This window comes from Petrimonas mucosa, from assembly GCF_900095795.1.
In the GTDB taxonomy this organism is placed as follows: Bacteria; Bacteroidota; Bacteroidia; order Bacteroidales; family Dysgonomonadaceae; genus Petrimonas; species Petrimonas mucosa.
In genome coordinates this window covers 1,828,427-1,886,097 of the sequence record NZ_LT608328.1, presented here as the reverse complement: position 1 = coordinate 1,886,097, position 57,671 = coordinate 1,828,427, and the positions used below count along the sequence as shown (strand labels likewise).

43 protein-coding genes, 1 tRNA gene, 3 pseudogenes and 1 riboswitch (1 of these 48 cut by a window edge) are annotated in these 57,671 nt (G+C 47.0%); of the genes and pseudogenes, 15 read left to right on the top strand and 32 right to left on the bottom strand.

What is annotated here, in order from left to right:
• Positions 1 to 184, top strand: partial view of an IS4 family transposase gene (locus ING2E5A_RS07545; protein WP_071136879.1) — the end only. The gene continues 1,031 nt to the left of window position 1, outside the view; the window shows 184 of its 1,215 coding nt (coding positions 1,032–1,215); the start codon falls outside the window, past its left edge; the stop codon is at positions 182 to 184.
• Between the two features lie 59 nt (positions 185 to 243).
• Here ING2E5A_RS07545 and ING2E5A_RS07540 read toward each other — a convergent pair whose 3' ends face one another.
• From ING2E5A_RS07540 to ING2E5A_RS07500, 9 genes and pseudogenes are all read right to left on the bottom strand, one after another.
• Positions 244 to 3,099 (bottom strand): SusC/RagA family TonB-linked outer membrane protein, encoded by a 2,856-nt coding sequence (locus ING2E5A_RS07540; RefSeq protein WP_231960357.1) that lies wholly within the window; start codon positions 3,097 to 3,099, stop codon positions 244 to 246.
• Positions 3,100 to 3,156: 57 nt separating this feature from the next.
• Positions 3,157 to 4,542 (bottom strand): annotated as a pseudogene (locus tag ING2E5A_RS07535) (IS5 family transposase); the annotation flags it as partial.
• Between the two features lie 407 nt (positions 4,543 to 4,949).
• On the bottom strand, positions 4,950 to 5,906 hold the full coding sequence (locus ING2E5A_RS07530) for a glycoside hydrolase family 43 protein (RefSeq protein ID WP_071138262.1): 957 nt from the start codon (positions 5,904 to 5,906) through the stop codon (positions 4,950 to 4,952).
• A 50-nt stretch (positions 5,907 to 5,956) separates the two neighbouring features.
• Positions 5,957 to 6,520: a RagB/SusD family nutrient uptake outer membrane protein gene (locus ING2E5A_RS07525; protein ID WP_231960356.1), complete on the bottom strand. Its 564-nt coding sequence runs from the start codon at positions 6,518 to 6,520 to the stop codon at positions 5,957 to 5,959.
• Entirely contained in the window at positions 6,510 to 7,442 is a 933-nt protein-coding gene (locus tag ING2E5A_RS07520; RefSeq protein ID WP_154670035.1) for an IS3 family transposase, read from the bottom strand. Before ING2E5A_RS07520 ends, ING2E5A_RS07525 begins: the two co-directional genes overlap by 11 nt.
• 63 nt (positions 7,443 to 7,505) lie before the next feature.
• The gene (locus ING2E5A_RS15905; protein ID WP_071136877.1) at positions 7,506 to 7,700 is read right to left on the bottom strand and encodes a transposase; all 195 of its coding nucleotides are present in this window, start codon (positions 7,698 to 7,700) and stop codon (positions 7,506 to 7,508) included.
• A 370-nt stretch (positions 7,701 to 8,070) separates the two neighbouring features.
• On the bottom strand, positions 8,071 to 9,177 hold the full coding sequence (ltrA, locus tag ING2E5A_RS07510) for a group II intron reverse transcriptase/maturase (RefSeq protein ID WP_071136876.1): 1,107 nt from the start codon (positions 9,175 to 9,177) through the stop codon (positions 8,071 to 8,073).
• Between the two features lie 528 nt (positions 9,178 to 9,705).
• A complete protein-coding gene (gene ltrA, locus ING2E5A_RS07505; protein ID WP_154669989.1) occupies positions 9,706 to 11,100 on the bottom strand; it encodes a group II intron reverse transcriptase/maturase in 1,395 nt (464 codons plus the stop codon).
• Positions 11,101 to 11,555: 455 nt separating this feature from the next.
• A complete protein-coding gene (locus ING2E5A_RS07500; RefSeq protein WP_394332599.1) occupies positions 11,556 to 13,352 on the bottom strand; it encodes a DUF349 domain-containing protein in 1,797 nt (598 codons plus the stop codon).
• A gap of 466 nt (positions 13,353 to 13,818) precedes the next feature.
• On the opposite strand from ING2E5A_RS07500, the gene ING2E5A_RS07495 reads away from it, so the two are divergent.
• Entirely contained in the window at positions 13,819 to 14,268 is a 450-nt protein-coding gene (locus ING2E5A_RS07495) for a hypothetical protein (RefSeq protein WP_071136875.1), read from the top strand.
• Positions 14,269 to 14,286: 18 nt separating this feature from the next.
• On the opposite strand, the gene der is transcribed toward ING2E5A_RS07495, so the two are convergent.
• The 6 genes from der to ING2E5A_RS07465 all read right to left on the bottom strand — a co-directional run bounded on the left by der (position 14,287) and on the right by ING2E5A_RS07465 (position 22,223).
• Positions 14,287 to 15,600 (bottom strand): ribosome biogenesis GTPase Der, encoded by a 1,314-nt coding sequence (der, locus tag ING2E5A_RS07490; RefSeq protein WP_071136874.1) that lies wholly within the window; start codon positions 15,598 to 15,600, stop codon positions 14,287 to 14,289.
• A 13-nt stretch (positions 15,601 to 15,613) separates the two neighbouring features.
• Positions 15,614 to 16,504 carry a GTPase Era gene (gene era / locus ING2E5A_RS07485; RefSeq protein ID WP_071136873.1) on the bottom strand — a complete coding sequence of 297 codons (891 nt, stop codon included), beginning with the start codon at positions 16,502 to 16,504 and terminating at the stop codon, positions 15,614 to 15,616.
• Between the two features lie 43 nt (positions 16,505 to 16,547).
• On the bottom strand, positions 16,548 to 19,397 hold the full coding sequence (gene gcvP / locus ING2E5A_RS07480) for an aminomethyl-transferring glycine dehydrogenase (protein ID WP_071136872.1): 2,850 nt from the start codon (positions 19,395 to 19,397) through the stop codon (positions 16,548 to 16,550).
• A gap of 58 nt (positions 19,398 to 19,455) precedes the next feature.
• Positions 19,456 to 20,118: an MBL fold metallo-hydrolase gene (locus ING2E5A_RS07475; protein WP_071138260.1), complete on the bottom strand. Its 663-nt coding sequence runs from the start codon at positions 20,116 to 20,118 to the stop codon at positions 19,456 to 19,458.
• Between the two features lie 155 nt (positions 20,119 to 20,273).
• A complete protein-coding gene (locus ING2E5A_RS07470) occupies positions 20,274 to 20,525 on the bottom strand; it encodes a hypothetical protein (RefSeq protein ID WP_071136871.1) in 252 nt (83 codons plus the stop codon).
• 45 nt (positions 20,526 to 20,570) lie between these two features.
• Positions 20,571 to 22,223 carry a hypothetical protein gene (locus tag ING2E5A_RS07465; RefSeq protein WP_154670057.1) on the bottom strand — a complete coding sequence of 551 codons (1,653 nt, stop codon included), beginning with the start codon at positions 22,221 to 22,223 and terminating at the stop codon, positions 20,571 to 20,573.
• A 141-nt stretch (positions 22,224 to 22,364) separates the two neighbouring features.
• On the opposite strand from ING2E5A_RS07465, the gene ING2E5A_RS07460 reads away from it, so the two are divergent.
• From ING2E5A_RS07460 to nrdG, 4 genes are all read left to right on the top strand, one after another.
• The gene (locus ING2E5A_RS07460) at positions 22,365 to 23,372 is read left to right on the top strand and encodes a glycoside hydrolase family 43 protein (RefSeq protein ID WP_083373245.1); all 1,008 of its coding nucleotides are present in this window, start codon (positions 22,365 to 22,367) and stop codon (positions 23,370 to 23,372) included.
• Between the two features lie 66 nt (positions 23,373 to 23,438).
• Positions 23,439 to 24,293 carry a glycerophosphodiester phosphodiesterase gene (locus tag ING2E5A_RS07455; RefSeq protein ID WP_231960355.1) on the top strand — a complete coding sequence of 285 codons (855 nt, stop codon included), beginning with the start codon at positions 23,439 to 23,441 and terminating at the stop codon, positions 24,291 to 24,293.
• 434 nt (positions 24,294 to 24,727) lie between these two features.
• Positions 24,728 to 24,940: riboswitch (cobalamin riboswitch) on the top strand.
• 226 nt (positions 24,941 to 25,166) lie between these two features.
• Positions 25,167 to 27,275 carry an anaerobic ribonucleoside-triphosphate reductase gene (gene nrdD / locus ING2E5A_RS07450; protein ID WP_071136869.1) on the top strand — a complete coding sequence of 703 codons (2,109 nt, stop codon included), beginning with the start codon at positions 25,167 to 25,169 and terminating at the stop codon, positions 27,273 to 27,275.
• Between the two features lie 23 nt (positions 27,276 to 27,298).
• Positions 27,299 to 27,760: an anaerobic ribonucleoside-triphosphate reductase activating protein gene (nrdG, locus tag ING2E5A_RS07445; protein WP_071136868.1), complete on the top strand. Its 462-nt coding sequence runs from the start codon at positions 27,299 to 27,301 to the stop codon at positions 27,758 to 27,760.
• A 631-nt stretch (positions 27,761 to 28,391) separates the two neighbouring features.
• On the opposite strand, the gene ING2E5A_RS07435 is transcribed toward nrdG, so the two are convergent.
• Positions 28,392 to 28,465, bottom strand: a tRNA-Ala gene (locus ING2E5A_RS07435).
• A gap of 85 nt (positions 28,466 to 28,550) precedes the next feature.
• Here ING2E5A_RS07435 and ING2E5A_RS07430 point away from each other — a divergent pair.
• The 3 genes from ING2E5A_RS07430 to ING2E5A_RS07420 all read left to right on the top strand — a co-directional run bounded on the left by ING2E5A_RS07430 (position 28,551) and on the right by ING2E5A_RS07420 (position 30,471).
• Positions 28,551 to 28,859: a DUF4286 family protein gene (locus tag ING2E5A_RS07430; protein WP_071136866.1), complete on the top strand. Its 309-nt coding sequence runs from the start codon at positions 28,551 to 28,553 to the stop codon at positions 28,857 to 28,859.
• Positions 28,856 to 29,434, top strand: coding sequence for a crossover junction endodeoxyribonuclease RuvC (gene ruvC, locus ING2E5A_RS07425; RefSeq protein WP_071136865.1), 579 nt, complete (start codon positions 28,856 to 28,858; stop codon positions 29,432 to 29,434). Before ING2E5A_RS07430 ends, ruvC begins: the two co-directional genes overlap by 4 nt.
• A 77-nt stretch (positions 29,435 to 29,511) precedes the next feature.
• Entirely contained in the window at positions 29,512 to 30,471 is a 960-nt protein-coding gene (locus ING2E5A_RS07420) for an HU domain-containing protein (protein ID WP_071136864.1), read from the top strand.
• 13 nt (positions 30,472 to 30,484) lie between these two features.
• On the opposite strand, the gene ING2E5A_RS07415 is transcribed toward ING2E5A_RS07420, so the two are convergent.
• From ING2E5A_RS07415 to ING2E5A_RS07400, 4 genes are all read right to left on the bottom strand, one after another.
• Entirely contained in the window at positions 30,485 to 31,984 is a 1,500-nt protein-coding gene (locus tag ING2E5A_RS07415; protein WP_071138257.1) for a M28 family metallopeptidase, read from the bottom strand.
• Positions 31,985 to 32,025: 41 nt separating this feature from the next.
• Positions 32,026 to 33,339 carry a hypothetical protein gene (locus tag ING2E5A_RS07410; protein ID WP_071136863.1) on the bottom strand — a complete coding sequence of 438 codons (1,314 nt, stop codon included), beginning with the start codon at positions 33,337 to 33,339 and terminating at the stop codon, positions 32,026 to 32,028.
• A 69-nt stretch (positions 33,340 to 33,408) separates the two neighbouring features.
• A complete protein-coding gene (locus ING2E5A_RS07405) occupies positions 33,409 to 34,320 on the bottom strand; it encodes an IS982 family transposase (RefSeq protein ID WP_005842164.1) in 912 nt (303 codons plus the stop codon).
• A 100-nt stretch (positions 34,321 to 34,420) separates the two neighbouring features.
• Entirely contained in the window at positions 34,421 to 34,771 is a 351-nt protein-coding gene (locus ING2E5A_RS07400) for a transposase (RefSeq protein ID WP_071136862.1), read from the bottom strand.
• 369 nt (positions 34,772 to 35,140) lie between these two features.
• Between ING2E5A_RS07400 and ING2E5A_RS15030 the strand changes: the two genes are divergently transcribed.
• Positions 35,141 to 35,611 (top strand): helix-turn-helix transcriptional regulator, encoded by a 471-nt coding sequence (locus ING2E5A_RS15030; RefSeq protein WP_161941965.1) that lies wholly within the window; start codon positions 35,141 to 35,143, stop codon positions 35,609 to 35,611.
• A 7-nt stretch (positions 35,612 to 35,618) separates the two neighbouring features.
• Here ING2E5A_RS15030 and ING2E5A_RS07390 read toward each other — a convergent pair whose 3' ends face one another.
• The 10 genes and pseudogenes from ING2E5A_RS07390 to ING2E5A_RS07345 all read right to left on the bottom strand — a co-directional run bounded on the left by ING2E5A_RS07390 (position 35,619) and on the right by ING2E5A_RS07345 (position 47,560).
• Entirely contained in the window at positions 35,619 to 36,338 is a 720-nt protein-coding gene (locus tag ING2E5A_RS07390; RefSeq protein ID WP_071136860.1) for a YebC/PmpR family DNA-binding transcriptional regulator, read from the bottom strand.
• Between the two features lie 75 nt (positions 36,339 to 36,413).
• Positions 36,414 to 38,875, bottom strand: a pseudogene (gene pheT, locus ING2E5A_RS07385) (phenylalanine--tRNA ligase subunit beta).
• A 435-nt stretch (positions 38,876 to 39,310) separates the two neighbouring features.
• Complete coding sequence (locus ING2E5A_RS07380; RefSeq protein ID WP_083373243.1) at positions 39,311 to 40,591, bottom strand: porin family protein; 1,281 nt, start codon at positions 40,589 to 40,591, stop codon at positions 39,311 to 39,313.
• Positions 40,592 to 40,656: 65 nt separating this feature from the next.
• Positions 40,657 to 41,247, bottom strand: coding sequence for a TetR/AcrR family transcriptional regulator (locus tag ING2E5A_RS07375; protein ID WP_071136859.1), 591 nt, complete (start codon positions 41,245 to 41,247; stop codon positions 40,657 to 40,659).
• Between the two features lie 61 nt (positions 41,248 to 41,308).
• Positions 41,309 to 41,698 carry a four helix bundle protein gene (locus ING2E5A_RS07370; protein WP_173652381.1) on the bottom strand — a complete coding sequence of 130 codons (390 nt, stop codon included), beginning with the start codon at positions 41,696 to 41,698 and terminating at the stop codon, positions 41,309 to 41,311.
• 39 nt (positions 41,699 to 41,737) lie between these two features.
• Positions 41,738 to 42,472: an outer membrane lipoprotein-sorting protein gene (locus ING2E5A_RS07365; RefSeq protein ID WP_071136857.1), complete on the bottom strand. Its 735-nt coding sequence runs from the start codon at positions 42,470 to 42,472 to the stop codon at positions 41,738 to 41,740.
• A 79-nt stretch (positions 42,473 to 42,551) separates the two neighbouring features.
• Positions 42,552 to 43,823: an ABC transporter permease gene (locus ING2E5A_RS07360; protein ID WP_071136856.1), complete on the bottom strand. Its 1,272-nt coding sequence runs from the start codon at positions 43,821 to 43,823 to the stop codon at positions 42,552 to 42,554.
• A gap of 129 nt (positions 43,824 to 43,952) precedes the next feature.
• Positions 43,953 to 45,125, bottom strand: coding sequence for an ABC transporter permease (locus tag ING2E5A_RS07355; RefSeq protein ID WP_071138255.1), 1,173 nt, complete (start codon positions 45,123 to 45,125; stop codon positions 43,953 to 43,955).
• 38 nt (positions 45,126 to 45,163) lie between these two features.
• The gene (locus ING2E5A_RS07350; RefSeq protein ID WP_071138254.1) at positions 45,164 to 45,886 is read right to left on the bottom strand and encodes an ABC transporter ATP-binding protein; all 723 of its coding nucleotides are present in this window, start codon (positions 45,884 to 45,886) and stop codon (positions 45,164 to 45,166) included.
• A 345-nt stretch (positions 45,887 to 46,231) separates the two neighbouring features.
• Complete coding sequence (locus tag ING2E5A_RS07345; protein ID WP_071136855.1) at positions 46,232 to 47,560, bottom strand: IS1380 family transposase; 1,329 nt, start codon at positions 47,558 to 47,560, stop codon at positions 46,232 to 46,234.
• 316 nt (positions 47,561 to 47,876) lie between these two features.
• Here ING2E5A_RS07345 and ING2E5A_RS07340 point away from each other — a divergent pair, with 316 nt between their 5' ends.
• The 3 genes from ING2E5A_RS07340 to ING2E5A_RS07330 all read left to right on the top strand — a co-directional run bounded on the left by ING2E5A_RS07340 (position 47,877) and on the right by ING2E5A_RS07330 (position 52,451).
• Positions 47,877 to 48,830: an IS1595 family transposase gene (locus ING2E5A_RS07340; protein ID WP_071136336.1), complete on the top strand. Its 954-nt coding sequence runs from the start codon at positions 47,877 to 47,879 to the stop codon at positions 48,828 to 48,830.
• Positions 48,831 to 48,896: 66 nt separating this feature from the next.
• Positions 48,897 to 51,335: a helix-turn-helix domain-containing protein gene (locus tag ING2E5A_RS15850; protein ID WP_071136854.1), complete on the top strand. Its 2,439-nt coding sequence runs from the start codon at positions 48,897 to 48,899 to the stop codon at positions 51,333 to 51,335.
• A gap of 36 nt (positions 51,336 to 51,371) precedes the next feature.
• Positions 51,372 to 52,451, top strand: a complete 1,080-nt coding sequence (locus ING2E5A_RS07330) for a hypothetical protein (protein WP_154670056.1) — start codon at positions 51,372 to 51,374, stop codon at positions 52,449 to 52,451.
• On the opposite strand, the gene ING2E5A_RS07325 is transcribed toward ING2E5A_RS07330, so the two are convergent.
• On the bottom strand, positions 52,444 to 53,658 hold the full coding sequence (locus tag ING2E5A_RS07325; protein ID WP_071135804.1) for an ISL3 family transposase: 1,215 nt from the start codon (positions 53,656 to 53,658) through the stop codon (positions 52,444 to 52,446). The genes ING2E5A_RS07330 and ING2E5A_RS07325 overlap by 8 nt on opposite strands.
• Positions 53,659 to 53,810: 152 nt before the next feature.
• On the opposite strand from ING2E5A_RS07325, the gene ING2E5A_RS15900 reads away from it, so the two are divergent.
• Entirely contained in the window at positions 53,811 to 55,334 is a 1,524-nt protein-coding gene (locus ING2E5A_RS15900; protein WP_394332598.1) for a DEAD/DEAH box helicase, read from the top strand.
• Between the two features lie 606 nt (positions 55,335 to 55,940).
• Here the strand turns inward: ING2E5A_RS15900 and ING2E5A_RS15895 are convergent.
• Positions 55,941 to 56,204 (bottom strand): annotated as a pseudogene (locus tag ING2E5A_RS15895) (transposase); the annotation flags it as partial.
• 443 nt (positions 56,205 to 56,647) lie between these two features.
• Here ING2E5A_RS15895 and ING2E5A_RS07310 point away from each other — a divergent pair.
• Positions 56,648 to 57,559, top strand: coding sequence for a hypothetical protein (locus ING2E5A_RS07310; protein ID WP_143102504.1), 912 nt, complete (start codon positions 56,648 to 56,650; stop codon positions 57,557 to 57,559).
• Positions 57,560 to 57,671 lie beyond the last annotated feature (112 nt).

Below are 57,671 nucleotides of genomic sequence, written 5' to 3'. Positions count from 1 at the left end.
GCTCACGGTTATACAGAAGCGGTTGAAACGGCCTTGGGCATTCTCCAACCTGGTGTCATTTTGCAGGATACACCTGTTTAATTACCTGCACTTGATAAAATTTTTAGAAAACCCGGAACGAGATTGGCAACGAGATGACCAGGATTTAGAGATGCTTACCCTTTTCAGGGGGGCTTACTTTTGAAAATAGAAAAATTATAAAAAGAAACGACTGATAATAAGCCGGTTAAAAGTAACGAAGAATCAAAATCGGTTTTTATCGGACGGCAATGATTTTAAATACCTAACATTTTTCTTCCAGAATGTACTGTTCCAGTAGTTACTGTGATTACTGTTACCAATCAGCAACATTGGATATTTACCTGGTATTAGTTCACTGTCGGCATCCCAAATATCAGACAATCTCCATGTATTTTCCATGTAGTACTGAGGATTATTGCCGCCATCATGGAATGGATTTCTCTGTTCCCACTCCTGGTACCATGTTGAAAGAGCACCTCCGGTTAGGTCGAATGCAAGGTCGAATCCTTTCCACATAAAGTTGAAATTCATACCGTAGTTAAAAATTGGAGTTGAATCCTGACGATATCCAATTGGACGTTCATCCAGCCAGTTGATAACACCGTCACCATTTACATCCTTATACTTGATATCACCAGGACGAAGAGTTCTGTTACCCTGACGGTCGTTGTCAATTGGCCAGGTTGCAATTTCTTCCCAGCTCTGGAACTGACCATCTGCCTGAAGTCCCCAGTTTAGATATCCATAACGTTTTTCAATTGAGTTTCTGTAGACATTCCATGAGTTACTGAATCGAGGTTTATACTGCTCCCAGTCATAAAATCTTGAATAGGTTGCGTTACCTCCAATAGAATAGGTCAAATCACCCGCTTTTGCTGTCCATTTAGCCATTAAATCATACCCCATATGCATGTCAGAGTTCAAATTCTCTCTAGGTAAGCTGAATCCAACTTCAGAAGGCAATAGGATATCATATTTGGATGCTGGCAGACCGGTTCTCATACGCCTAAAGAAGTCGAATGAACCTGTAAGCTTGCCATCATAGAAACTTGCATCCAACCCAATATCAAGAATTTTTGCTTTTATCCATGACAACGTAGTCACTGGCAGACCACGAGGAACTGTACCTAAAGTATATACTCCGTCAATAACAGATCCTCCATTTTTGTATGTGTATCCTGACATATAATCAAATGCATTGTAACCGCTCACATTATCATCTCCCAGTAAACCATAAGATGCTCTGAGTTTCAGGTCATAGAATACATTTGTCAATTTGCTGTCTCTCCAGAAAGACTCTTCAGAAATTCTCCATCCCACTGATGCTGAAGGGAAAAATCCCCATCTGTGATTTGGTGGAAACTTCCATGAACCATCATACCTGCCAGAAAACTCTACCAGATATTTTCTGGCGTAGTCGTAGTTAAATCTTCCGAGGAAACCAAGACGTGCCTGTGTATTATTTCCAGTATCATTGTATGTATCCATAGTTTCATAGTCTATAAGAAACAGTGCATTCGAAGTAGGAATAGAGTGCACCCATGTACTTGGAGTATCTCTTTTTATTGTTTCTGCTCCCAATACAGCAGCCACGTTGTGATCTCCGAATCTTTTATCATAGTTTAGCTGTATATTAGTTGTAACCTCTTCTACATAACCTTGAGTTCTCTCACGCCATGGATTATTATTTTCGAAAATCACAGGATATGTATCTGTATCTTCGTCATAACCATAAAGTTTGTAGGTATACTCATGGTTATCAAGTCTCTGATTAGCTAAATAATAACTGAACAATCCCTTGGCTTTTAATCCATCGAACAGTTCATATTCAGCATCAAAGTTCAACTGACCTACTCTCCATGTATTCTGGTATGTACCTGACAGTTCGTATGTAAGCCATCCAAAGTTGGTAGCAGGGTTGGTTGAGGTCAATGTTGGATATAGTGGATTATCATTGGCAAATGGCCTTCTTGTAGGTAAGTTTCTGTAGGTACCGAAACGAGGCATCCAGTAGTCGTCAACTTCAGGGACCCCCGGGTTTTTCCTTGTCTCGATACGTCCGTTCATACCTCCACCAATTTTGAAGCGATCAGAAATATTGGCAGTAACATTCATCTGAACGTTGGTTCTCTGGAATCCACCATAGTTAACAATCATTGCATCCTGCTTAAGATTACCAACACTCAGGTAGTAATTTATATTTTCGGAACCTCCCGAAACATTTGCATTTACATATGTTTGGGGAGATACTTCCCAAATAAAATCATACCAGTCAAATGGAACATAACCTTTTTCAGTTCCTTTTTTCCATTTTTCATAATCTTCTTTTGTATATGTGTAGTTGGTGGCACCCTGAACCGTTTGGGACTGAATATAATTGGTAATATAGGTTACAGCGTCTGCAGGTTTTGGGAAAGCATAAAGGCTTTGCCATCCATAATAGGTATTAAGTGTTACAGTATTTTTGGAGTTTTTTGAACCTTTCTTTGTTGTAACAACCACAACACCGTTTGCCGCACGTACACCATAAATAGCTGCTGAAGCGTCTTTCAATACAGTTATTGTCTCAATATCATTGAAGTCAATATTATTAAACTGACCCTCATCGGATTGTATACCATCTATAACATATAATGGTGAACCCATGTTTCTGATCTGGATATTAGTTGTGGCACCCGGACGTCCATCCACCTGACGTGAGTTAATACCGGGAATCTTACCAACTAACGCTCCTGATGAAGTTGAAGCCTTAGATCTGCTTATGTCTTCTGCTCCGATAACAGAGATAGCTGAAGTCAGAGACTCTTTTCTCTGGGATAGACCGAAACCGGTTACAATTACTTCACTCAGTATTTCTGTATCTTCAGTCATTACTATGTCGATATTTGTACGCCCATTAACATTAATACGCTGGGTAGTCATACCAACATATGAGACTTCTAAAACAGCATTCGGTGAAACGCCGCTTAAAGTATAGTTACCATTGAAATCGGTTGCTGTTCCCAACGAGGTATTAACAACCTGTATGGTAACACCTATCAGTGGATCACCGGAAACATCGCTTACACTCCCGCTCACTGTAATAGTTTGAGCAGACAAGCTTTGGGTAATTAGGGTCTGCTTATTAAATCCCAATCATGCACACAATTCCATTTGTGGCTTGAGTGGATAAATGTTTATATTTCTCACTATCATTAACTTCTGTAGTAACGAGACAAAATAAGGTAAGGGAATATCCCTCATGTGCCGGATCAGGTTCATCACAAATATGATTGCCCCTATCCAACTGTTTGACGTCGAGGAGAGTCTGGCGCGGATATCATTTAAACCATATCCACGCTTGCCCTGACCAAACTTTCCTTCAACCTGATTGCGTTCCGCCGCCTCTCGTCGCTCTTTACGTTTTTGGTATCTGCTCTTTATCTCTTTTACCGGTTTTCGTCCCAGTGGCTCCCCGGTGTAGCGGATTCCTTTCTCTTTCAAAAACCGTCTGTTCTCCCGGGTAAGATATATCTTGTCCACCTGAACCAGCTCCGGATACTTCCCTGTCAGCTTCCTGAAGCGTTCAACCTGTGACTGAAGATCCTGCCCCTCATTGAACGCATCCCAGTGGAAATGATCTACCCTGGCATAGCCATCCAGCAGGCTGATGTTGATCTTTGCTCCAAACTCCGTCTTGGCCTTGGCCTTGCCACGGACAATAGGGCGAACATGCGGCTGATGAATGCTCACGATGCGATCTTCTACCTGATGGCTCTTCTTCTTGTACATTGTCTCCTGTTGTTCCAGCAGATGCTGGATGACAAAAAAATATTTCAGTTGCCGCCTCTCGAAAGGAATCGGTTCATCCTTTATGGTGTCCAGCATCTTGTTAATAATCCGTACATCCCGTTTCAGGTAGTTGATCTGCTTGCGTATCGCTTTTCGTAACACGTTGGCTGGTTTTCTCTTCATTTTCGACACATTCAGGAACTCCTTGCGCGCTGCTCTCCTGTATGTGCGGGGTTTATCCTGAACTCCCAGTTTCAAACACAGTTCATCAATCAGTTCTTCTGCCTTTTGACGGCTTTCGTTCAACAAATCCAGGTCTGTGGGATACTTAATGTCCGCATCACAGACCGTTGCGTCCATTTGAAGCTTACCCTTGTTACCCGGATGCGGATCGTCATCATGATCATCTCCATCTTCATCTTCATCATCCTTCGTAACCGTGTCAGCCTCTTCTTGTTTTGCCCCGGCTTTTAGCTTTAATCCCTTTCTTATCAAATCATCTGTCAATGATTCAAAGACGTCCAGATCGATTCGCTTTCTGATAGAGACCAGCAGTGACGGTGTCATCACCTGTTCATAGGTGAAAGCTTCGAGACCAAGAAAATACTGCATGTAAGGATTCTCCTGGATCATCTCTATCACCCCGCGATCGTCCGTCTTCATGATGTGTTTGATGATGATCACTCCCAGCACAAGCCTGGCATCTTTGGTGGGGGCACCCCGGTTGCTTTTGAAGTTCTTGTAATAAAGCCGGGCGAACTCTTCCTAGGGAACTATTTTTGAAAGAATAACCCACCGGTTATTCTCATCCAGTTTTGCCTCAAAGGGCATCTTGAACTCTGAAATTGAAAGCTGCCTGGAGCTCTTGTATCGTATCATAAAATGCAAGGTTTATGAAGTAAAAATACTCAATTTCTTGCAGTTATGCAAATTTTATATCGTTTAATTTGCTGATTTTCAGAATAAATATCTATTATTCAGCAGACCCTAATTATCCACGCAAATGCGAGAAATAATCCCTTGCATAATTTTAAACATCTTTCCATTTTCATTTCATTTGTTTAGGTTGTTAAATTTCCTTAATAAAAATATTCAAAGTTAAAAACATTAATATCGGGTCTTTATAAATTATAAGTTTATAATATCATCATATTAAATTAATCGTTAACTATCACTGGTGTGATAAAATCGGGATCAATTTGTAGTACCTCTTCACCTCCTATCTTTTTAAAATAAACATTGCTTATGAACATATTTCTAGGGTGTATTTTTGTTTCACTTTGATGTGCGTGAAATACAATTCTCCACTTCCCTTCTTTATCCTTAAACATTGAACTGTGTCCTACTCCATAGAGATTACCCGGTTTCTGCAATAATGGATTATGGGGATATTTCGTCCACTCACCCATAATGTCTGTAGCAGTTGCGCAACCAACTCCATAAAATTGACTCTCATAGCTGTTTGCAGAATAGGTCATATAATAAGTACCATTATGCTTTATTACGAATGCTCCTTCATTTACCCTTGGCCAGACCTCTTCCCATTCTTGTGAAACATGTATACATGGATGGAGCGTCTCCTTTCTGATTGTCTTAAGATCATCTTCAAGCTCTGCAACCCAAATATTTAAACCATCATTAAACCTGTCAAAGAACAGGTAAGGGGTACCGTCATCATCAATAAACAGTGTGTTATCTATAGTTTTTTCTCCAGGCAACATGGGTTGCTGTACATCCTGAACAAAAGGACCCAATGGTGAGTCTGAAGTAGCCACACACATATGTTCTTCCGCCGAATAATACATGTAGAACTTTCCGTTAACGTAATATACTTCCGGAGCCCAGAACCATTTCTCCCCGTAAGAGTTATCCTTGTGAAGAGCAAGAGCCGGAGCCTTTTCCCATACTTCGAGATCATCAGATGTATAAACTACGATCCCATCCTCGGCCTGGGTACCATAAGCGTAATATTGATCTTCATACAACATGATAAAGGGATCACCCAATGAAATATGTGTATAATGATGAACTGTCTCTTCTGTCTTGTCAACACTTTTACACGACAATACAATTATGCTTACACCTATAAACAGCAGATACCAGTATTTTTTCATCTCCATTTAATTTAAATACCTCCCCGGACAAGTAGCCGGTGAAGTTAAAGTTAATAGTAACAATCAGGACTCTGTGAAATATTGGGGTTATTGTTCACCTCATCAGAAGGAACAGGCAGGCAGTCATGGCGACCAATAACGAAATTATTGAAATCGGGATCTCGCTCTTTCAATTGATCCACACCGGTCTGGCTATCCAGCAATCTCCATCGTTTGATATCTGCCCAACGATGTCCTTCCGTTGCCAGCTCAAGCGCTCTTTCCATCTGCAGGCGCTTCACAAAAGCATTCCGGTTTGATACTGCATCTGGATGATTGACGGCCAGTGCCGGCATTTCAACCCTTGACCTTACTCTGTCGACATGGGCAACCGCGTCCGATAAGCTTCCTCCAGACTGTGCAATACATTCTGCATACATCAGCAATACATCGGCAAAACGAACCAGCCTTACGTTGGTCGGATGATGATAGTCGTTAAAATCGCGAAAATGTTCCGAATTGTATTTCCTGTAAAAAAAAGGTCTCTTCCAGTTATCACGGTTCCATGTCTCATCATTGCTGATCTCGACGTATTGGACTTGCAAACTTAATTGAGACAAAAAGTTAAGCGACATTTTTAATTGATTCTTTTTTAAGATTATACTGATCCCAAAATTCATCAATGGTTAAGTTACCCAATGCTGAGAATCTCCTTTTATGATTATACCAGGATTCAATATATTCAAATACATGCAAGCGCATTTGCTCTCTTGTTTTGAGTTTGGTACCATAGACCAATTCAGATTTGAAAGTTTTGAAAAAGCTTTCAGCCACTGCATTATCCCAACAATTTCCCTTTCCACTCATACTTTGCTCCAGCTTCAAGGATTTCAACAGGTTTACAGTTTGTTTGCAGGCATATTGGATGCCCCGGTCAGAATGAAATATCATTCCTTCTCCAAAAGGTCTGTTCCTGTTGGCCATCCTTATGGCAGGGACTACGGTATGGGATGCATTCATATGATCGCTTATGGACCATCCGATCAGTTTGCGGTCAAAAAGATCCAGCACACAGGTCAGATAAAGAAATCCATCCTTACACGGAATATAGGTCAGGTCAGAGACACACGCTTTTACAGGCTCATTCTGATTAAACCTGCGATTCAGCAGATTTGGAGCAACCTTATAGTTGTGAGAGGCATCCGTCGTCACTTTGAATCGTCTCGAGAGTTTGCTGCGCAAGCCCATTTCTTTCATATGGCATGCTACTGTGGTTCTCGAAACAGGAATTCCGGATACCTGCAAATCCTTCGCCAGCCGGGGGCTTCCATTGCGTCCTTTGGCAGCAAAATAGGCATCTCTGATCTTTTCGTCCAACTCCATATATTTGCGCTTACGTTTGCCCTCCGGATCTTTAAGCCAGCGGTAATAACTGCTCCTGGGGACTTTCAATACTTTACACATCACCTCGATCGTCCATTGTTTCGAGTTGTATTCCTTTATAAAGAGATAGATCAACGATCTCTCTTGGAGATGATGCTCAAAGCTTTTTTTAATATGTCCCGCTCCGTTTCAGCCTCACCAAGACGTTTTTCCAGTTCAGCAATCCTTTTGGTGTCTTCACTTAATGACTGGACTCCGTGTCCGGGGAAACTGGCTTCCCCTTTCTGCTGGAACTCTTTCCGCCAACGATATAAAAAGAAAAGGGGCAATACCCAATTCCTGTGCAAGCTCGGAAATATTCTTGCGTTCTAAACTGAGTTTGACCGCATTCTCTTTGAATGCCTTGTCAAAATGTGTCCTTTGTTTTCTCATATTACACAAAAATAAGCTTTTATGCTTAACTCTGTGTCCCGGCTAAGTTAGTAATTTCAATCCAAATTGGTAGTTTTGCTTAGGTTAGTGTTTTCAGCAATTATGATTTTTATTCTATCTATTTGCGAAAGTAGGTTTAAAGCGTAAGAATGAATACAACATTTATCTCAAAAAATAACATTTATTTATCAAACAGGTGTTAATTAGGTTGTTTAGGTTAAAATGTGAGCAGTTTATCACGATGACATTTTTAATCGAGTAGGTAGGGGGATTACTCCCCCGCCCTCTCACACCACCGTGCATGCTCTCGCACACGGCGGTTTCTTTTAATGGTTTAACCTTGCATAATTTAATGAGAGATTGTAAAGACCTACATCGTTGAACCACCGGTTGGACAAGGCTTGATGCGCTTGCGGGCATCCCGATTTACACCAAAGCCCTTTTCCTTAAAGCGTTTTACACTTTCGTTGGCTATGCTCAGACTGCCATCCCTTTGAATGGTATAGCCCAAGAATTTGGTGTGATTGACCGGACATACCCGGCTTTTCTCTTTGTTTACTAGTAATTTCAACTTGGTTTCGATAAATACGCTTATCGATGCCAACAATCTCTCGCCTGCCCGTTGGCTGCGTACGTAGATGTTGCAATCGTCCGCGTAGCGAACAAATTTGTGTCCCCGCCTTTCCAACTCTTTGTCCAGTTCGTCTAAAACGATGTTGGACAGCAAGGGTGAAAGAGGACTGCCCTGCGGCATCCCTTCGGTACGTTGGCTTACAACCCCGTCTATCAGTATACCGCTTTGGAGGTATTTGCGTATCAGCCACAAAAGCGTTTTATCGCTGATGGTGGTTGATAGCAGATACATTAAACGGTCGTGGTTGACCACATCGAAAAACGTTTTCAAATCCATATCTACAACGATTACTCTACCCTCTGATACGTATTCGCTGCCTTTCTTTAATGCTTGGTGTGCATTGCGGTTGGGGCGAAAACCATAACTGTGGTCGGAAAATTTTCGTTCGTAAATAGGATTGAGCACCTGGGAAATCGCTTGTTGGATTATCCTGTCCGTTACCGTCGGGATACCCAATTTGCGTTTGCCGCCGTTGGGTTTCGGGATTTCGACCTGTTTTACCCCTTGCGGTTGGTAAGCGCCGTTGTAAAGTTCGCTTTGCAACGTTTCTGCATTTTGAGAATACCATTCAGCAAAATCTCCTGTCGGCATTTGGTCAATACCCGCAACGCCTTTGTTGCGTTTTACCTGTTTGTAGGCTGCCTTGATATTGTCGTGAGACAACACCAAGCTCATTAAATCGGGGGTTAAGGCTCGTTCCTGTTCGCCTGCTTCTTTTACTTGAAACGCCTTTGTTCCCGAAGCTCCACATACGGTTTCACTCGTGGGAAAAGGGCGGATAACATCCTGACGCTGCTCACTAAACAGGTCATATTGGTACGTTATCGCTTGCGGTTGCGCCATAAAAGAAATTTTGAACTAACTGCTCCTTAAATTAAAAGATTCAGACCTTCTTCGATGGTGTACACACACCGAATACTATGTCTTCTGCTGACTTCTTGAAAGGTGAAAACAACATCGCTGTTGTTCGTGCACTGTTGGTGCGCCTCTGCAAGACCTCTCGGGATAAGATACTAAACTTTCTCTGAGTTCTGCCTGATTTACTCACGTTGAGTTACGGTTGAATTTTGGGCGTTCCCAATCTATGGCTCGGTTGCCCGCTCAAATGAGCCTTATATCTGGTTTCTGTTCGTCAGAACTGCAGATTTGCTAATGGCTTCTTTCAGATTTGCGGTCGCCCGCAACACCTTTGCCAATCACTAATGTTTCCTATCAACTCGGCACATACAGGAACTTTCATCCTGTTAGCTTAATACCATGCCCGACATACTAAAATCGAGTAGGATGCAAAGATAGGTAATTACTCCTAACTCTGCTATCCTCTCACACCACCCAACGTACGTCTCTCGTATTAGGCGGTTTCTTCAATGTTTAACCGTAATTGGCCGTTAAACTGTAAAGTCCCGTTTTCTTGAACCATTCAAGGTTCATTCCCTCGTGTGCAGCGTGGGTCATTGACAGTCTAAACCATCCCTTAGAACTTCCCGCCGTTGTCCAGCTCCGGTTCCAAGGAACGCCCAACTTGGTCAAGAACCTGGCTATGCCCAACGCCCGTTTGCATTGTTTTAAACGATAGCATCTTAATCTACGACGAAGCCAAGCTTCAAGGTTGCGAAGACGACTTTTCATCTTTGCGTGCTTGAAGTAGTTTAGCCAGCCTCGTAGAACGGGATTTAGCTCGCTTATTAACTGATCGAAGCTAATGCCCCTGTTGCGTTTGGTAAGCGATTTTAGTTTCGCCTTGAAGCGTTGTTCGCTCTTTCGGCTTAATCCTAAACTCCCGCCTTTTAAGATAGTATGACCGAGATAATTGAGTTGATGAGGACGGACGATATGGCTCTTTTCCTTGTTTATTCTTAATCGCATCCGATTTTCGATAAACTTGGAGAGGCTTTGCATCGATCGCTCCGCGGCTGGTTCGCTTCCGACCATTATGATAATATCATCGGCGTAGCGTACAAAGCAGTGTCCTCTCCGCTCTAACTCCTTGTCCAGTTCGTCTAAGACGATATTCGACAACAGGGGTGATAGTGGGCTGCCTTGCGGTGTCCCTTTCACCCGTTGATTGGCCATCCCCCCGATTAGCATTCCTGCTCGAAGAAATTTACCTATCAACTTAAGTACGCGCTTGTCACCAACGCGAGTACTTAACTGCCAAAGCAATCGGTCGTGATTCACCTCGTCAAAGAATTTTGCCAAGTCTATGTCGATAACCCAATCCTTTCCTTCGGCCACGTATTCGCCCGCTTTACGTAATGCTTGATGAGCGTTACGCCGTGGACGAAAACCGTAGCTGTATTCGGAGAATATAGGGTCATAACGTTTCGACAGTACTTGGCTTATCGCTTGTTGTACCAAGCGATCTTTGACCGTGGGAATACCCAGTTGGCGTTTCCCGCCATCAGGCTTCGGGATTAATACCTCTTTAACTGCCGTAACTTGGTATGTGCCTGTCATTAACTGGCGTTGAAGTTCTCGGTGGTGGCTGTTAAGCCAATCTCTAAGTTCGTCAACGGTCATCCCGTCAATGCCCGCACTTCCCCTGTTACTGATTACTTGCCGCAATGCGGCATCAAGATTCTTTAAGTCCGTTATATCACTCATTAAATCTTGGGTTAAGGCTCGTTCCTCTTTGCAACCTGACAACCACTCGTCCCGTACCAAACCGCTTCCTGAACTGAATACGTCAGTCCCCTTCACCTTTTGGCCACGCTCCCATTCGTCAAAAAGACTCATCTGTAAGTTCCCGTGTTTACCTGGGTTCATAATGGTCGTTACAATTTACAAAATAACTGCTCCTTAATTGAAAATTCAGCCCTTCCCTGTATTGACGTTACTCAATATTTATAGCGGTACTATGGCCTCTGCTGACTTCTCTGCCCCTTTCGGGTTAGAGACCTCCTACGTTAAGTGCATTATCTTCCTGTTAATACTACTGCATTTACTACCCCGGGTTACGGACGGCTTTAGGGCGTCTGTGTTTATTGCCACATTACCCCCCGGGTAAGCCTTAGTATGCAGTTTCTGTTCGTTAGTACCAACTTTTGTTTTAGGCTTCTTTCAGGTTATACCTCGCGGTAACACCCTTGCCATCAACTAACGGTTCTCGCCAAAATAAGCCCGCTCGGGACTTTAACCCTATAGATAATGAACATGCATAGCAAACAAAAAAGGCGACCAATAATCGGTCACCTTTTTCAAATTCGGAATAATTAAAATAATTACAGTTCCTCGTCGATGGCTGCAATTTTCTTCACCAGCAGTTCCAGTTCAGATTTGATTTTTTTCATCTTCTGGTTCATGTCGTCCAGCAGGTTATTTCCTTTTTTAGAGGAAACCGACAAGAAACCGATGTTGTTCTCGTAGGTCTGCAACTCTACCTTCATCCGCTCGTATTGGCGCATTAACCGTTCGCGTTCGCGCAACAACTGGCTTTTTGCGTTATCCGACCGCGCCATATCTGAGATGTTCGACCTGAAGCTATCCAGCTTTCTTTCGGTCTTGTCGATATTGAGCCTGTCGAACTGAGCTTCCGTTGCATCGTAAAACTCCTTGTAGGCCTTGTCCTTTACCTTGAACGGCACATGCCCTATCCCGTACCACTCATCCATAAGCTGTCTTAACAACGGCAACGCCTCTTCCGGTGTCAAGGAGTGATCCAGGTTGTTGATCTTCTCTACGATCTCTCTTTTCTTCTCGTAATTGTTGACCTCCTCCTCGTGCTGACTGGAAGCATGCAGTTTTTTCTGTTCAAAGAAGTAGTCGCAGGCTGAAATGAACCGTTTCCAAGTGCTGTCTACATATTTTCTCGGAACAATGCCGATCGTCTTCCACTCTTTCTGGATGGCGATCATCTCCCGCGTTGTCTTTTTCCAGTCCTGGCTATCTTTCAACGCTTCGGCACGTTCACAGAGGGCAAGCTTCTTCTTGAGGTTCTCCTCCATTTCGCCGTGCATCGATTTATAGAAATCATTCTTGTTGCGGAAAAAGAAATCGCATGCAGCACGGTAACGGTCATATATTTTCGTGTTCCACTTCTTGGGAACATATCCAATTTCACGCCACTGCTTCTGAATATCGAGCACCTCCTTGATCTTGTTGTTCCAATCACGCACTGTCTTCAACTTCGTATAGTCGATGGCTTCAAGAGCCTCGCACAATGCTGTCTTGGCAGCAAGGTTCTCCTCTTCCTTCTCCTTGAGACTTTCGAAGTGGGCCTGATACTTTTTGTTGATCAAAGTGGAGGCAGCCTTGAACCGGTTCCAGATCTCCTCGCGGTCCTTGCGGGAGACGGGACCGATATCCCGCCACTCCTGGTGGAGGTTCTGCAACTGGTGAAATGCGGAGACCACATCCGGTTCCTCGTTGAGTCTTTCGGCCGCTTCACAAAGTTCGGTCTTCAGCTCGAGATTCTTCTTGAAATCGTATTCGCGGAACTCGTTATTGATTCGTACCAGGTCGTAGAACTTCTCCACATAGCGCTGATACTCTTTCCAAAGTTCATTCACCTTGGTTTGAGGCACAAGCTTGATCTCATTCCACTGTTGCTGAAGGGAACGGAACTCCTGGTATGCCTTGTTGAAGTCCTCCTGGCTCTGGTTTTCGGTAAGATGCCTTATCTGGTCGATAATGGCCATCTTCTTGGCAACGTTCTGCTCTTTCTCGGCCTCTTCACGGGCAAGAATAGCGGCACGTTTCTCCTTTATCTTCTGAATTAACTCCTTCCCCTCGGTATAGATTTCAGACTCCTTGACTACGAAATCGATCGACTCTCCTCCTGCCTCGATATATGCAGCTTTTTGTGATTCGGTTTCGTTGCGCAGAGAACGGTAAAACTGGTTCTTCACCTCATCCACCTCTCGCCGCTGGGGATGGTCGGAAGCCAGCAGGTCACGGAGTTTTTGCACAATCTCTTCTACAGTCAACAATTCCGAGGAATCATCTACCGAAATGCTGTTCTCATCTACGTCTTCCTCCGCATCTTCTGTTTCCGTATCCACAACCTCGGGAATCTCCATATCGTAGTTGATCTCAGCAGCTTCCTCCGGCGCCGTCTCGGCCACCTCTGCTACGGTGAGATGTTCTTCCGCCTCAACCTGCTCTACAGGAGTGGGCTCTACCGGTGTTTCAGATACTTTCTCTTCCTGTGGAAGTTGCTCAATAGTCTCATCAGCCATACCTTCCATTCTTTCAGGAAGTTTTTCATTTTCAAGATTGTTGCTATTCATCAATTCGCTCTTCCTATTTTAGTCCCAATCAACTTGATTGAGAAATATCACTACCCCATTCTTTATTGGTATAATAAGTTTACGTACAGTTTGTTTAACTTATCCAATAAATTTACATACAAATTAACGAAATTTTTTTCTCATATCATCAAATTTTTGAGTTTATTTAAGTAAAACCGCTCAATAATTGTATTTTTGTAGGTTGAATCATTTGTAATTCAGTCGGAAAGATCAAACTGGAAAAACTTAGATTACTATGGAAGAACTTAAAATTGCATACACATTACCGGCAAAAGTGAAGATCATGGCGCTGCTCGCCGGAGGATTTCTGTTTGCGCTGGCAACGGGAGTAGGGATAACCGAGGCACTGCACAACCGGTTCGGTTTTCTCTTTTATGTAGGGGTTGCAGGAGTAGCCGTTGCCGTTTTGCTGGTTTCAACCGTAACCATATGGCAAGCCGATTTCAATGTGGTGATTAACCAGGATGAAATGCGTATCAGGTTGCCCAAACAGCATATCGACGGTTCCGTCCTGTGGGAAACGGTAACAGAACTTGGAATCGGCTTAAGCTATCTGACGCTCACTACTACCGGGACCAACTACAAGATCGACCTGGGCAACCTCAAATATAACGATCTGAAAAGGATAAAAAGCAAACTGATTGAAGTCTGCGAAGCAAAAAGCATCCCCTTCGGAAATATTTGATGCCGAAGGGGAGTGTCGTCACTTTTCCCTGAAAAAGATATTTATAGGTGTTCCGGAGAAATTCCAGTTTTCACGCATCCGGTTTTCAATGAATCGCTTGTAGGGCTCCTTGATCCATTGAGGAAGATTGCAGAAAAAGACAAATGTGGGTATCTGCGTATTGGGCAGCTGCGTAATATACTTCACCTTGATGTATTTCCCCTTGTTGGCCGGTGGCGGGGTCCTTTCGATGATCGGCAGCATCACTTCGTTGAGTTTGTGGGTAGGAACTTTCTGCTTCCTGTTCAGATATACCTCTTTTGCGGAATCCATCACTTTCAGTATCCTCTGCCTGGTCAATGCCGAACCGAAGATGATGGGAAAATCGGTGAATGGTGCAAACCGTTCACGAATCACCTTTTCAAAATCCCTGATCAGGTTACTGTCCTTATCCTCTACCAGATCCCACTTGTTGACAAACACCACCAGTCCCTTCCGGTTTTTCTGAATCAGTGAGAAGATATTGAGGTCCTGGCTCTCAATGCCTCGCATGGCATCGACCATGAGAATGCAGACGTCAGCCTCTTCGATGGAGCGGATGGAACGGATTACCGAGAAATATTCCAGGTCTTCCGTTACTTTTCCCCTCTTGCGGATTCCTGCAGTATCGATGAGATAAAAGTCCATTCCGAACTTGTCGTACCGGGTATAGATGGAATCGCGGGTGGTTCCGGCAATATCGGTCACGATATTACGCTCCTCACCTATCAGTGCATTTACAATAGATGATTTTCCGGCGTTGGGGCGACCCACCACGGCAAACTTGGGAATATCCTCCAGCTTATCCTCTTCCCCCTCTTTCTTGAACAACGACAACAGGTGATCCAGCAGATCGCCTGTCCCCGAACCGTTGATGGCTGAGACTGGGAAGGGATCGCCCAATCCGAGTGCGTAAAATTCGGCAGCCTGGTGGCCAAGTTCAAAGTTATCTGCCTTATTGGCGACAACGATGACAGGCTTGCCGGAACGACGCAGCAGGTGAGCCACTCCATTATCCAGGTCGGTAAGCCCGTTCATCACATCCACCACAAACAGGATCACGTCGGCCTCCTCCACGGCAATCTGCACCTGCTTGTTTATCTCATCCTCCATGATATCGTCGGAGTTGACCACCCAACCTCCGGTATCGACCAGCGAAAAATCTTTTCCGCTCCAGTTTACTTTACCGTACAAACGGTCGCGTGTAGTCCCCGACACATCGGTGACAATAGCCTGACGACTTTGGGTCAACCGGTTAAACAATGCCGATTTTCCGACGTTTGGACGTCCAACGATAGCTACTAGGTTTTGCATAATTTACAATATTTCAATCAAGTTTATATCCGAACCTTTTCAGCAGATTGTCCCTGTTCCGCCAATCCTTTTCCACTTTTACAAAGAGTTGCAGAAAGACTCTCTTCTCAAAAAACAGTTCGATATCTTTTCGTGCCAGGGTTCCCAGTCTTTTCAGCGACTCCCCTTTGTGGCCGATCACGATCCCCTTTTGGGTCTCCCGCTCCACCAGGATGGTTGCACGGATACGAATGATGTCCGCCTCCTCCTTGAACTCCTCAACAATTGCCTCAATGGCATAGGGAACCTCCTTCTGGTAAAGCATCAACGCCTTTTCGCGGATGATCTCGTTTACGAAGAACCTGGCAGGCTTATCGGTCAGCGCATCCTTCTCGAAGTAGGGCGGCGACTCGGGCAACAGCTCCAGAATACGCTTCTCCACCCTGTCGATGGAGAAATTGTTCAGTGCCGATATGGGATAGATCTCCGCCTTCGGCAACAACTCTCGCCAAGTATCGACCAGCTGTTCAAGCCCGGCCTGAGAAGTCTGGTCGATCTTGTTGATAAGTAACAAGACCGGCAGGTTCAACCGCTGTACCCTGGAAAGAAATTCATCGTTCTTGTCGATTTTTTCCACCACATCGGTCACATACAGCAACACGTCGGCATCATCAAGCGCAGACAACGAGAAGTTGAGCATCTGCTCCTGAAGCTTGTAGTTGGGTTGAAGCACACCAGGCGTGTCTGAATAGACCACCTGGTATTCTGGCCTGTTTACAATGCCGATGATACGGTGGCGCGTGGTTTGTGATTTGGGTGTTATGATCGATAACTTTTCCCCCACCAGCCGGTTCATCAGCGTGGACTTCCCCACGTTGGGATTTCCCACAATATTTACAAATCCTGATCGATGATTTTGTTGCACAAGCTATACCCTGGAGTTATTGAAATACAAAGATACGAAAAAATTACATCTGACAGAGACAGGCTACCAGGTTTCTATCACCAAAGGCATTATCCACGCGGGCAACATTCACCCAGAACTTGTTTTCCGCAACATAAGGAAGCGGATAGACCGCCTTGCTGCGGGGATAGGCATGCTTCCACTCGTCGGCCACCGCCTCGTATTCGGGGTGCGGGGCGTTGATCAGGACGTTGTCTTCCGCGCTGTACTCACCACGAGACACCTCGATGATCTCGTTGTGGATCTGCTGCATGGCATCCACAAACCGGTCGAGTTCGGCAAGGCTTTCGCTTTCGGTAGGTTCGATCATTAATGTTCCATGAACGGGGAACGAGAGTGTGGGAGCATGAAAACCGTAGTCCATCAGGCGTTTTGCAATATCGGTTTCCGTAATTCCCGATACCGATTTCAGTCCCCTGCACTCCAGGATCAGTTCATGTCCTACCCTTCCGTTTACACCACGGTATACAATCCCGTAAGAGTCGTTCAACCTCTCGGCCAAGTAGTTGGCATTGAGGATTGCCATCTTGGTCGCTTCCGTCAACCCTTCCGCTCCCATCATCCGGATATAACCGTAGGTGATGGCGAGTACGCCAGCACTTCCGTAGGGGGCTGCCGAGACGGTGTTGGTCTCCGATTCGAAGACCACCGGATGTCCGGGCAGGAAAGGTACCAGGTGTTCGGCCACGCAGATGGGGCCCACTCCCGGTCCGCCACCACCGTGGGGGATGGCAAATGTCTTATGCAGGTTCAGGTGGCAAACATCGGCACCGATGGTGCCGGGGTTGGTCACTCCTACCTGGGCGTTCATGTTTGCGCCATCCATATAAACCTGTCCCCCCGCCTCATGAATCATGTCGCACATCTCCCGGATATTCACCTCAAAGATACCGTGAGTGGAAGGATAGGTAATCATGAAGGCGGCAAGGTCGTCGCGGTATGTCTCTACCTTTTTCCGGAAATCGTCCATGTCGACATTCCCTTTGATATCGGTGGCCACGGTTACGGGATTGAATCCTGCCTGGACCGCACTGGCAGGATTGGTTCCATGTGCGGAGGCGGGAATCAGAACTGTCTTGCGATCTCCCTGCCCTATACTTTTCAGGTAACTGGCAATAACCAGCAATCCGGTAAACTCCCCGGCCGCACCCGAATTGGGTTGCAGGCTTGTTGCCGCAAATCCGGTAATCTCGGCCAGCATCGACTCCAGTTCATGGATCATCTCCTGATAACCTGCCACCTGATCTTCGGGGGCAAAAGGGTGGATTTTCTGAAATCCCGGATGGCCCAACGGCAAAAGTTCGGATGCAGCATTCAGTTTCATCGTACACGATCCGAGCGAGATCATGGAGTGAGCCAGTGAGATATCCTTTCTCTCCAGCCGTTTGATGTACCGCATCATCTCCGTTTCGGAATGGTAACTGTTGAAGGTGGGATGCGTCAGGAAACCGGAAGAGCGGAGTTGCTCGCCCTTCAAGGTGACCTTCTCCGGCAGTTCGTCAATCATGAACACCTTGGAACTCCCTGCCGCCATGGCAAAGACGGCCAACAGCTCGTGGACGCGATAAGGATCGGTGGTCTCGTCGATGCTGATTCCGATCTCTCCGGTTTCGAAATAACGAAGATTGATGTTACGCATTTCGGCCAGATCTTTCACGCTGGACTGCGTTATATTTTCAGGAAGCTGCAGTTTCAACGTGTCGAAAAAGCTGCTGTTTAGCTGCCTGAAGCCAAGCTCCTTCAATTCGTCGGCCACCAGCGAGGCGACTGAGTGAATCCGTCTTGCGATCTTCTTCAACCCTTCGGGTCCGTGATAGACGGCGTAGAACGAAGCCATGGTCGCCAGCAATGCTTGTGCGGTACAGATGTTCGAGGTGGCCTTTTCTCGCTTGATATGCTGTTCGCGCGTCTGGAGAGCCATCCTGAGGGCATCTTTTCCGTATGCATCCTTGGATATGCCAATGATTCTTCCCGGCATACTCCGCTTATACTCGTCGCGGGTGGCGAAAAATGCCGCGGATGGACCGCCGTAGAACATCGGGATTCCAAAACGCTGGCTGCTGCCAAATGCAATATCTGCTCCCCATTCACCGGGAGGTACGAGCAGAACGAGAGACATCAGGTCGGCAGCAACTGCCACCTTGCATCCCGAAGCGTGGGCCTTCTCCACAAAGTTCCGGTAATCTTCAACGTTACCGTTGCTGTTGGGATATTGTACGATGGCACCAAAGTAAGCCTTGTCGGCATCGAAACTGTTGTAATCACCCACTTCAATTTCAATTCCCGCCATACCCATCCGTGTGCGCAATACGGCAAGGGTTTGAGGGAAGATATGCTGGTCGACAAAGAGTGTCGAGATGTTGTTCTTTACCTGATCACGGCTACGCAGCCCGTACATCATTGACGCTGCTTCTGCAGCGGCAGTTGCTTCGTCCAGCAGCGAACAGTTGGCCAGCGGCAGCCCGGTCAGTTCGCTCACTACCGTCTGGAAATTCAGCAGCGCCTCGAGTCTTCCCTGCGAAATTTCAGCCTGGTAGGGTGTATAAGAGGTGTACCAGACCGGGTTCTCAAATACGTTTCGGTAAATCACTGCCGGAGTAACCGTATCGTACCATCCCATACCGATGTATGAGGTGAAAATCTTGTTTGTTGATGCAATTCTTCCAATCTCTTCGGCATACTCCATTTCCGATTGAGCCTTGGGTAGCGATAACGGCTTCTTCAAGCGGATATCTGCCGGAATTGTCTGGTCGATCAGCTCGTCCACCGATGAGACACCCAGGGTCTGCAACATAACGTCCAGGTCTTCCGGCCTGATGCCGATATGGCGGGTTTTAAAATGTTCCATTTCCATATATTGTATCTTGTTTTAACGTTTGATATTCACTGTTTAAAAAAACACCAGGGAGCTATCACCTGTAGGTGTAGCCTTTGGTTCCTACAAAAGGGTTGAACTCTCTCTCCTGCCCGATGGTCGTTTTTGGGCCGTGACCCGGGTAGACCTCTGTCTCATCCGGCAAGATAAAAAGTTTGGTACGGATACCTTCGGTCAGTTGTTCAAAACTTCCGCCTAACAGGTCGGTCCGACCGATACTCCCGTTAAAAAGCACATCGCCGACCAGTATCTTTTTTGCTTTTTCATTGTAGAGGACAATGCTTCCAGGCGAGTGGCCGGGCAGGTGCAACACTTTCAATTGTTGATTTCCGAAGGAGACTAGGTCGCCCTCCTCAAGAAAAGAGCCGATCTCAGGCCGATAATCGGTCTCTGTATTAATACCGAACATTTGGAGTTGCAGCGGCAGGTTTTCGAGCAGAACAACATCGGCGCGGTGAGCCTGTAGTTTCAGATCAAAACGGGAGGCTAAAGCATTCACACCGAAGATATGGTCGAAGTGGAGGTGAGTATTAACAAGATGCTTGACAACCAGGTTATTATCCATCAGGAAATCCAGCAACAGATTATATTCCTCAGGAAAGAAACAGGCCGCATCCACGACAACAGACTCACCCGTTTCATCATACAACAGATAGGTGTTAACACCTAACGGGTTAAATTCAAATGTTTTAATCTTCATTGACCGGCAGATATCTTTTTGTGGACCGTTCATAATTCGATGCAAATATACGGCTTTCTTTTCAAATTAAGGTGTAAAAAAGGCTATTCCGCCATCATGAAGATGATGGATGCCGGGAGAGCCAATGCAGAACAATCTTGTTGAGTCTCCCTATATTAAGGAATAACCTGCAGTTCAAGAAAACGGGCTGCCGCGTTCAGGAAATGTGCAGTAATCCAGAAGACGGTCCACCCTTCCGAATAGCCACCCCGCAACTTGTGCACATTACTCATGTCTCCCCGTTGTGCAAAATTGGTCTGCTGGAGTTGTTCCCCCTGCGACCCGTAGATGTCTGTAAGCTGGAAACAGGAGTGGTAGATCACTCTTGCCAATTGCTGCAGCCTCCTGTCATCCAGGTATCGCCCCATCTTGTAAACCTCCGGCGCGAAGAGTACGCCATAGACATCGATATGCTAGTTCTGTGGAGAGACTACGCTCCATCCGGTCGATTTGAAATGATAATCGGCCAGACGGCCTGCCGGCAGAGGGATATCCCACACCACCACATAACTCAGGCAGACATCCATCGCATGCTTTGCCCAGTCGAGATATTTCGCCTCCTTGAACCGCTCATACAGTTCCAGAAAGCCCTGAAACGCTGCCCATGCCCCCTCTTTATCCTCGCAGGTGGCGTCGAGCGTCCCACCCCAGTAACAACCATCCATGGAGAGGTGACGGTTGGCATAGGTAGCGGCAATTTTCTCGGCAGCCAACCGGTACTCGTCCCGGGCAAAGAGTTCGGAGGCTATCGCCAGTGGAGCCATATAGAAACCCTCAGCGGTTGAATGGGGATTCCATGCCGGATCCAATATCCGTTTTGTCTGACCGTCGCATGCTGCCTGCAGGAACCTTTCCCATTTCTCCGTCTTGTATCGTCTGTTCTTTCTGGCGGTTTCAATTGCCTTGGCAAAGTTGCAGAGTGCCTGGCCGCAGGAGACATGATCGCCATCGTAGAACTCTCTTCCATTGAATCCTACCGGAAACATCCCGTTGGCTCTCTCCACAGGAAAGGAGGAGAGAAAATCGAGGGAGCACTGGACTCTCTCAGGTACCTCCTTGTCGTCCAACAGATGATCAAGAACCTGCAGGGCATATCCCGGAGAATCGGCCTGGCCGCACCAGCCCATCACCAGATCTCTTCTCTTTTGAAGTTCGTACATTCCAAACCCTGCAGCGCTATCGCCATGCTCTACCCACCTGCTCAGGGCAAAACGATATTTGCTTTCCAGAATCGTCTTGAAGTCAGTAAACCTCTCGGCATCGTACGGTCGGTGCAGATCGAGCGAAGTGTACACCGGCTGCTGGAAACCGGTTCCCTCACGCTCAATGGGATAGAGTTCGATGTAGTACTCCTTTTCAATGATCTGCCCCGGTTCCAGGCTCAGATAGGTGTCGGCATATCTCTCGGTATACCCCTCACCCGCCTCCACACCGGCCGACCACCATTGATCTGCCAATACGGCGCCCCGCACAGGGCTGGGCGTAAAATGGAGTGCCGCCGCATGACACTCTTCGCGGTTCTCCAGCATCACAAACGGCATCGGGAAACGATGCTCTTCGAAGATGGCAAACTCGCCTGGCTTACTGGTGTAAACTGGGATGATATCGGGATTGACACCTGCTCCATTCTTGTTTCCGTAATAGAGGATCCCAGGCATGAAAAGCGACATCTCTCTTCCTTTCATGCGTAAACGGAGAGAGAGCGTCAGCGGTGAAAGTTCCTTCTCGCCCCTCCACTCGAAACGCCGTATACACCTGATCAAACCCGGTTTGACTTCACGATAGGCGTCTCTCAAGAGAAGCATACCTTCGGGCAACTGCATCTCCCCCTTCAGGATGGTCCATTCGTTGAACACTTCTATCGCGGCGGGGTTTGCATGTACCCATCCGGTCATCCAGTCATTTTTCCACCCCGTAGCTACCGACCACATCCCCTCTTCCGGAGTTGTGATGACAGTACCGTTTTCCAGGAGAAACAGTGGTCTCTTCTCTTCAAATTTCAACTGTGCATGAAGCTGCAGGCCCACGAAGAGGCAGAATACCGCCCCGATCACTCTTTTACTCATCTTGTCACCCATATGAATAATTTCAACAGATCATCTCAATTGATGTAAACGACAAAATTATCGTTTTTTTTCCATGATACCTCCCGCTTTCACCCAACCGGAATTCTATTTTTTATATCTTTGAATAAAAATAACAACTTTATGGGCCTGAAAAATATTTCACCAATCCTCTTTCTTTTTTTGATGATCGGCACCATCCCATTGTGCGGGCAGAAAGCAAAGAGACTTCACGAGATCCATATCCGCGACCCCTATATACTCCCCGACCAGCAGAGTGGATATTATTATATGTACAAGTCCGCATCGGTCGCCAGTGCAGACAAGTTGCTGGGAGGTGTTGAAGCCTACAAGAGCAGGGACCTGATAAACTGGGAAGGTCCGGTACAGGTATTCACCGTACCGGAAGACAACTGGATTACCGGAGCCGTTTGGGCCCCGGAAGTGCACGCCTACAATGGGAAATATTATCTTTTTGCCACACTGAATTCTGACATTGAGTGGAAGAAGGAGCAAAAAGGATGGCCCGAATATCTCTTCAGGGGCACACAGGTTTTTGTTTCGGAAGGGCCCGAGGGACCTTTCCTTCCATTCGGCAAGGTGCCCCATACTCCGATGGACCGCATGGCACTCGATGGCACGCTGTGGGTTGAGGATGGACGTCCCTACATGATCTATTGCCATGAATGGGTGCAGGTAATTGATGGAACCATGGTGCTGGTTGAGCTGGCGCCCGACCTTTCCAAAACTGCAGGGGAGCACCTGACCCTGTTTAACGCCTCGGCCGCTGCCTGGTCCACAGGAAGTCCCCATGAGAGCAACTCCGTAAAATCTTATGTTACTGACGGATGTTTCCTCTATCGCACCATGACAGGCAAACTGTTGATGATCTGGTCCAGTTTCATGAACGGCGAATACGCTATCGGCATTGCAGAGTCGGTTACCGGAAAAGTATCCGGTCCGTGGAGACAGCAGGAAAAGCCACTCTTCACCCAGAACGGGGGGCATGGCATGATATTCCGCACGTTTGATGGCCGTTTGTGCATCGCTTTTCACCGCCCAAATTCTCCAGGAGGAGAGGAACGTGCCAAGTTTTTCGAACTGCGTGATACCGGTGAGACACTGGAACTGATAAGGGAGTTGACGAAGTAGTCTCAAGCCGGAAAAGGAGATACGATATTTTAATTTTAAAAAATGAACCATAAGAAATCTAGATTTATGAGTATGATTACCATTGTAAAAGAGTTCTGTTTTTCATTCAGGAAAAGATTGGCAATAGCAATGCTCCTTTGCTCTTTTGCCACCAGCCAGGCCCAGGTGATGGAGGTTAAAATCCATGCACATCGCGGAGGTGCGAAAGAGTATGAGGAGAATACGCTTGAGGCATTTAAAGAGACCTATAAACGAGGTATCCGCGGATACGAAACCGATATCCGTCTGACTAAAGATGGCCACCTGGTACTTTTACACGACGGCTCGCTACTCCACATGACGGGCATCGATCGGCCCATCGAGGAGTTGACCCTGAAGGAGCTCGGCAAGATCAGGACGAAAAAGGGAAATCCGATCCCGACATTGGACGAGGTCCTTGCTTTTTTCAAGGACAAGGAGGGGGTCTATATCGAGTTCGAGATGAAAACAAATAACCCGATGTATGATGAAGCCACATTATCCAGGTATTGCGACCAGCTTTACGACAAGGTATACGCCGCCAAACCGTCTACCTCCTTATACGTGCTCACCTCATTCGATAAAAGACCGTTGAAATACCTTAAAGAGAACCATCCGGATGCGGAACTGATGTTGATCAAGTCAGAAGAACTGAACGCAAAACTGCTGCAGGAGGCAGATGAACTGGGAATTAAACGGGTTGCCTGCATGATCGACGGAACCACCCGAAAAATGGTCAGGCAGGCCAAGAAGAAGGGTTTCACGGTCTGCCTGTGGCCCGGCACATCTGTTGAAGATTTCCTGCTCGGAGTTGCCTTGGGAGGAGATCACCTCTGTACCGATGTTCCATTGGCAGTATCGGAATGGGTCGCAGCCAACGCTTCGTGGATCAGGATCAAGTAATCATTCCTGGTTCAACGGCTGGTCTTTTTAGGTCCGATAAGAGTCGGGAAAATGCCGACAAATTGGATGATCTGTGGCAAGGATAACTTAAGGGAGATCCGCTACAACACATCACCTGATAATGATTGATTTTTAAATTAAAACCATTTTTGGCCTTTTACTATTTTATATCAAGTTGACAAGAAATCGGTTTTTATTCCGTATCACATGAAAAAATCCCGAATGAACCTTTTTGGTCTATTTGAATTTCGTAGTAGTTGGATACACAATGAAGGTCTTATTTAATCATAATTGTCCAAAATAAAAATATCAGCAAGTACAACCAATCCTGGAGCATAAAAAAAACTACTATCTATCAATACTTTAAAAACAACAACCATCAATATTTACAACTTTATTGGTGAATATCATTGCTATTTTCTAAAATAAAATTTACTTTTGTGGAAACATTTGGTTTTTATTCATTGTCATCTTAATGAATAAAATAAAAGGGAATGCCGTGAAAATCGGCAACAGTTCCCGCTGCTGTAAGCTCTTTTCTTAGGTGCTGAACAACTCCCTATCGCCACTGCTCCCGAAAAACCGGAGTGGGAAGGCATTTCAGCACGAGAGTAAGTCAGAAGACCTGCCAAATGTTAATACTTTTTTTTGATGTCTTTCGGGTAAAAAGACAGTCGAAAATATCAATGGCATTATTCCTATTTTGTCTGGTTGCATGTAATACTGCAAGTTATGCTGTCCTGTTTTGTACAGTCATCGGATCACTCATTAGGAGGGGAAAGCGTATAGTGCTATAAGGTTATACCGGAGATATTCGACCTATCATGTTTATGCCCGTTGGAAGAAAGCTTACAAACATGAAATAATAAAAAAATGGACAACAACGAAATTTTTATTGTAAAAAGAGATGGGAAACATCTCTCCTTCTCAGTCGAGAAAATCAGGAGTGCCATTGCAAAAGCATTTTTATCTGTAGGATCTTTTGCTACCGATGAGGATTTTACCACCCTTCTTTCCCACCTGCGTGTTTTCAACGGCATTAGTGTGGAGGAGATTCAAAATCAAGTGGAAACGGCATTAATGAAGGAAAAGTACTTCACCGTTGCGAAAGCATATATGCTCTATCGACAGAAACATACCGAAACACGCGAGATCCAGAACAGAATGAATTTCCTGATAAACTATTGCAACGCTAGCAATCCAGCTACAGGAAGCAAGTTCGACGCCAACGCCAACGTGGAGAGAAAGAACATCGCTACCCTCATGGGGGAGTTACCCAAAAAAAGTTTTATCGAGCTGAACCGGAAAATGATGACCGACAGGATGAAGGAGATGTACGGTAAAGAGTTCGCTGACAAATATATCAGTTTACTGAACCAACATTTCATTTATAAAAATGATGAGACCAGCCTGGCCAACTACTGTGCCAGTATCACCATGTATCCATGGTTACTGCACGGAACAATTCCTGTCGGCGGCAATTCTACCCCACCCACCAACCTGAAATCATTCTGTGGCGGATTTATCAATATGGTGTTTATCGTCTCTAGCATGCTTAGCGGAGCTTGTGCCACTCCAGAATTCCTGATGTACATGGATTACTTTATCCGGCAGGAATATGGTGATGACTATCGGCAACGTATACAGGAAATGGTGGATCTCTCTAAGCGCCGGCGTACGTTAGACAAGGTGATAACCGACTGTTTCGAGCAGATCGTCTACTCCATCAATCAACCTACGGGAGCACGTAACTTTCAGGCAGTGTTCTGGAATATCTCCTATTATGATAGATATTACTTTGAAAGCCTGTTTGGAGAGTTCCGGTTTCCCGACGGATCACGGCCCGTATGGGAATCACTAAACTGGCTGCAGAAAAGATTTATGAAATGGTTTAACCAGGAACGCACCAAAGTCGTGCTCACATTCCCCGTTGAAACCATGGCGTTACTGACCAGGGATGGCGACACTATCGATAGCGAGTATGGTGATTTCACCGCCGAAATGTATGCAGAAGGACACTCTTTCTTTACCTATATGAGTGACAATGCCGACTCGCTTTCCAGCTGCTGCCGACTGCGCAACGAGATACAGGACAACGGGTTCAGCTACACCCTGGGGGCGGGCGGGGTATCTACCGGATCCAAAAGCGTACTCACCATCAATCTGAACCGTTGCATCCAGTTTGCACAACGTTCTGGACAATCTCACACCAGTTTCCTTGAAGAGGTGGTGGATCTTGCACATAAGGCGCAAATTGCCTACAACGAGAATCTGAAGATGTTCCATCAAAAAGGAATGCTTCCCTTATTTGATGCGGGATACATCAACATGAGCCGTCAATACCTGACCATTGGCGTAAACGGATTGGTGGAAGCAGCCGAATCACTGGGCATAAAAATCAACCACAACCCTCAATACATATCCTTCGTTCAGGAGATACTAGGTATTATCGAACAGTATAACAGAAAATACCGGTCGAAAGAATTGATGTTCAATTGTGAGATGATTCCTGCGGAAAATGTGGGGGTAAAACATGCCAGATGGGATCGGGAGGAGGGTTATTTCGTCCCACGTGATTGTTACAACAGCTACTTTTATCGGGTAGAGGATTCCTCATTGAACGTGATCGACAAATTCCGGCTGCACGGACGGGACTACATTGAACATTTGACCGGGGGATCAGCACTCCATTTGAACCTGGAGGAGCATCTCTCAAAGATCCAATACCGGCAGTTGTTGCGTGTGGCAGCCCAAGAAGGCTGCAACTACTTTACCTTCAACATTCCCAATACTGTATGCAATGCCTGCGGTACGATCGACAAGCGCTTTCTTAAGAAATGTCCCCGGTGCGGGTCTCGAGATGTGGACTACCTTACACGCATTATCGGTTACATGAAACGGGTGAGCAACTTTTCTGAAGCCCGACAGGCGGAGGCAAGCAGGAGATATTATGCGAGGGTTAAAGATAGAGTTGGATTATAAATACTTAAATCTGAAAAGCAGCTATGTTGAAGTACACAGATTATACTATCGTCTTTCAGGAAGTTCCTGACGAAGTGTCGCTGGCAATCAACCTGTCGGGTTGTCCATATCGCTGCAAAGGGTGTCACAGTCCCCATTTACAGCAAGAGACCGGGGAAGAGTTGAGCGAGAGAGTCCTTTCCGGACTGTTGCAAAGCTACGCGCACGCCATCACTTGCGTCTGTTTTATGGGAGGTGACGCCCAAGTTGAAGCGGTATGCCGGCTGGCAACCTATGTTCGTACAGAATGGGAAGGGAGACTCAGAACAGCCTGGTATTCGGGAAACGATATCATTGATCCTGCAGCAGCCGGGTGCTTTGATTATGTGAAAACTGGACCTTTTCTGGAGGCGTTGGGCGGATTAGACCGAAGAACGACCAACCAACGATTATACAGGTTCACAGCTGACGGTTTTAAGGATATTACCTTCAAGATGCAGCGATAAACAATGGAAACAGTAGACCTGGAGGTATATGGGCCGAGGCATATTCTCCATCATCCATCACAACTGAAGCAAATCCACCAAAAGAGTATATCACCACCTGGCTCAAGCCATCAATTCTGCGGTATATTGTTGATGCACTGATAAAACCCTGCCACCTTTTCTTTCTCTGTTGTAATGATTAAACGATCTTCAACATCAGGTTCGGGACCGACACTTTCTCCTGTCTCCTCTGATTCTTGCTTCTGTTTACTGATTGCAGTTTTGAAACAATCTAAACCTGTTAAGGTTGATAAGATCATCGCCAAAGCAGCAGCGGGCCCTCTTGAAGATCAACAAATGCCGGATAGTGATATATTCAGTGATAACACCACTCCTTTTTATTACAGTCCCTGATAGCGCCTTTCCATGTCATAAACTTCAAATATTCCTCTATTTTGAGATATAAGCCCAAACCCAATAATCAGACGGCTCGTAATAGATCTTCTTGTATGTGACTACTGTTATGTCGCAATATTCAAGGATAAGTCTTCAGTAACTATTTCTGCACAATTTGAGCTTTTTTGGGGTAGGGTCCAAAAAAAAGGATTTCGGAATATTGCCGAAATCCTTTTCTACAACTGTGTCGGAGGTGTGGAGAATACCGGACTCGAACCGGTCACCTTTTGACTGCCAGTCAAACGCTCTAGCCAGATGAGCTAATCCCCCGTACTTTTGTTTTGGTTTGCAAAGATAGGGATTTTATTTAATTTTGCAATGATATTTGAGTAGTAAATTTACTGAAAAGTGCAAAATGATCATCTACAACACCACCTTTAGCGTGCCGAAAAAATTGCAGGAAGCATTTATCGATTTTATCCGCGACGAATATATTCCCCTCTCCATTCAAAACAATCTTCTGGTCGAGCCCAGGCTCACCCGCGTTTTTTCCATGGATGAGAATGGCGACACCTCCTATGCGCTAGAATTCAAAGTTTTCACAATTGAAGCGCTGGAACAATGGAACAGCACCACCGGAAAGGAGCTCCGGCTCCTGATCTCCAGCAAGTTCGGACAAGAGATACAAGGATTTGCGACACTGTTACATACTGTCGAGTTATGACAAGCAACGCACCGACAAAGGAACGTATCATTCTGGGCATCGACCCGGGAACACAGGTGATGGGGTACGGGATTATCAGGATCGCAGGAAACAGGCCGGCACTCGAAGCAATGGGGGTTATCAAGCTTGACAAGTTCGAGAACCACTACATACGCCTGGCACGGATCTATTCACGTATTACCGGACTGCTTGAAGAGTACCTGCCCGACGAGATGGCCATCGAGGCTCCCTTCTTCGGGAAAAACGTGCAGAGCATGCTCAAGCTCGGTCGCGCTCAGGGGGTAGCCATGGCTGCCGCCATTGCAAAGGATGTTCCCATTTTCGAGTACGCTCCGCTAAAGATCAAGATGGCCATTACGGGGAACGGGCAGGCAGCCAAGGAGCAGGTGGCCTACATGCTACAGAAGATTCTGCATATTCCTGACGCGAATATGCTACCCCAGCTGGATGCTACGGACGGACTGGCTGCAGCGATGTGCCACTATTATCAATCCTCCGGAACACAATCCGACGGGCCCAGATACAAGAGCTGGAAAGAGTATGTCGAACAGAACAGGACAAAAATACGAAAGTGATGGAGTAGTAAATAAAAATGGGAATAAACCGGTATCGTTTTTTTTTTAAATCATGATCATTTTTTTATCTTTGCGATATGAAACAGCTGATTTCACATATAGAATTCCTCCTGCATACGCACAATTGCGTGATTGTTCCTTCATTGGGAGGATTTGTCGTGAATACAACACCAGCCCGCAGAGATGGAATTTCTGCCTTCACCCCGCCGGAATCCGAACTGGTGTTTAACCGCGAGCTCTCCCACAACGACGGACTATTGGTGGAGTCATACATGCGAACCGACAATATCTCATTCGAGAACGCCACGAAGAAGATAAACGATGCCGTCCGGCAAATCATGAATCAGCTGAGAACGGAAAGGTTTGTCGATCTGGGCGATCTGGGAAGTTTCCGGATGGTAGACGATCTCAGATTTGTATATCAGTCCAATCCTTTTGTCCGGCCTGAATACTTTGGACTTTCCCGTGCTTCCTTGCAACCCATTATCCAGTTACAAACGGCAGACCGCAGGAACAGTGAGGATGGCAGCAGGAAGTCGGTGGTGAGGAAAACAGGCATCGTCGCGGCTGTTGCAGCTGTAGTTACAGCCATCATGCTTCTCTTCCCGGTTCAGGACAGTCCGCTTCGGCACCAGACAGCCCAGCTCATCGCCATCTCTTCACCTTCTCTTCATCTCACCAAGGAAGTAAAGGCGTCTAAGGAGGTCACCACATCCAACAAAAGTGAGGAGGTTGGCAGAGAGAGTGTTGCGGTTGCTGCTCAACAGGAAGAGAGACGGCTGGATGAGAGAATATCCGTACCCGAAGGACCCAGGTTCTATATCGTAACGGGGGTCTATGAAGTTCCCGAGATCGCAGACAACATGATCAACCTGCTCAAATCGGAAGGCTATTCAGATGCCTCGTTTTTCAAACGGCCCAATCGTACCACCGTTTATGCCGCCTCATTTTCCACCCGCGAGGAGGCAGATCAACACCTGAAACAGCTCAAACAAAATTTTCCGAATCACCAGGACGCGTGGATATTGAAAAAGTGATCACCAATGGTGATCACTCTTGAATGTAGATTCCATCCCTGGGCAACAATCTTTTCAAATTGGCCACATTGTATACTGTAACTGCTTGTGTTACGGAGGTGTACTCCATATATTCGGGGATACTCATGTTGTAGAGATCGCGGTTTGTATGCCAGATCTCCCTATAGTTGAAGTTGTAACCCAACGGATCGGTATTGTCGAAGGCAATTGTTGGAACACCGTTTCTGGCAAAATAGGCGTGATCGCTTCCGTAGGCGTTGGCCGGTACAGGACGGGGAGGTTCCTTGCTTTTCACAACCTTAAAGGGGATCTGCGGACAATAATCGGCCAATCCTTCGGTACATTTCACAATATCGTCATACATGTTTTCTGGCACGGTAAGTCCCGATGCCGCAGTAGGACCTCCGTCGCGGTTAAAGTAATTGGAGATCCTTGGCAACTTGTCAAGGTTATTCTCCACCCAGAATTTTGAACCCAACAGTCCAAACTCTTCACCGGCCCAGAAGCAGAACAGTATCGTCCTGTCGGGACGATTTCCACCGGCTGCCATGATCATCCGGGCCATCTCCAGGTTGGGAGCCACACCGGTACCGCAATCTACCGCACCGGTAGAGACGTCATAGGAGTCGAGATGACAACCGCTCATCACATATTCATCCGGATATTTCGTCCCCCTGATCTTGCCTATCACATTATGGTACTTCACCGGTCCCGGCCTGAAATGGTTGCGGATATCAAACTCCAGCAAGATATATTCTCTTCTCTCAACTTTCTTGCGGATCAGGTCGTACTGGTCTTCATTCAGTTTGATGTCGGGAACGGCAGGCAGGTTATCAAACGACAGCTTATAGAGATTTTTCCGGTCGTACATGGCCACCAGTGGAACCGGGGCTGACTGGATTATCCCGAGAATTCCTGCCTCTACCATCTCTTTATAGAAGAGAGCCGGCTCCTCAACCCGTTCAGAACTGCTCTTCGCCGCCTCGTTACGGGCAATGATGACACTTCGCAACGAATCGCCGCTTTCAGAGTGATCGATCGGAAAACCTGTACTTTTTCCTTCAATCAGCACCCAGGCACCTTTCAGTTTTCCTTTCATCCGTTCAAACTCTTGCCGGGTCTTGGGTTCGATAACCACATGTCCGCGCTGAACGCCCTTGGTTCCTGTCGTATAGCTGGGAGTGACAAAGTCGAGCGACATGGATGTTTCAGCGTACATCTTCCCGAACCAGGGTCCGCGGTTAAATCCCACGGGCAGTTCTCCAACCTCCTGGATCTCAACCTCCAGCCCCCACTCCTTCAGCTTGCTGGCCACCCAATATGTGGCATTCTCGTATGCATCCGAGCCAATGGGTCGTCCACCGATGCGATTGGTTAGAACATCCAGGTGCAGCATGGTCTGGTTATCTGTTTTACCGATCTCCATGATCTTTTTACTCACCTTGTTTTGAGCAACTGCCGGTAAAGATGCTGCCAGCAGAATGAAGAAAAAGAGTTTTCTGATACTGTTCATTCGAAATCTGTTTTTGAGTCCGCTCTGAAAACCTCTTTTTTTCAAATTGCTGAAAAAAGCGATTTCGCCGGACAGTTTTGATTGTTCTTGTTGAAAATAAATTTGTTTACAATAATATGCATATTGAAACATAAATTAGTCATATATCGGGACGTTTTTTGCCCCGAAAGTGCTCTTTGACATGTTCGCGTCGTGTAATTTGCTATCCTGACGAAGTTTATCCACAACGAGCGGGAGTAAGCCCATAGCTTGTGCTTGGCAAGTGTCCTGTAACGGCTCTTGTCATCCGGGTAATGGTAGCCAAGCTGGAAGATGGTCGCCTCGACATTGTTCCTGAGGCAGGATTCCCCCGGGGGGATATCCTTTAGTTTCCGTCGCAACCCGGCAACCCTGAGGTTTTCCTCGTCGAAGTAGCGGTATTTCCTTTCACCGGTCTTGATACTCCATTTCCTTTTCGTCTTGTCTCCCCGGGGTTTTACCGGGTACGATTGTACTAGTTCCCCCGTCTTGTTATCTTTGACTATCAGGTTGCTATCGTCATGTTCATCCAGGCGGATGTCATATCTCGGCATCGCTCCCTGAATGGCGGTGATCACCATGTCGATGCCGCTTTCATCGCTTTGGCAGTACTCCCGGTTCTCGGCACTGTTGTAAGCCCCGTCGGCATGCACCTTCTCGATCTCGCCGGTTGTTACTTCCCGTGTCTGTTCCAGGGCTTGCTGAAAGAAACCGTTGTCCGGGGCTGAAACCTCCTTTACCCGCGTGTCGGTTACCAGGTTCAACGCCGCCTCTTGCCCATCCCCCGCCTGATCGCATGTCTCGGTGATGTTCACCGAGTACCCCTTGACCTTGTTGCCGTCCTTGTCGCGGTAGTGGCAGTCGGTGTCGTGGGGCGACTGGATGGACTTGGCGCTCACCTTTTCCTTCTCGAGCGGGAGGACGACCTTTTCCCGGCTGACGGTGTATTGCTGCTCGAAGACCGCTTTAAGGGTCCCGTACTGTCCATAGTCATGCTTCTTGAAGAGGTTGATAAACAGGTACATTAGTTTGCCCAACTCCAAGAAACGGGCGTCCACCTCCTCCTTCGTGCTGCGGTAGACCACCTTGTTTCCCGTTTCGCCCCGGATGCTCTCGATAAGGGAGAACATCTCTTTGGAAAGGCTTCTTTTGAAGATATGCTCCTCTCTTTCAGCGATGAACAGGCGAAGGGTCTCGTGGATCAACTCGTACCGGGAGTACCAGGCGATGTTGCTGCCGACCAGCTTGCTGTCCATGCGCACCCGCTTGCCTTCCACGTTGAACTCGAGGGCCTGGTCGCGGGTGATTCGCGACTGGCACTCCTTGAACAGGTCCACGCCGTGTTCCTTCTCGTGTTCAACCAGGTTACGGCGGAAAAGGTAATAACGTGAGTTCGGGATAACATATTATCCCCAAATGGTTAATTGACTTGACTTTTCCACTTCAAATTTGATTGAAGGCTTTTTGGGAAAGAAACAATATGCCACCAATGCAGCAATTATGTTCATGATGAAATTATGTGTGGAACGATGCCTTGAATGTTCTATCTGGCAGATATTCTTCAGTTCATCATTGATGGACTCAATTACAGATCTTTTGCGTAAGAGAATCTTGTCGCGGAATGACATCAGGGAATTTTTCATATTTGAGCGTATACCGGTCACTAAATGAACTCCCTGGTCAAACAGCATCTCGAAGAGCTTTGTGCTGATGTAACCCTTGTCTGCATATAGTTTACCGAAAAGATCTTTGGTAAGAACATTGATTACGTCAGGGTTTCTATCGTCGACATTGCCTTTTGTGAGAGAGAAATTCAGCAATTCACCCTTTTCATTACAGACCAGATGAAGCTTGAATCCAAAAAACCAGCCCATCGTACTTTTCCCTCTTTGTGCCAAATCCCTGAATACTTTATTCGAGTGGATACGCTTGTTATGACATACTTTGATTGGAGTGCTATCCACATATGTAATGCCTGTGCATTCACCAAATCCAAAGAGTTTGAGCAACAGCATGAAAGGTACAATCACCCTGGGTTGCAACTCGACAAAACGGTTGTAGGAAACGGCATTTGGAAAATAGCTCTTCATGTGCTTGCAAATATAAAACAGGTAATAATTCTTGAAATTATGAAAGGTTCCACAGTGGAAGCAGACCATCACGGCAATAATCTCGCTCTGAGACATTTGCGTTTTCCTGTTTCTCCTTTTCGTTATGTCACCTGCTTGAAGTTGGTGATTCCGGATTTCATTCTCATATTCTGCACAAAAATCGTCGGCAATACAAAATATTTCAATAACTTTGTCTGTTGTGATCATAGGGTTGATGTTTGTTATTTGTTTGATTAACAGCTATAAATATACAAATAATCTCCCTATATCACAACTTTTTTTATGATTTTCTTATCCCGAACTCACGTTAATAGGTGGACGGGACCGGCTCGGCGTCCTCGAGGGACATGAGTCCCAGCGCGCTTCGAGTCAAAAGGTTGTACCCGCATTCGGAAAAAAGCTGCCTGTCGCTCCATCCCTGGCCCTCCTTCAGGATCATCATCCCGACCAGTACGCGTATCGAAGCGTTGGGCGCGCCGTTACCCTCGGAATAGAGCACGCTGAATATATTCTCGTCAACGCGCATCACGACCTCTTTGCGAAACAGGTTATGCCAGGAGCCATCTTTCAGGTATTCCTTCTTCTTGGAGCCCCTGAAGTACTCCGTTGGCGATGAAAACAGGTCTAATTGACTATGGGAATCTGATTTCTTAAACATGTTGTAACGAGTTTAAATACACCGCTAAGATAATGAATAATAATTACATACGCGAATATTTCAAGGAGATTTTTCAGGGTGAAAATCACCCGGTGAATAAAAGGTTATGAACAGGAAAAATTATAAACTAAAATTATCCCTCCGACTTTTCGGAGCGGACTCAAAGGATTAAATAACCAGAAAGAAACAGGGATCAATCAGGGTCTTCTCTCCCTCTACCAAGCGATCTCGGATGCCTATCTACACATCGAAGAGCCCGATTCTTCACGGCATTACCTCCATAAAAAGAGTGAATTAGAGAAAGAACTAAACGCCACCAATGCCAATGCCCTGGATAAAGCGGTCACTGCACTGCTGGATGAGCATCACGTGCAAACCACCTTCAGATTTAGGGTAACCCTATTCTATATCGCCATTAGTGCTGCCGCTTTTATCTTGTTGACCCTACTTCTCTGGTACTCTTGGAGAAAACGGAATAAAAAAATTATTGCCGAAAAGGAGAGCGAAGTGGCAGAACTGGAAGGGAAATTGAGCGATGCGGCAAAAGAGGTAATTGCTTTAGCCAAAAAGAACGATGATGCATTTCTTGTCCGCTTCAACGAGCTCTACCCCCATTTTACCCGCGATATTTACACGCGCCATCCGAACCTTACCAATTCGGAATATTCGTTTTGCGTGTTAATTTACCTTCATTTCACCTCAAAAGAAATCGCTCAGATTCTCACCGTGGAGCACCGCTCTGTTCAAACCCGGAAGAACCGTCTTCGCAAAAGGCTGGGAATACCTTCCAAAACAGATCTGTATCAATACCTGAAAATGCTGGACGATACCACCGGATAGCTTGTGATCAGGATTCTTCCGCCATATTATGAAATACATTTTGAACATCCTCGTCCTCTTCAAACTTCTCGAGTAATTTCTCTATTTGTGCTCGTTCTTCGTCGTTCAATTCCTTGGTGTCGTGTGGAATGCGTTCAAACTCGGCCGAATGGATCTCGAAGTCGTTCTCCTCGAGGTAGGTTTGTATCTCGGAGTAGGATTTGAAGTCACCATAAAGGAGGATATCTTCTTCCTCTTCCACTACTTCATCTACTCCAAAGTCGATCAGTTCCAGCTCCAACTCATCAAGGGCCATTCCTTCCTTCGGGGCTATTTTAAAGACGCACTTGTGTTCGAATAAGAATTCCAGGCTGCCGGTTGTTCCCAGCGAACCGCCGTGCTTATTGAAATAGCTGCGTACATTAGCCACGGTGCGCGTGGTATTATCGGTTGCCGTTTCCACCACGATCGCGATGCCATAAGGCCCGTATCCTTCATATACCACTTCTTTATAATCGGAGTGATCCTTGTCGGTCGCCTTTTTGATGGCCCGCTCCACGTTGTCTTTCGGCATATTCTCTTTCTTCGCCTGCTGTATCAATACGCGTAAACGCGGGTTGGTGTCAGCATCGGGGCCACCCTCACGGACAGCAATAGTGATCTGTTTTCCTAATTTCGTGAATACGCGGGCCATATTGCCCCAGCGTTTCATCTTGGTTGCTTTGCGGTATTCAAATGCTCTTCCCATGTTTATCCGTTTTACCCTGACACTTTCGTGGAAAGTACCAGGGCGATAAGTTATTGTTTAATCGTTGCCAAGGGGTTACCTTAGTTGTGCTTCCAATTCTTTTTCCAGGTTTTGCTGGATCTTCTTCATTGCCTTGTCGATCTGATTGTCGGTAAGCGTTTTCTCCTCGTCTTGCAACAGGAAATTCACCGCGTAGGACTTCTTGCCTTCCGGCAGGTTTTTGCCTTCGTACACGTCGAACAGCGATACTTCTCTCAGCAGCTTCTTCTCCGATTCGAAGGCTATCTGGCGGATCCGCGAGAAGGGGATCTGCCGGTCGACCAGCAGTGCCAGGTCCCTGCTCACGGCAGGGAATTTAGAGATTTCGGAGAAACGTACCGGCTGCTTCTCGGTTTCTTTCATCAGCCGGTCCCAGTTCAGTTCAGCATAGAAAACATCGGTTTCGATATCGAACGATTTCCGGATTCCCGGGGAGACGATGCCAAAGCTCCCGACAGGGTGTTTCCGTGTGCGGATGCTTATCCCCGTGGATAGAATATCGTTTTCGATCGATTCGAAAACCAACCGATTTTCGTTTATTCCCAACCTCTTCAGGATATTCTCCACGTGCGCTTTCAGTTCGTACACCGAGCTTTGCTCTTCCGCGGCCGCCCAGTTTTTATGGGTACGTTTTCCGCATATCCACAAGCCAATATGGAACTCCTCCGAGTACTCGGCCAGTATATTGTCTTCTTTCTTCCGTTCCCGATCGTAGAAGTAGCAGTTCCCGAATTCATAAAAGCGAAGGTCGAGATGCTTCCGGTTGCGGTTGTAGGCAATGCTCTCGAGTCCCCCGAAGAGGAGTGTCTGGCGCATGACACCCAGATCGTTGCTCAACGGGTTTACTAATGATACGCTGTTTTTGGCCGGGTAGGTCGCGCGCGATTCGTAGTAACTCTTTTTGGTCAGCGAGTTGTTCATGATCTCGTGGAACCCGTTCGCGGTGAGTTGTTCCGATACAAGCGTTTGCAGTTTCTGTTTGCGGTCGGTCGGGGTCTGGTATGACAGGTTTGCCTTTAGCGAATCGCTGATCTCCACGTTATTGTACCCGTAGATACGCAGGATGTCCTCGATCACGTCCACGTCGCGGGTGACGTCTATCCGGTAGGTGGGAACACGCAACTGGAGTTCGTTCTCCGTTTCGCTTTCGATCTCGACCTCCAGGCTATGAAGGATGCTCTTCACGCTCGCGGGGGGATCTCTTTACCGATTAGCGATGTTATCTTTTGGTAGGAGAGCGTCACCCGCGGCCGCTCGATGGGCGTGGGATAGATATCCCGTATGGCTCCCGCGATGGTTCCGCCGGCCATTTCTTTGATCAGCATGGCGGCTCGTTTCAGCACGTGGACCGTGTTGTTAGGGTCGGCTCCTCGCTCGAAGCGGAACGACGAGTCGGTGTTCAGCCCGTGTCGCCGGGCGGTCTTTCGTACCCACGTGGGGTTAAAGTAGGCCGATTCCAGGAACACGTCCCGGGTTTGTTCCGTGACTCCCGAGTGCAGCCCGCCGAACACCCCCGCGATGCACATCCCCTCTTCGGAGTTGCAGATCATCAGGTCGTTCTCGTCGAGTTCACGTTCCTGCTCGTCGAGCGTGATGAATTTTGTTTTCGCCGGCAGGGTACGAATCACTACCTCATCGCCGGTGATGTATGCCGCGTCGAACGCGTGGAGGGGGTGTCCCGTTTCGTGAAGCACGAAATTGGTGATATCCACCACGTTGTTGATGGGGCGCAGCCCGATGGTCGTCAGGTAGTTTTTTAGCCAACCGGGGCTCTCTTTCACCGTCACCCCGCGGATGGTCAGCCCCGAGTAGCGGGGACAGGCGGTGCTGTTTTCCACGATCACCTCGATACCTCCGTTGTCGGTATCGACCGCGAACGCCTCTACCGACGGCTTCTTCAGCTCGCACGGCTTTCCGGCCTGCTTCAGGTAGGCCGCCAAGTCGCGTGCCACGCCAAAATGCGAAGCGGCGTCCACCCGGTTGGGCGTGATGTCGATCTCCAGCAGGTGATCGCTCTGCACGTTGTAGTATTCTTTGGCGGGAGTGCCCACTACCGCATCGTCGGGGAGCACGATAATGCCGTCGTGCGATGTGCTGATGCCGATCTCGTCTTCGGCGCAAATCATGCCCCTGGACTCTTCGCCCCGTATCTTGGAGCGTTTGATGGTGAACTCTTTCTCGTCTATATACAGCTTTGTACCGATGGTGGCTACCACCACTTTTTGGCCGGCAGCCACGTTGGGTGCACCGCACACGATGTCGAGCGGGGCTTCGCCGTTACCGATATCCACGGTGGTCAGGTGCAGGTGGTCGGAATTGGGGTGCGCCGTGCAGGTAAGCACCTCGCCGATCACCAGTCCTTCCAGCCCTCCCTTTATGGATTGAATCTCTTCCACCCCTTCGGCTTCCAGCCCGATGTCCGTGAGGGCATCGGCAGTCTCTCGCGGGGAAAGGTCGAATTGCAGGTACTCTTTGAGCCAGTTGTACGAAATATTCATACGATTGTTTTTATCTTTAAGATTCCGGATTCCGGATTTCAAATTTCAGATTCAAGATTTCAGATTCAAGGACCAAGATGTTTTAATCTTGTCTTCACGAGTCCTTGTCTCTCATGCTCGTTTCACGCGATTGTTTTATCTGATCGTTTTATAAACATACCAGGTCAATATGGGACATAACCCCATACAAACCAATAAAAATCTGGAATCCGGTTCTTTTTTGAAATAGGTTTCAAAATTACAAAAAAAACCAATACCCTCCCTCAAATCTCCATAGAATCCCTTGAGGATTGCTTCTCGATTCGATCACCTTCCCTGTTATGGTCTCCCCGACCACCCTGTATTCAAATCTATTGGTTATAGAGTAGAGCATGGTTTTCAGTTCGCCGGTTTTGGTATCTCGCGCCAAATTAATTGCTAATTGATGAACGTGTATCAGTGATGCCAGGCAATAATTAGTTGGATGCCTTTACCGGCAAAGCGGGATCCAGTACCCATTTGGGAAGGAATGCCGAATTCGCTCGGGTTCCAGTACCCGATCGTGTAGAAGGTCACGTTGTTTCGTTGATGTTGCCAGTTTAGAAAATTATAAAAACGCTGGTTCCCCCAGTCGTAATACACCATCGCGCTGAGGTTATCGGCCATCGAGAGCGGGTAGGAGAGGTTCAGCCCCGAGAAGTTGAGTGATTGGTTGAAGTCGATCCCTCTCTCGCCGTATGAATAGAAGAACTGTTCAAAGGTGAGGCCAAGGCCGTTCCCGATCCCGAACGTGTAATCCGTTCCCAATGTTGCCATCTGTTGGTTGGTAAGTTCGCCCATGTCGCCGTTCAGGTGCGTCCACGAGCTTTCGAACCAGAGTCCCACGGTCGCGTCGAGCCGCACATCAAGCCCGAAACGGTTTTCCGCGATCTTTTCAAGGCCGTACGCGCTTGCATCCGCTTCGCGGAAATGATAGGAGAGCGCTCCTTCTCCTTTTGGGATCGGTATCTGCACCCTGCCGCCTATTTCGGGGAACGAACTGGATGAAGGGAGTATTTCCCACCCTTTGTTCTTATCGTTGCCGTAGAGGGACCACAACCACAAGGTGGTATTATTGGGGAAGTAGTACCGGAACAGTCCTCCCCAGACTCCATCGGTGAGCTGTAGCGGGTCACGCGGGTCCATGCTGTCGAACCACATCAGCGGGCGGAACATTTGGGCCGAGCCGAAATTAATTTTTTGCAGGCCAAGCCTTACTTCCGCTCTTGTGGATGCATAACGTGCCCATGCCCTGTACGGTTTTATTGTAGCGTCGGTTGAGGTATTGTCGAACGAGCGGATCCCTATATCGCCGAAGAGGTTGACGGATGCTTCGAGGTCTATTAATTGATTGTTTTCAAGCGGTTGAGTGAGATTGATCTGTGGAATGTAACGCCCTCCCAGCCACCCTTTCGTGGGGGTATCGGGAGTAACCTGTCCCCATCCGGATAGCTGCCCGCTGTATCGAAATTGGATAGGATCTCTTGCCGGCCTGTTTCCCCTGTTTACCACGCTGTCTCGGTCTGTCTCACGTTCTGGTTGATCTTCCGTAACGTCTTTTCCCGGATGCACCACGCTGTCTCTTTCCGCCTCATATTCTGTTTGATTTCCTGGGAATTTCGTGGAATTGTTGCTTCCTTGTGCAGCTAACAAGGATACATAGAAAGCAAATAGTAGGAGTATATAAGTCTTGTTCATTGTTTACAATTTCAGGTTTCAGATTTCAGATTTCAGATCCCACTGAAGCCCTATCCGTCAAAAAACTATTCCGTCGGGTTTTCTTCTCCTTTTCTTTCCGTGATGCCGTACAATAAGAGCCTTGAGACGGTGTGCGTTAATTCTCGCGTAGTCCCGAAAAAATTCATCGTTTCATCGTTGAGGACAAAAGATTGTATGGCGTCGGCATACAGCATGAAAACCGGGAAATTGAGCTCTTTTATGATCAGTCCGTTTTGTTGCATTTCAATAAACCAGCTTTTCGTGAGATCGATGCTTCTCTGTTTCCATACGTTTAAATGTTCCTTAAGCGCGTCGTCGGGATATTTATACAGATCTGCCAGAAAATCCATTTCGAGGCCCATGGCACTTTCCAACTTTAATTCAAATGTTCTCCTGATTTTTTCTTCAGCCGTTATTTCTGATTGCATCATTTCCCGATATTTTTCCATTGCATTGGAAAAATAATTGTCTACAACGGCTTTAACCAGTTCTATTTTGTTAGGAAAATACTTGTAAAATGTCATTTTACTCGCGTTGGCTTCCTCACAAATATCTTCAATCGTCACTCTTCGTACGCCAAACTTGTAAAAGAGTTTTTTTGCCGCCTCAAAAATATCGTTTTGCTTTTTCGTCATATGTTTATAATTTCAGATTCCAGATTTCAGATTCCAGATTTCAGATTTCAGATTCCAGATTTTATTTATATTTTGTTCCTTGAAACTCAGAAGCCTTTAAATATTTGATAAATCCGGACAGGGATTGAGATATCTTTAATGCTTCCTGATATAGCTTATCAAATTCTTCTTGACAAATATATCCTATATCTAACGCTCTGTATAGTTGACTACGAACTTCTCCGCAAGAACCTTTTGATATAAAGAGAAACTGAACAAATTCCTTATTGCCGTTACGTTCAAATCCCTCTGCAATATTATCCATAATTGATCCGACAGATCCTCTCATTTGATCTCGTAACCGAAAGTCTTTCAAAAAGAGCTCTTTCTCTAATATCAGGTATATATTCTTCGAAAAAGAACGAGCCATTTTCCATACTTCTAAATCTTCGAAACGTTCTATCTTCGACATAATCTTAAATCTTAAATTTTGAATCTTGAATCTTAAATCCTATTGTTTCAAACTTGCTTTCGAGAAAACATGTTCCGGTATTCGTGTGTCGAATTCAATCTTCGTGATCATCCATTCTGTTCCCTTACCATCCTTGAGCATATCCTTGTATACCATCTTCATGGGATACCACCGGTCATTGACCCGTTGCACGTCGCCCAGGCTTACCTGTTTGAGGAGCTGCCCGCTTTTCGCGTAGAGCTCTTGTTTCAACGGGACGAGCCGCTCGATATCGACCCATAGCTTTTGAACATCGTAGGCCGCGTCGGCCACTTTGGATTTCAGCTGCAGGACATGACACGCGCGCCCCTCTATGGTCTCTTCGCCGGCAAGTGAAGCGGTGTACATATCGGAAAGCTTTCGATCCTCCATCATATCCTCGTAGGACAGATCGGAACCCATCACCGATTGCCGCAGCATATGTCCCGAGATCATGATCGTGCGGTCGGTCGAAGGTGAATAAAGCCACATCTCTTTGTCCAGCTTCAACATCTTCGTCCCTTTTTCGCGCGCGGGCGAGAGGTATTCCGTGAACGATTTTTCATTTCCGACGGTATAACTTTTTGAAGTCATCGTGCGGCTGCTTCGCCTCCCGTGTACCGTCATGCTCGATTCCACGATCCGGCTGTCGGCAGAGAGGTTCCTGTCCACGTCCCTGATAATCTGTTCCGCGTCTTGCGCGAAAACAGAACTTGTAAAAACAGTAATAAGTAATAATACAGTTAGCTTTTTCATAATTTTATAATTTCAGATTTCAGATTCCAGATTTCAGATTACCGTAATTTTGAATCTTGAATTTTGAATCTTGAATAGTTTAATCCAGTTCCTTAAACAACATGGCCGTGTTACGCTTGTAAACGGCTGTCCCGGCCAGTGCCGATCCGACAAGCATGGAGATAACACCCGGGATAAATCCTATATAATAGAGTTGGGGCGTCACTTCCGATCGAATGACGGGGGTGATCATCATGTTCACGTTTTCCATCATCGCGCTGTAGTCGATGCCATGCTTCTGCAGGTAGAGCGAGAGGGCAACTCCCGCGGCAGTCCCGACCGCGGACCCGATCACACCTATCAGCATTGATTCGCTCAACAGGGTGCGATAGATATGCTTTTTTTCTTCCCCCAAAGCCAGGCGTACGCCAAACTCGTTATAACGTCTTATCCCTCCTAACACGCCCGTGTTCCAAAGAACGATGGAGAGCGCGACCACCAGTAGAATCACCATGATAACCAATATCGCGTCCATCATCGCGATGGTTTGGTTCATGAAATTTTGATCCACCAATTGAAGCATCACCGGCGCGAACTCGTCTGTTTCATCGGTGTACCGTTCATTGAACGCCGACTTTATCCGCTCCGTCTCCTCCTGGTCGTACGTGTTACCGGGAAGATAGCCGAACAGTTCACTCGTCGCGTTCTCCATATCCAATAGCAGCCGCGCGTCCGAGATATCCAATATAACGGCTCCCCTATCGAGCTGTGCCATGCCGAAGCGTGCAATTCCCGCCACGGTATAGTTGGCAAAACTCATCGCCCCATGCATCGTGGAACCGAAAAAAGTAATCCTGTCCCCGGGAAGAACCTCGTGTGTTTCTGCAAAATCGATGCTGATGATGATCTCGTTCGGTTGTCGGATAATGTTGCCGGATACCAGCGCGGTTCTCAAACCGATGCGCTCTATCTCGCCATTATTGCCCGACAGGAAATCGTAGGCCGTTCCCGATACCGGCCCTTGCGCTCTGGTCTCGCCGTCCTGATCGGGAATATCGAGGAGGCCACCGAAAAAGATACGGGGAACCCACTCCACGCCGGGAAAATCAGCCGTTAGCTGTTCCACGAGCATATCCGCGTCTAACAGTGCCAGATCGTTGGGTTTTTGTCCCTGGTTGTCGCTGTACGCCCGCGTCATTACTTTCAGGTGGCCGGTTTGAAAGTTCGCGGTAGCTTGAATCATGTTCGACATCATGCCGCTTATCAGCCCGTAAGCAAAGATGATGGCAAAAACACCGATGGCCACGACAATAACGGGCAGCAGGCTCCTGCTTTTATCCCGGATGATTCCTTTCCATAAAAATGCAAACATAATTTTACAAATTCAAAATTTAAAATTTAAAATTCAAGATTCGACTACGTCGATTTTGGCTCCGCCGAACGTTGTTTCAATTCATCCATTCATAAATTATGAATCTTGAATCTGAAATCTTGAATGATCTCAGGTGATTCTTCCTTTTAATGCTTCTACCACGTTGCTTTTGGCTATTTTACGGGTGGGGAGCCAGCTTATCAGCATCGACATGAATATGATGATCGCGATGCTGGTCAGGATTGTCCCGGGGTCGTATACGGGTCGCATGGTTTCACGCATGCCCAGGCCAATCTCGGTGTAACTTTCCGGCAGCGTGATTCCTGTTTGTCCGTACCAGTATAAAAGGGGTGTTCCCCAGAGAACACCCACCAGTATGCCCAGCAGGCTGTAGGTAGTGCCTTCCAGCGTGAATAGTCTTGTCACCTGCTTGGGTGTCATTCCGAGGGAGATATAGGTTCCTATCTCCTTTTGGCGTCGGAAGATGGAGAGCGTCTGGGTATCGAATACCGCCAACAAAGCGATGGCCAGCAGGATGGTGAAGATGATGAGCGACTCCACGCGGCTGTGTTGCGCCATGAGGTAGAGGTCCTCCAGCAGGAAATCCGAATCTTTATAGTGCCACCCGTTCACGTCCTGTTCAAGGGGACAGTCGGCCGATCTTACCAGGTAGGTTGCTTCGTCCTGCATTCCGGTCATTTCACGGAGCTTATCAAGGGCGATCCACACCTGCCCTTCGTCCACGGTGGCGATGCTCGAGTTGAATATGGACGCGATCACGATCTCCCGTGCATCAAAAGCCCCGTTCTTGTCCCGCCATCGTATAAGCAGGCGGTCTCCCTCGTCCGCGTTCAGCGTTCGGGCCATTCTCGCGCCGATTACCGCGTTAAGGGCATCGTCGTCCGCGTGTAAATAGCGTGAAGGAATCTCCAGCAGTTGTTGCGACGGGTCGATGCCCTTTAACTGGATATTCTGCATGTTTCCCGATTCGTACGCGACCGCCTGTATCACGAGGATGGGAGTGAGCGATTTATCGGCAAGACAGGGAGCGAACGCGTCCGGGGGCATGCCGTGCGCGTCCTGTAATGTAAACACGTCATACCGGTCGTAGTTCTCGTGCCAGAATTGTCCCGCTCCCGTTTCCCAGTCGCGGGTGTCCACGATCGCGTCGTTCACCCACCCGTCTATCAATCCGTTGAACGCGGTCATCAGAACGAAAGTGAAAGAGAGGACAGCCACGTTTAACCATGTACGCCTGCCCGCGCCCAGGATGTTTTTTATTGCTGTTTTAAATAGTAACATAATTCCAAATTCCAAATTTAAGATTCCAGATTTTATGTTCAATTTTGAATGTTGAACGTTGAATCTTGAATTATCTCGTCTTTTTCCACTTTTCCGTCTTCCAGATAAACAATTCGTCGAAGGTACTGCATCACTTTCTCGTCGTGCGTGGCGAAAACGAAGGTCGTGTTTAGCTCTTCGTTCAGTTGCCGCATTGTTTGAAGGATGGTATGCGAGTTTTTTGCATCGAGGTTTGCCGAAGGCTCGTCGGCCAGGACAACGTCGGGACGCTTCACCATCGCGCGGGCAATGGCTACCCGCTGGCTCTCCCCTCCCGATAGCTGTGCCGGGCGCGATGCCGCTTTATCCGTTAATCCCACCCACTCGAGGGCGTTCATTACCGCCTTGTAGCGCTCTCCGGCCGATCTCTTCTGGAGCAGCAGGGGAAACTCCACGTTCTCGTACACCGTGTGAACCGGCAGCAGGTTGTAGCTCTGGAAAATAAACCCGATGCTTTTGTTGCGCAACGCGGCCGACTCTTTGGCGGTGAGTGACGAAACGGAGTGTTCCAGAACGATCGCTTCCCCCTCTGTGGGCGTGTCAAGCGAGCCGATGATGTTCAGCAGGGTGGTTTTACCCGATCCGCTGGGCCCGACCAGCCCGAGGAACTCCCCACGTTCGATGGTCAGGTTAATCCCGTTCAGTGCCGTGAAATGGCCGTCTCCCACGGGAAACTGTTTCACGAGACCGGTCAATCGAATGATTTTTTCTTTTTCGCTCATCGTTTTGAATCTTTTGTTTTGTATACTATTCGGATGCAAATATACGAAAATATTATATTATGACAAAAATAGTATACTTTTTTTGAAAAATACTTAAAAATCTCATTTGAAATTCCCAACTCAAGTTAATAGTTTTCAAAGCGGAATTTCTCTTTTTTTTCGAGAGATACCGTTTTATTTTCTTTTCATCTTCACTGTTTCTTGCACGTTTAACGTGTTGATTTACTTTTTATGGTGGCATTTTTATATATATTAACATTATCACTCTTCCAAGGCATGGCAATTCCTTGTCATAAACCCTTTTACGACACGAAAGATGGCGATGGACGATTAAGTGAAAATCCGTCATCCGGTCATCGTTGTCGTTATTCGCTGCTCAAAATCACGCCACCCCGCTTTTCGGTAATACTCCTTAGGCATTTTTACCGTGACCTGCCTGCCGGATTTCACCACTTTTCCCGGCACTCGGATAAACCATTCTCGGAAGGTAGAGTGCTCTTGACGCCAAACCCAAAAGTCGCCCCGGTATCGCATGAGCACCGATAAACTGTAGGCAAATGACGAAAGTTGCCAAAGAATATCGTTTACCCAAAAATCATGCGTGATGGTTTTTCCCGCACAAAGCGAGTTTTTGGTTTGCTCGATCCAATTCTCACTCTCTGATCGGGATCCATAAAGGGTATGGAGCTGCAAGGCATCCAATCCTTTCAGGTTCGAGCAATAGCAAAAGTACTCATACTCGGGTACAAATTGTTTTTCGCCAAAATAATCGACTTCAACCATTTGCTTTATGATGCGCACGGCATAAAACATGCGGGGATTCCTCCAACCGCTACATTGATGTGTAAACTGACAGGTCGCCGTCCGTGGGCCAATCGGCTGCCAAGTCTGCCCGGCAAGTAAATCTTTCAGGTTTTTCAGCTTTACTTTCACCAAATATTCATGTTTACCGTCTTCTAACAAATTAAATAATCCACCATTGAAAAAACCGCTGTCGGCCCTGAAAAACACCTTCTCCACCTTTTGGGGAAGAGCGGCCAAGGTTTCTTTGACAAACTCACAAACTCCGTTTGAGGTGTAAGCTGAACCCGGGCGGAGCCATGAATTGACAAGCAGTTTCATCTCCGTGACAAAACATAAGATGGGGTGATAGCTTTTCGAACCCTTCTTATGCGAGTTATAACCCACCTCAGCCCCTTGTTGGTTGCCGTAAACGGTAAATGTGCTTGAGTCGCAATCAAGTGTCAAGCGGCTTAAACCGCAACGGGAAACTTGCATGCCTGTAAAACCCAACAACAGCTCGTGAAGCGAACGGGCGCCCCTTTCACCCAAACCTGTCAAATGGCGGCGGATGGTGTCCTGGTCAATGTTCTTGGGTAACTTCAACAAGCGGGCAACCAAGGCGTCAAAGGTGAAGTTTTCAATCCGCTTCAAACGGTGAACACCGCACAACGATGCCAACAGGATACTTGAGAGTATTTGGGCTGTGCTGAAACGGCTTGCATTGTGGCGGATGGTTGGAAAAAGATGTTCCAGCTTGCCATAAATACCGCAATGGTTGATAAAATCAGAGGTTACGCTTAACCCTGAATATGATGTTAATTGTTCTGAACTGAACTTTTTCTTTACTGAACAGGCAGTAAATGAGATTTTTTTACTATTTTTGTATTGCATGTGTCAGGTGAGTGTTATTTTTTATTTAACACCTTAAAGATAAATACTTTATCTGATACATGCAACTTTTATTTGAGACTTTTAGGAAATAATTTTATTGATCGTTATTCGCCGGTGCATATCGGTTTAGGCGTGAATCCTGCCAGCCAATTTGGATTTTTATATTTCGGGTTATCCCCTATTTTAGTTAAATGATTATCCGCAGTTATTCCTAAAGAATTTAACGGGAAAAAGTTATAAATAAGTTTCAAAAACACTTGCACAATTCACTGATATTCATTATATTTACATCGCTAACGATATAAAGATTCAAACTATGAATATCCTGGATTTTGCTATAAATTACCCCGATGAGGAATCCTGTCGGAAAAAATTCAAAGAACAAAGAGACCAAATGGGAGTAACCTGTCGTCATTGTAATTGTAAAGAACATTATTGGCTGGAAAACAAGCAGGCCTATGAATGCAAGCGTTGTCGCGCACGCCAAACCTTGCGTTCAGGCACCGTCATGCAGCACTCCAACCTGCCTTACCGTTACTGGTTCGTGGCCATGCACCTGCTCACGGCGACCAAGGGCTCCTTTTCCGCGGCGGAGCTGCAGCGCCAGCTGGGGCACAAGCGTTACCAGCCCATATGGGAAATGGTCAATAAACTGCGTGACGTGATGGGCAAACGCGATGATGAGTACACCCTCGAGGGAGCCATCGAGTTGGACGACGCCTTCTTTTCCACCGAAATATCCCTTGAAGAGAGGGACAAACCGTTGAAGCGCGGCCGCGGGAGCCAAAAAAAGACCAAAGTGCTGGTAATGGCTGAAAGCAAAACGGTTGAAAACCCCAAGCCGGGTAAGAAACCCAAGAAGGTTAGATACCTGAAAATGAAAGTGATCAGTGACTTGAAGTCCGGTACAATTACAAGGAATGTCAAAGAGCACGTTGAAAGCACGGCGGATCTGACCACCGATGACTCAACATCTTACACTAAATTGAAAGAGCATGTTCATTCACATACGGCATCTGTTATTCCACACCAGGATCTTTCCAAGGTGCTGCCCTGGGTGCATACCGCGATCAGCAATGCCAAACGACAGCTCCTGGGCGTGTATTACAAGATAAAACCAGAATACTTGCAATATTACCTCAACCAGTTCTGTTATAAATTCAACAGGCGTTACTTCGGGGAAAACCAGTTTGAAAGACTGTTGATAGCCGCTGTAACGTATGCTCCTGATTTCAAGTCAAGAATTTACAATAGGAACTATTGCGGATAATCATTTTTAGTTATTTTCGCGTATCATCCCGATGATGCCCTTCAAGAGCATCTTAAATTGTATTAGATGGATCCCTACCAATTAGCGTTCGATATTGCCCTTAACACCGATCGGAGTTTATTTGTCACCGGAAAAGCGGGAACCGGGAAAACCACCTTCCTGCATCGGCTGAAAGAAGCTTCCCGGAAACAGATGGCCGTGGTCGCGCCGACAGGGGTAGCTGCCATTAACGCGGGAGGAACCACGATCCATTCTTTTTTCCAGTTGCCGTTCACGCCTTTCATTCCCACGCCGGAAGGACGAAAGAACCTGGTCGCCAAGTCACGGATGAGGAGTTCCCGCCGACGGGTGCTGCAAGAATTGGAACTGCTGGTGATTGACGAGATAAGCATGGTTCGTGCCGACTTACTGGACGCGATGGATGCAACCCTCCGCCATTTCCGGTACAGGAACAACGAGCTTTTTGGGGGGGTACAGGTCATCTTTATCGGCGATATGTTCCAGCTTGCGCCGGTAGCAAAAGAAGAAGAATGGCGTTTATTGTCGCGCTATTATCAAAGTCCCTATTTTTTTCATAGCCAGGCCGTCATACAAGATCCGCCTTTTTATATAGAGTTTGAAAAGATTTACCGCCAGACAAACAGCTCTTTTATCCGTGTATTAAACGAGATTCGCGATAATAGCCTTACCGATGAGAGTTTCCGGTTGCTCGAAAAACGATACAACCCGCTGTTTACGCCCCCGGAAGAGGAAGACTATATCATCCTTACCACCCATAACAATAAAGCCGACCGCATCAATGCCGAAGAGCTGGATAAACTGGAAGGAGAAACCTACACGTTCGAAGCCGGGATCGGAGGAGACTATCCCGAAAGGAACTATCCCACGGAGCCGGTCCTGGAATTGAAGGTGGGCGCCAGGGTGATGTTCCTGAGGAACGATACCGAAACGCCCCGTCGCTTTTACAATGGAAAAATAGGCGTCGTCGATGCTATTGATGACGACCGTATCGTGGTGCGTTGTAAGGAGGACGAGTATATCGAAGTAGAGCGTGCGACATGGGAAAACATCGGTTACACGGTCGATACCGAGACAAAGCAGGTAGAGGAGAACGTGCTGGGAAAGTTCTCTCAATACCCGTTGCGGTTAGCGTGGGCGATCACCATTCACAAGAGCCAGGGCCTTACCTTCGACAAAGCGGTGATAGACGCCGGAATGGCTTTCGCGCCGGGACAGGTATACGTGGCACTGAGCCGGTGCCGCTCGCTGGAAGGGATAGTACTCCTGAGCAAGATCCGTCCGGAGAGTATCTCCACGGATTACCAGGTGATTGACCACGAAAAAAACCGGCAGCCGATAACCGCGATTGAACAGCAATTGGCGGATGCCCGTGGGGTATACCGTTTACGGTTATTGGAGTCGGTTTTTGATTTCACCGGGATTGCCCGGCAATGCAAGCGCATGCTATCCGAGATGGATGCAATCCGGGCGTCGTTCAATGAAGAAACGTTGACTCACCTGCGTGATATTCACGGGCAATTGCAGGCAGTAGATGAGGTGGCAGTAAAGTTCCGGGTGCAATTGCGCTCCATCTTTCATCAGGAACCTATTAAAGAGGAGTATCTGCAGGAACGATTGCATGCCGCGCATGATTTTTTCTCGGAAAAGATCGACCGGTTAATAAAAACCTTACGGCAATCACCCGCAAAAACCGATAGCCGGAATCATGCCGCTGAATACAACGAAGCGATTCAGGATATTTTTTCTGATTTGGCATTAAAGAAGCACATGCTGGGCAACATGAAATCAGACGCGAGCATCGAAGCATACTTCGAGGAACGAAACGGTTTCGTGCTTCCTTCTTTCCACGTGAACGCCTACACGAAATCATCCACTGCACGGGCCGACCTATCGCATCCCGGGTTATACCGCCTGCTGGTGGAGGAGCGCGATCGAATCTGCGAACCCCGGGATCTGCCTATCTATATCGTGGCGGGCAGTAAGACGTTGTACGAGATGGCAGAGTACCTGCCTCAAAACGAAAAAGAATTATTGCAGATCAGCGGCTTCGGGGCTGTCAAAGTGGAAAAATACGGACAGGCGTTTTTGTCGATTATCCGCTCCTATTGCGAAGAACGGGACCTGCCGTCTCGTTTATTGGAAAAGAAAGCGTCCAAAAGGAAATCGAAAGAGAAGAAACAGAAGGGCGACAGCCAACGGATCAGCCTGGAACTGCACCGTGCCGGAAAAAATATCGAGGAGATTGCCGAAGAACGGAACCTGGCCGTTTCTACCATCGGCACGCATCTGGCGAAATACGTGGAAAAAGGAGAACTGGATGTAACCGATTTTGTTTCCCGGGACAGGCTTCAGCTCGCTGAAGAGAAACTTCGGGCACGTTCTCCCGACGAATCCATGTATTACGCGTTGCAGTTCGATTTCTCGAATACCGAGATCATGATGATCCTCGCGTATCATCGAAACCGCTCTTTATCTATTACATAACTTGCTTGTATGGGTTACAAACGTTAAATTCACGGCATGCGCGATTCACTCGTTATCTCTCTTGTTCAGCATCCCTCTTTTGGTTATATGCTACAGCCACTCTTTGCTTCGTTTTGCCCGGAAACGGAGGTATACTCCATTACCGAAATGGCTCGTGCCGATTCTCCCACATTTCAAACGTTGACAGAAGAAGAACAAGAGATCGTGAAACTGGCCGAGCGTTATTCCGGTAAAAATTTAATGAGAGCTTACTCGAACGAGGATAACGAGGTTGAATTCCTGAGAAAGGTTACCGCGTCTACCATTGAAACCTATATCCGGCCATTTATCGAGAAAAAGCAAGGGAGACTGATTGAAATTATGCAGGCGACCGGAACGCCGCTTTTTTCACGAGAAAAAACCAGAATTCGTGATTTCAGGACAAACCAAAAATTAGAAGTCTTGAGGGAACCGTCAACGATGGTTTTTCATTTTCGAAATAAGGAGACATTCACATACCATGTGGAAGTTCAGAATGGAGCCTCCAGCGTGAACCTTCACGACCGGTTTTTTGCACCGCTCGTGTCTAATCCGGCTGTAGCGGTTATCGGCAAGCAACTGCACCATTTCGTGGATATCGATGAAAAAAAACTCAGGCCCTTTTTCAAGAAAAAAAATATTGAAGTTCCCCCGCGTAGCGTGCCCGAGTATATACGTGGTTTCGTGGTGCAGTGTATGAAAAACTACACGGTTAAGAGCGAGGGAATTCCTGTTTTCGAACAAAAACACCGTCCGGTCGCCGTGTTAATGCTCGAACCGGATTTTGATTTACGCCCGGTCCTCACCCTGTATTTTCACTACGGAGAACGCCGTTTCGCTATCGACAAACCTTACAAGAAAGAGGTTGAGGTGCTGGAAGAGGGCGGTGAATTCAGAATTGGCTGGTTTTACCGGAACGAAGCGTGGGAGAGAGAACAAGTCCGACTGCTGACCGAAGGGGGATTGTCGTTATCCCGGACGAGGCAGTTTATCGTGTCCGGCAGCGAAAGAGAACAAGAACCGGACTCGATCGCGTTGATCGAGTGGATCAATCAACACGGTGAATTGTTGAAAAGCTTTGATTTGGGTTCTATATGAAATACTGTGGGTAGTCAAATTTGAGTTTGCCACAGGTAAAGTAAATCATGTTAATAAAATTCCGGGAGTTTCTATAACCCCTTGCTCTTTTTTTAGCCAATTGAATTTTTGAGTTTATTCCTTCGAGTATGCCATTTGAGATTTTACTCTTTATATATCTCACAATGCCTCTCCAGTGGGCTTTAATGGTATTTACCAATCGGATAAAAGGTTGTATTTTAGATTCCATGGCAAAGTCACACCAAAAGGCCAAATAGCTTTCTGCTTCTTCCGTGTCCTTTATCTGCCAAAAGTCCTCAAACATTTCTTTAAGCCAATATCCCTGCCCTAGCTTTGGATACATCTCGAGTAGTATATCCTTCTCTGTTTGTAGTTTGTCGCTCAATTTCTTTTTCAGAAAAGTATACTTATGTCCTTTCAGCAGCTCATTTCCTGTTCGTTCTAATTTACGGAGTTCATCCATCGCCTTATTGACCTCTTTTACCACGTGAAACTTATCAAATGTTATTTGACTCTCTGGAAGATACGCTGTGCAACCCGCGATAAAAGAGGGTGACATATCTATACAAACATCTTCGATTTGAGTGGTATCTACATGTTTGCTTTCTAAATACTTTACGCTCTCTTCGATACAATCAGAACCTTTGCCCTGACAGGCGTAAAGTACACGCCGTTCGTTCAAATCGACCAAATGTGTGATGTAGTTATGCCCCTTCTTCTGTGAAGTTTCATCAAAACCGATTTGAGTTAAGTTTTCAGGGATATCTTTTTTATGTGCACGTTCTACCCAATAATTGAAAATTCCCCAGATACGTTGTGCGTAAACCTTTAACGTGGAAGCAACGCTGCTTACAGGCATTTCTTTCTCTATCAGCAACATAGAGAACGCTTCAAACAATAAAGTGAAACCACTTCCTTTTCGTGCCCAAGGTACACTTTGAACCTCCGTCTTGCCGTCAGATTGTTTTACCCGGGGTATGCGCGCATGCAAATAGCAGCGATACTGGAAAAAATTCAGATGTTGCCATGTATGATCGCTACTGTCATAAGCTGTATAATAAGCTCCGTCGGGCATTAAAAACTTTGAGCCTCGCTCAAAGTCTATGTGGATATCCAACTGTGATATGCTTGGATCAATATCTATTTTGGTAATGATCCACGGTTTTTCCAAACCTAATGCTAAAGTGAAAAGTGCTATTGAATTCATTCCACAAAGTTAATTCAATTTTAATTTACCCATACAATATCATATAGAACCTTGATTTGAAACAGGCATCATGTAAACAGCTATATTACACGGGTGAAATAAACGTGCAACTTGATGTTGACGAAGGATTTGACTGGTTTGATATCAACTGCATGGTTCGTTTTGGGGATGTGGAGATTCCCTTTATTAATTTCCGGGAGCACGTGTTGCAGCACATAAGAGAGTACGTACTCCCCGATGGCCGGGTGGCCGTTCTCCCTTCGGTGTGGTTCTCACGGTTTGGGGACATGTTCCGGTACGGTGAAATTTCGAGGAAGGCCATCCGTCTCCAAAGCTATCATTTTCGGGTAAAACAACTGGCGGTAAACGGTTCTTTCTCCGAAAAAAAGTTCGAGAGAGATGAGAGGGTAACCCATGAAGAGCCCGCGATTCCGGCTATTTTGAATGCTACACTAAGGCCTTATCAGGTAGATGGTTTCCGCTGGTTAGCCTACTTACAGCAAAACGGGTTCGGAGGGTGCCTTGCCGACGATATGGGATTGGGAAAGACCTTGCAAACCATCGCGCTGCTGTTGCATACCTATTCCGGGTTTCGCGAGGGGGAGGAGTCGTTGTCACGCGCGGGGGAGCCCTCCCGAACTGATCTGCCTGCTATGGGCACGTCCCTTACGCGGAAGGGCCAAAAAAAGAGGGACCCGCGTCAACTTTCGCTTTTCGACGATTTGGTGGAAGAGCAAGCGGGCGATGGACAGTTAACGGCCCTTGTAAATAATGAGCTGCCTCCCACGCTTATCGTGATGCCTACTTCGTTGATTCATAATTGGATCAACGAGTTTCAGAAATTCGCTCCCCGCTTTGAACTCTATGTCCACACGGGAGCACAACGCCTTCGTTCCAACGACTTTGAGAAAGCGACAGAAGGGGTTCAAATCATCTTGACAACGTACGGCATTGTCCGGCAAGATATCGATTTCTTGAGTCACTACCCGTTCCATTACCTGATCCTGGATGAAAGCCAGTATATTAAAAATCAAGCATCCCAAATTTTTAGTCGCGTGAAGCAGTTGCGTTCAACCTATAAACTCGCGTTGACCGGAACCCCCGTGGAGAATTCTCTTTCCGACTTATGGTCCCAGATGGATTTCTTAAACGAAGGTATACTGGGTAAACATAGCGAGTTCAAGGCGCGGTATCGAGAGGCAGACGTGATCAATAACGATACGGAACAACAAAAGCTACTGAAAATCATCGACCCCTTTATTCTTCGTCGTACCAAAGAGGAGGTGGCACCGGAGCTTCCCCCGTTGATACAAGAGAGCGTGTACTGTGAAATGGATGAAGAGCAAGAGATGGTTTACATCGAAGAGAAGAGCAAGATTCGTAAGGCGCTGCTGGAACGAACAGGGGAAGACGAACGGGGGCTTGCCGCGGTCGTGTTGACCGGGCTCACCCGATTGCGGCAACTCGCGAACCATCCTGCCCTGTCGATCGTCGATTACCAGGGAGGGGCTGCCAAGCTTGACCAAATTGTCGATGCCGCTTTCATCGCTTTGGCAGTACTCCCGGTTCTCGGCACTGTTGTAAGCCCCGTCGGCATGCACCTTCTCGATCTCGCCGGTTATTACTTCCCGTGTCTGTTCCAGGGCTTGCTGAAAGAAACCGTTGTCCGGGGCTGAAACCTCCTTTACCCGCGTGTCGGTGATCAGGTTCAACGCCGCCTCTTGACCGTCACGTTCCTGATCGCATGTCTCGGTGATGTTCACCGAGTACCCCTTGACCTTGTTGCCGTCCTTGTCGCGGTAGTGGCAGTCGGTGTCGTGGGGCGACTGGATGGACTTGGCGCTCACCTTTTCCTTCTCGAGCGGGAGGACGACCTTTTCCCGGCTGACGGTGTATTGCTGCTCGAAGACCGCTTTAAGGGTCCCGTACTGTCCATAGTCATGCTTCTTGAAGAGGTTGATAAACAGGTACATTAGTTTGCCCAACTCCAAGAAACGGGCGTCCACCTCCTCCTTCGTGCTGCGGTAGACCACCTTGTTTCCCGTTTCGCCCCGGATGCTCTCGATAAGGGAGAACATCTCTTTGGAAAGGCTTCTTTTGAAGATATGCTCCTCTCTTTCAGCGATGAACAGGCGAAGGGTCTCGTGGATCAACTCGTACCGGGAGTACCAGGCGATGTTGCTGCCGACCAGCTTGCTGTCCATGCGCACCCGCTTGCCTTCCACGTTGAACTCGAGGGCCTGGTCGCGGGTGATTCGCGACTGGCACTCCTTGAACAGGTCCACGCCGTGTTCCTTCTCGTGTTCAACCAGGTTACGGCGGAAAAGGTAATAGGTGGACGGGACCGGCTCGGCGTCCTCGAGGGACATGAGTCCCAGCGCGCTTCGAGTCAAAAGGTTGTACCCGCATTCGGAAAACAGCTGCCTGTCGCTCCATCCCTGGCCCTCCTTCAGGATCATCATCCCGACCAGTACGCGTATCGAAGCGTTGGGCGCGCCGTTACCCTCGGAATAGAGCACGCTGAATATATTCTCGTCAACGCGCATCACGACCTCTTTGCGAAACAGGTTATGCCAGGAGCCATCTTTCAGGTATTCCTTCTTCTTGGAGCCCCTGAAGTACTCCGTTGGCGATGAAAACAGGTCTAATTGACTATGGGAATCTGATTTCTTAAACATGTTGTAACGAGTTTAAATACACCGATAAGATATTGAATAATAATTACATACGCGAATATTTCAAGGAGATTTTTCAGGGTGAAAATCACCCGGTGAATAAAAGGTTATGAACAGAAAAAATTATAAACTAAAATTATCCCTCCGACTTTTCGGAGCGGACTCGTTTTTAAATTTTTGCAAAGATATTCATATTTGCCGGATATTTGCCATCCTCCCTTATCCCGTCAGATCGCAACATCCCCTATCTATTTAACTTTTCTTATGTTGTCTTTATCAATTATCAGTCGCCTGTTCAGAAAAAATCGCTACTTTTGAAAAAAAAAGCGTGGACGATGAACCCGAAGTTGACCCTACTCTTGCTTTTCCTAAGCGGACTGTTGACTCTTCCGGTAAAGGCACAAGAGAACCTGATACGGAAAGACAGTATAAAGCTCCCGTCACGAGAATCGCACGTCTCGACGACCGATTCTGCAGTCACCAGTGGAGTTTCTGTCACTATTCCCACCATACATCCGGTATTGGGAAAAGGGGGACTGCAATACAACCGCTTCAGCGACTTCTCGATCGCCCCATATCTGACACCCCGCACGCAGCGATCGAACATCCAGTTCCACGGTACCGGATCTGACGATATCAACAGCAAATCACGGACGGCAGTGGCAACCTACACCCCGGCTCCCAGAATAAGCCTCTATTCGGCAGCAACACTGGGATTGGTGGAGACACCCTTTTTCGGGAAGGCCAACTACTACATCCTGAATGGCGGCGTGAACTATCTGCTTTCCTCCAACCTGAACGCAGGAATATCGGGGATGTACAATTCAAACTTCAACCTCATTCCTTTCTGGAGTCTCTCCGCAGACCTGCAATACATGGCAGGCAGGAACCTGATGCTGGAAAGCAGTCTATCGTACATGCAGACAGCCAACAATCCGTTCAATCTGGACCAATCGGCCGTCCAGATCGATTTACACGGCCGATACAGATTGACCGACGACTGGTTCTTGAATGCCTATGGCGGATTTCCGGTTTCTCAGAAGAGCAACCTCCCCTCCCGCAACTTGATGCCGATGATGGACAATACACATTATGGCGGCACAGTTGAATACTGGTTTCAACCAACAATGGGTGCAGAGGCCGGATTGATCTGGGTGCGCGATATCTTTTCCGGCAAGATGCGTCCGCAACCGAAGCTGGAACTTAAGTTCCGCCCAGGGAAATAACCACCCCATTTTATCCCCTGTTTGTTACATTTCGTCGATTGAATCTAAACGTTTGTCTATTTCTTTTGTTAACAAGGGTGCATCAGCGTATTTTTGTTGCACTTTTGTATAG

Excerpts from the sequence above, each read along its gene's own strand:
- ING2E5A_RS07530 (WP_071138262.1), bottom strand. The coding sequence starts at position 5,906 with ATGAAAAAATACTGGTATCTGCTGTTTATAGGTGTAAGCATAATTGTA.
- ING2E5A_RS07525 (WP_231960356.1), bottom strand. The coding sequence starts at position 6,520 with ATGTCGCTTAACTTTTTGTCTCAATTAAGTTTGCAAGTCCAATACGTC.
- ING2E5A_RS15905 (WP_071136877.1), bottom strand. The coding sequence starts at position 7,700 with ATGAGAAAACAAAGGACACATTTTGACAAGGCATTCAAAGAGAATGCG.
- ltrA (WP_071136876.1), bottom strand. The coding sequence starts at position 9,177 with ATGGCGCAACCGCAAGCGATAACGTACCAATATGACCTGTTTAGTGAG.
- ltrA (WP_154669989.1), bottom strand. The coding sequence starts at position 11,100 with ATGAACCCAGGTAAACACGGGAACTTACAGATGAGTCTTTTTGACGAA.
- ING2E5A_RS07500 (WP_394332599.1), bottom strand. The coding sequence starts at position 13,352 with ATGGAGATTCCCGAGGTTGTGGATACGGAAACAGAAGATGCGGAGGAA.
- ING2E5A_RS07495 (WP_071136875.1), top strand. The coding sequence starts at position 13,819 with ATGGAAGAACTTAAAATTGCATACACATTACCGGCAAAAGTGAAGATC.
- der (WP_071136874.1), bottom strand. The coding sequence starts at position 15,600 with ATGCAAAACCTAGTAGCTATCGTTGGACGTCCAAACGTCGGAAAATCG.
- gcvP (WP_071136872.1), bottom strand. The coding sequence starts at position 19,397 with ATGGAAATGGAACATTTTAAAACCCGCCATATCGGCATCAGGCCGGAA.
- ING2E5A_RS07475 (WP_071138260.1), bottom strand. The coding sequence starts at position 20,118 with ATGAAGATTAAAACATTTGAATTTAACCCGTTAGGTGTTAACACCTAT.
- ING2E5A_RS07470 (WP_071136871.1), bottom strand. The coding sequence starts at position 20,525 with ATGGGGCGATACCTGGATGACAGGAGGCTGCAGCAATTGGCAAGAGTG.
- ING2E5A_RS07465 (WP_154670057.1), bottom strand. The coding sequence starts at position 22,223 with ATGAGTAAAAGAGTGATCGGGGCGGTATTCTGCCTCTTCGTGGGCCTG.
- ING2E5A_RS07460 (WP_083373245.1), top strand. The coding sequence starts at position 22,365 with ATGGGCCTGAAAAATATTTCACCAATCCTCTTTCTTTTTTTGATGATC.
- ING2E5A_RS07455 (WP_231960355.1), top strand. The coding sequence starts at position 23,439 with ATGAGTATGATTACCATTGTAAAAGAGTTCTGTTTTTCATTCAGGAAA.
- nrdD (WP_071136869.1), top strand. The coding sequence starts at position 25,167 with ATGGACAACAACGAAATTTTTATTGTAAAAAGAGATGGGAAACATCTC.
- nrdG (WP_071136868.1), top strand. The coding sequence starts at position 27,299 with ATGTTGAAGTACACAGATTATACTATCGTCTTTCAGGAAGTTCCTGAC.
- ING2E5A_RS07430 (WP_071136866.1), top strand. The coding sequence starts at position 28,551 with ATGATCATCTACAACACCACCTTTAGCGTGCCGAAAAAATTGCAGGAA.
- ruvC (WP_071136865.1), top strand. The coding sequence starts at position 28,856 with ATGACAAGCAACGCACCGACAAAGGAACGTATCATTCTGGGCATCGAC.
- ING2E5A_RS07420 (WP_071136864.1), top strand. The coding sequence starts at position 29,512 with ATGAAACAGCTGATTTCACATATAGAATTCCTCCTGCATACGCACAAT.
- ING2E5A_RS07415 (WP_071138257.1), bottom strand. The coding sequence starts at position 31,984 with ATGAACAGTATCAGAAAACTCTTTTTCTTCATTCTGCTGGCAGCATCT.
- ING2E5A_RS07405 (WP_005842164.1), bottom strand. The coding sequence starts at position 34,320 with ATGATCACAACAGACAAAGTTATTGAAATATTTTGTATTGCCGACGAT.
- ING2E5A_RS07400 (WP_071136862.1), bottom strand. The coding sequence starts at position 34,771 with ATGTTTAAGAAATCAGATTCCCATAGTCAATTAGACCTGTTTTCATCG.
- ING2E5A_RS07390 (WP_071136860.1), bottom strand. The coding sequence starts at position 36,338 with ATGGGAAGAGCATTTGAATACCGCAAAGCAACCAAGATGAAACGCTGG.
- ING2E5A_RS07380 (WP_083373243.1), bottom strand. The coding sequence starts at position 40,591 with ATGAACAAGACTTATATACTCCTACTATTTGCTTTCTATGTATCCTTG.
- ING2E5A_RS07375 (WP_071136859.1), bottom strand. The coding sequence starts at position 41,247 with ATGACGAAAAAGCAAAACGATATTTTTGAGGCGGCAAAAAAACTCTTT.
- ING2E5A_RS07370 (WP_173652381.1), bottom strand. The coding sequence starts at position 41,698 with ATGTCGAAGATAGAACGTTTCGAAGATTTAGAAGTATGGAAAATGGCT.
- ING2E5A_RS07365 (WP_071136857.1), bottom strand. The coding sequence starts at position 42,472 with ATGAAAAAGCTAACTGTATTATTACTTATTACTGTTTTTACAAGTTCT.
- ING2E5A_RS07360 (WP_071136856.1), bottom strand. The coding sequence starts at position 43,823 with ATGTTTGCATTTTTATGGAAAGGAATCATCCGGGATAAAAGCAGGAGC.
- ING2E5A_RS07355 (WP_071138255.1), bottom strand. The coding sequence starts at position 45,125 with ATGTTACTATTTAAAACAGCAATAAAAAACATCCTGGGCGCGGGCAGG.
- ING2E5A_RS07350 (WP_071138254.1), bottom strand. The coding sequence starts at position 45,886 with ATGAGCGAAAAAGAAAAAATCATTCGATTGACCGGTCTCGTGAAACAG.
- ING2E5A_RS07345 (WP_071136855.1), bottom strand. The coding sequence starts at position 47,560 with ATGCAATACAAAAATAGTAAAAAAATCTCATTTACTGCCTGTTCAGTA.
- ING2E5A_RS07340 (WP_071136336.1), top strand. The coding sequence starts at position 47,877 with ATGAATATCCTGGATTTTGCTATAAATTACCCCGATGAGGAATCCTGT.
- ING2E5A_RS15850 (WP_071136854.1), top strand. The coding sequence starts at position 48,897 with ATGGATCCCTACCAATTAGCGTTCGATATTGCCCTTAACACCGATCGG.
- ING2E5A_RS07330 (WP_154670056.1), top strand. The coding sequence starts at position 51,372 with ATGCGCGATTCACTCGTTATCTCTCTTGTTCAGCATCCCTCTTTTGGT.
- ING2E5A_RS07325 (WP_071135804.1), bottom strand. The coding sequence starts at position 53,658 with ATGAATTCAATAGCACTTTTCACTTTAGCATTAGGTTTGGAAAAACCG.
- ING2E5A_RS15900 (WP_394332598.1), top strand. The coding sequence starts at position 53,811 with ATGGTTCGTTTTGGGGATGTGGAGATTCCCTTTATTAATTTCCGGGAG.